This is a genomic window from Streptomyces sp. Root431, from assembly GCF_001426585.1.
In the GTDB taxonomy this organism is placed as follows: Bacteria; Actinomycetota; Actinomycetes; order Streptomycetales; family Streptomycetaceae; genus Streptomyces; species Streptomyces stackebrandtii.
Map to the genome: position 1 here is coordinate 580596 of NZ_LMEI01000006.1, position 57671 is coordinate 638266.

Below are 57671 nucleotides of genomic sequence, written 5' to 3' on the forward strand. Positions count from 1 at the left end.
ACACCCGCGTCACCTACCAGTGGCGTCGCGGCCCCGGCGCGACGGTCTACGACGTCCCGCTGGCCAACCTGGCCAAGCAGGACAACACCCCGATCACCGCGCCGAAGACGCCGCTGGCCCAGATCGGCGCGTACGCGAACTGGTCGGTCCTGGAGACCCTCGGCCAGATCGGCGGTGTCGTCCAGGTCCGCGCGGTCCTCTACACGGACAACGACGCCGACACCGCGTACATCAGCGAGTGGCGCGGATTCACCGTCGACCCCAATGCCGACGGGGCCGCCTCGGACGAGGTCGGTCCGGGGTCGGTCAACCTGCTCACAGGTGACTACTCCATCGGAGTCACCGACGCGGACGAACTCGGTTTGTCGTCGTCCCGCACTGTCTCCTCGCGAGGGACGGACCGCGGCTGGATGCCGCAGGGCCAACGCCTGACGGCCAACCAGCAGGACGTGTCCACCGACACGACCGGCTTCACCGCCACCACGGCGACGCTCACCCGGGACACCGCCCTCGGCCAGGACGGATCCACCGACTCGCTGAAGGTCGTACCTACGACCAATGCGAGCGGCGACTCCTTCGCCATGGTCGGCGGCGACCAGACGGCACTGCGCCTGGGTATGAAGCCGGGCAAGACGTACCGGTTCTCCGCCTGGGCCTACGTGCCCGCCGCCACCGGCCTCTCCCCGCAGCACGCCCGGGGCCTGCGGCTGTACGCCGGCTTCTCCACGCCGGGCGGCATGGTCGAGCCGGTCTCGCGCAAGGTGCCCTACACCGACGCGTGGGCGGAGCTCTCGCTCGACTTCACCGTGCCCGCGGACGCGACCACGGCCTTCCTGCGGCTCTACAACGGCTTCCCCGCGAACTCGGGCAAGTCCGTGTACTTCGACCACCTTTCCCTGCGAGAGCTGGTCGCCCCGTTCGGTCCTGAGTGGGCCAGCGGGGCCGCGGGCGGTGTGACGGACAACGAGTTGCACTCGCTGACCTTCCCGGGCAGGGACGTCGCGGTCATCACCAGCTTCGACGACTCCACCATCACCTTCGCGAAGAGCTCGGACGGCTCGTTCAGCCCCGAGCCCGGCTCCGAGGGCGTGATCCTCAGCGCCTCTGGCAGCGACTATGTCCTGACCGGCGACGACGACACGATCACCCGCTTCAAGAAGCAGACAGGCTCCGACGTCTACGTCGTGGACTCCGTTTCCGGTACGGACGAGGCGTCCACCAGCCGGTACGTCTACGACACCACTGACGGCCGCACCCTCGTCAAGCGGGTCATCGGCGAGGCCGAGCCGGGCGTCGACGACGCCGGGCAGTGCACGGGAGCCGTCCCGGCGCGCGGCTGTGAGGTCCTGGAGTACGTCTACGCGACGGCGACCACCGCCACGGCCACCACCCCCGGCGACTTCACCGACCGGGTCAAGGCCGTGCGGATCTGGTCCTGGGACCCGGGCGCCGGTGCCGAAACAGCCGTCGACGTGGCCTCGTACCGCTACGACTCCCTCGGCCGGCTGGTCGAGGCGTGGGACCCCCGCAAGGGTTCGGCCGAGGACACCGCGGTCTTCAAGACCGTCTACACGTACGACAGCGGCAACCGCCTCACCAAGATCGACACCGCAGGCGAGCTGCCCTGGTACTTCGACTACGGCAAGGCCGGAGCCGACCAGGACCCGGGCCGTCTGCTCCAGGTCCGCCGACCCGCCCTGAAGCCGGGCAGCAAGGACGTCATCGAGGGCGAGACCGCCTCCAAGGTGGTCTACGAGGTCCCGCTGACCCGCGCGGCCGGTGGCCCGTATGACCTTGACGGCGTGAGTACCGCCAAGTGGGGTCAGTCGGACGTGCCGACGGACGCGACCGCGGTCTTCGACGTCGAGTCCACCCCGGCCACGAACACCGCTACCGCCACCGTCCCCGGCCCGGACGGCTACCAGCAGGCGACGGTTCATTACCTCAATGCCTCGGCGCTGGAGGTGAACACCGCTACGTGGTCACCGACCGGTTCCGGTGACATCGACACCGTCGAGTACGACCGTTTCGGCAACGCGGTCCGAGCTCTGGAGGCGACCAACCGGCTCCTTTCGCTCAGCCTTGGGCAGTCGGTCGACGAGAAGGCTGTCGAGCTCGAACTGCCCGACGACTCCGCAGCCCGTGCGGCTCTGCTGGACTCCCGCAGCGTCTACAGCCGAGACGGCCAGGACCTGGTGGAGGAAACGGGGCCGGTCTTCCGCGCCCTGCTCGACGAGGCGGTGCCGGCGCAGGCCGATCCGCCGATGCCCGCGCTGTCCGCCGGAACTTCGGTGGTCGTGCGCGAGCACACCGTCCACAAGTACGACGAGGGCAAGCCCGACGGCGCGGCCTACCACCTGGAGACCACGACCCTCGACGGCGCTCGCATCGAGGGCTACGCCAACGACGTCGAGGTTCGGGTCACCAAGACCGGATACGACACCCCGATCGGCGGCACCTCCGGCTGGACCCTGCGCACCGAGACCTCGGTGACCACGGACGCCGTGGCCGGAGGGGCGAACCTCACCGCTCTCATCAAGTACGACGCGGCCGGCCGCGCGATCGAGTCCCGCAGACCGAGCTCGAACGGCGCGGACACCGGCACGGTGAAGACCGTGTTCTACACGGCCGGGACCAACCCGGACGACGCCGCCTGCGGAAACCGCCCCGAATGGGCCGGCAACCCGTGTGTCACGCTCCCCGGCGGCAAGGTCACCGGCGCCGACACCACGCGCATGCCGGACACCCTTCCGGTCAAGCGCATCACCCGCTACTCCCGCTTCGGCGACATCGAGGAGGCCACCGAGACCAACGCGGGCAAGACTCGCACGTCGACCACCGTCTACGACGCGGCCGACCGGATCGTCTCCACCCGCGTCACCGGTGACCTCGGCCAGGACCTTCCCGAGGTCACCACCGAGTACGACCCGGTGGCCGGCAACGCGGTGAAGACGATGGCGGGTGGCAAGACCATCACCAGGGTCTTCGACGTCCTGGACCGTCTGCTGTCGTACACGGACGCGGACGGCGGTACGACCACGACCGAGTTCGACAAGTTCGGCAAGCCGGTCAAGGTCAGCGACAACACCGGCTCCAGCACCTACACCTACGACCACGGCCAGGAACCGCGCGGCATGGTCACCTCGGTGACCGACAGCATCGCGGGCACCTTCACCGCGAAGTACGGCCCCGACGGCCAGCTCGTCGAGCAGACCTACCCCGGCGGCTACGTCCGCAAGGACACCTTCAACGCCAGTGGCGCGGTCACCGGCCGTACGTACACCCGTGTCTCCGACGGCCAGATCGTCTACGGCCAGCACCTGGACATGACGACCCAGGGCGCCGTCGCCGCCGACACCAACTCCACGGACAGCAAGGAGTACACGTACGACCGGCTTGGCCGCTTGACCAAGGCCGTCCAGAACACCACCGCCGGCTGCACCACCCGCGCCTACGCCTTCGACGAGGCCGGGCGCAGCGTCGCCGGACGCATGAACCGCACCTCCAAGACGGTGTACGCCGCCGCCGAGGACGGCTCGTGCACCAGCACCGGCGGCACGGCCACCACCAGCGCGTACGACAGCGCCGACCGGCTCCTGACCGACGGCTACACGTATGACGCCTTCGGCCGCACCACCGCCACCGGCACCGGTTCGGTCAACACCTACTGGGACAACGACCTCGTCGCCTCCCAGACCGTGGGCGACAAGCGCCAGTCCTGGATCCTCGACCCCGCCCACCGCTTCACCGCGTTCACCACCGAGGTGAAGCAGCCGGACGGTACCTGGGCCAACTCGACCAGCAAGCTCAACCACTACGGAGACGACTCCGACGAGCCCCGCTGGATCATCGAGGACACCACCCAGGGCACCCTCACCCGCAACGTCTCCGGACCGGACGGCGATCTCACCGCCACCACATCCGGCACCGGCGACATCGAGCTGCAGTTCGCCAACCTCCACGGCGACGTCGCCGTCACTCTCGACTCCGCGACGACCGCACCGCAGGTCTTCACCTTCGACGAGTTCGGCGTCCCGGCCGAGGGCCAGGCCACTCAGCGCTACGGCTGGCTCGGCGCCAAGCAGCGCTCTTCCGAAGCACTCGACGACGTCATCCTCATGGGCGCCCGCCTCTACAGCCCTGAGCTTGGCCGATTCCTGCAGGTCGACCCGCAGCCCGGAGGCAACGCCAATCCGTACGACTACTGCAGCGGCGATCCGGTCAACTGCACGGACCTCGACGGGAACTGGGGCTTCAGCTGGAAGAAGGCGCTCAAAAGGGTCGCCCGCGTAGCGGAAGTGGCCTCCTATATCCCCGGCCCCATCGGCAACATCGCCTCCGCCGTCGGAGCCATCTCCTACGCCGCCACCGGCAACTGGCGCAAGGCCGCCGAGATGAGCGTCGGCATCGCCTTCGGCTCCGCCGGCCGTCTCGCCGTCAAGGGCTTCAAAGCGGCCCGCGGACTCCGCAAGGCAAGCCGGGTCAAGCGCTACTACTCCCGGGCGAAGAGGGTTTCGCGACGCTCTCGATGCAACTCCTTCGCACCTGAGACCCTGGTCCTGATGGCGAACGGCAGTTACCTGCCCATCAGCGAGGTCCAGGTCGGCGACTATGTCGCGGCGACCGACCCCGAGACCGGTGTCACCACCGCGGAGCCCGTGGTCGATGTGATCTCTGGCTACGGATCCAAGAATCTGGTCGAGATCGCCACGGATACCGACCCCTCGACCCCACCCTTGCAGGCGACGGCGGATCATCCGTTGTGGGTGATCGGCAGTGGGTGGACGAAGGCCCGCGACGTCCGCCGCGGAAGCCGCCTCATCGCCACCGACGGCTCACCACAGCCTGTCACATCGGTAGTCAACCGTGGTGAATTGCCGGACCGCCTCGTGTTCAACCTCAACGTCGGCAATGTCCACACATTCACCGTCCTGGACTCCGCCGGTCGGGAAATCCTCACCCACAACAGCGCTTGTGGATTCCACGGAAACGACAGGCGCTGCAGGTGCGGAAGTCACGTGTACAAGATCATTGACAAGCGCACGGGTGGTGTGTATAAGTACGGAACGGGAACCGGCAGGGTCCGTCATGGTATCCGCAAGGACGGTAAGTCCCGACGGGCGGAAAGTCAGGTGCGAAAGCTCAACCGCGCCGCCGGATATCAGCGGTACTCCTCTCACGTCATTAGACGGTACCGGACGGTGGGAGAGGCCAGAGATTTTGAGACGGCTCGAATTCTCAAGCATATTCGCCGATTCGGTCGACGCTCTCCGGGTAATCCGGTGAACTGGTGACTCCGAGGGATCTCGGAATCTGAATGATTGCCCGGCCGTGCGGCTCGCACGGCCGGGCTCCCCCATCTCTCACAGGAGACTCCCATGGATACGAAGACCTTCTGGACCATCATCGACAACGCGCAGGGCGACACGGTCCATGACGTGATCGAAGCCGTCGGGCAGGACCTCTCCAAGCGGCCGGTCGGCGAGATCATCGACTTCTCCGAGCGCCTTGCGGAGGTTCTGTACGCCCTGGACAGGAGGGAGCTCTTCGAAAAGGGTTACACCTTCCTCGGGGACGCGTCCGGCGGAGAAAACACCGGCGAGGATTTCCTCTACGCGCGCTGCGCAGTGGTTGCTGCCGGTTCCGTGGTGTATGAGCAGGTCAACCAGGATCCGATGCAGTTCGCGCGTGAATGGAACTGGCACGCACAGGATCTTCTGTACGTCCCCGAGGAGGTGTATGAAGAGCTGACGGACGAGACGTGGGAGCACGACACGGAGACCGACTACGAGACCGGCTCGAATTCCTCGGCCTGGTCCTGATTCTTTCCCATGGCCGTCCGTGACCGAAGCCCCAGGCCGCCGCCTGGGGCTTCGCACTGCCCGGTTCGATATCGTCTACCAGTACCGCAGCAGTACTTGAGGTACGCGGTCGTGTCCGCCGCGCGGATCCTCTCCAGGATCGGATCCTCCCTGAAACGTGCGGATTCGAGCTGCGGCGCCATGGCCGATTCCTCCTCGGGCAGCGCACCCCACCCTCCTGTTGTCCGCCCGGCCCTGCCCTGCCGCTCGTCCCCGGGATGTGCAATTATCTTGACGTCAAGATTCTTTGTCGGAGGAAACAGGGGGAGAAACCATGGCTCAGGAGACACCCGCATACGCCTTGGGCGGCCTGCATCACGTGCAGCTCGCCATACCGCCGGGCTCCGAAGAGCTCTGTCGAGAGTTCTGGGGAGGCGTTCTCGGGATGACGGAGATCGGGAAGCCGCCGGTGCTGGCGGCTCGCGGTGGATGCTGGTTCCGGGCGGGCGGCCTGGAGGTCCACTTGGGAGTGGAGGAGGACTTCCGGCCCAACAGGAAGGCGCACCCGGGCATCCTCGTGACCTCGCTCCGGTCACTCGCCGAGCGACTGGAGGAGAACGGGGTGAGTGTCACCTGGGACGGCGCGTTCCCCGGGCACGATCGCTTCTACGCGTTCGACCCGCTGGGCAACCGGCTCGAGTTCCTGGAGCCCGTCCGTAGCGTCTGATTCCCGGCGCGCGGCGCGAGGTGTCGCACCGCGGCGGCGTACGAGGGCTGTTCATCCAGACTCCGAGGCCCCACCATGCTCCTGACTGACTACTACTCGTGCGTAACACGTCGTAGGGGGAAGCGTGTCGAAGCCCGGTTCCAGGATGGCCGCCAGGATCGCCGTTCCGATGCTCGCCGCAGTCGTGGCCCTGCTCGTACCCACCGCCACGGTCCGGGCCCAGCCGGCCGCCCCGAGCGCGGTCGCCCGCATGCCGGTCGTCTTCGTCCACGGCTACAACGCGGACCCCGGCGTATGGGGCGGCCTGCGTGCGGACTTCAAGGCCGACGGGTACACCGACGCCGAGCTCTTCTCCTTCGGATACGACACGCACCGGTCCGTGAACGAGGTCCTGTCCGGCGAACTCGCCGCGTACGTCGAGGGCGTGAAGCGGCAGACCGGCGCGAGCCGCGTCGACCTCGTCTCCCACTCCTTCGGCAGCCTCGTCACCCGCTGGTACGTGAAGTTCGACGCCGCCGGCCAGGCATCGGTCGCCCACTGGGCCTCCCTCGCCGGCCCCAACCACGGCACGAGCACCGCATGGGCCTGCGCCCTGTGGGACCAGGCCTGCCGTGACATGACCCCCGGTTCGTACGTGCAGAAGGGGCTCGCGTCGGGCGACGAGACGCCCGGGACCGTGCGCTACGCCACCTGGTGGTCGAACTGCGACGAGGTCATCAACCCCGACAACAGCGTCCCGTTGACCGGCGCGACCAACAACGCCGCCGGCTGTCTCGCCCACAACGACCTCCTCGGCGACGACGCCGTCTCCGAGGGCGTCCGCTCGTTCCTCGGCTCCTAGCGCCTGGCCGGCGGACCCGGCATGGTCGGTGATCGAACCGTCGCGACCCCCGCAGCCCCCGCCCTCAGCCGACGTGGACGCGGGGGCGGCGGTCCCGGTCCGGTTCCGCTTCGCGCAGGACCTCGCGGGTGACGGGGGCGACCTCGCCCTGGCCGAGGAGGAAGAAGCGGAGGAAGTTGGCGAAGGGGTTGCCCTCGGTCCATTCGAAGTAGATGTGGGGGCGGGCGCCGGTGGTGTCGCGGGCGTGGAGGAGGAGGGCCGCGAGGGCGTTGGGGACGGAGGAGGACTCCACGGTGAGGACGCGGTAGCGGTCGTGGAGGACTTCGCCGCGGATGGTCAGGCCGGCCTCGAACTCGGAGGGGTCGGTGATGGTGACCTCGACGAAGACGAAGTCCTCGGTGGTGGGGAGGTCGTTGTCGGCGCGGATCTGTTCGATCTTGTCGCGGTACTCGGCGATGTCCCGGTTGTCGGGCTCGTTGGCGATGAAGCGGGGGGTGCGGCGGGAGATGTCCTGGATGAAGCGCTCGGCCATCTCGTCGAGCTCCACGTGGGTGACGCGCAGTTCGAAGGCGCGGCCGAGCCGGGAGAGGAGGGAGATGAGGATGATGCCGGCGATGAAGCAGGCGCCGATCTTCACGCCGTCGGGGCGCTCGATGACGTTCACGACGGTGGTGTAGAGGAACACGACGGAGATGACGCCGAAGCCGATGGTCCAGCCGCGCTGGCCGGCCTTGCGGGCGGCGATGGTGACGGCGATGGCGGCGGAGCAGATCAGGACGAGGACACCGGTGGCGTACGCGCCGCCCTGGGCGTCGACGTCCGCGTCGAAGATCCACGTCACCAGGAACGCGACGAGGGTGAAGACGATGACCATGGGGCGGACGGCGCGGGCCCAGTGGGGTGCCATGCCGTACTTGGGGAGGTAGCGCGGCATGAGGTTGAGCAGTCCGGCCATGGCGGAGGCGCCGGCGAACCAGAGGATCGCGATGGTGGAGACGTCGTAGACGGTGCCGAAGGTGTTCCCGAGGTACTCGTGGGCGAGGTAGGCGAGGGCGCGGCCGTTGGCCTTGCCGCCGGGCTCGAACTCCTCGTGCGGGATGAGGACGGTGGTGATGAAGCTGGTGCAGATCAGGAAGACGCTCATGATCAGCGCTGCCGTGGTGAGGAGCTTCTTGGTGTCGCGGATCCGGCCGGTCGGCTTCTCCTCGGTGTCGCCCGGGTCGCCCTTGACGTGGGGCATGACGGCGACGCCGGTCTCGAATCCGGACAGGCCGAGCGCGAGCTTGGGGAAGACGAGCAGGGCGACGCCGACCATGGCGAAGACGTTGCCGTGCTCGGCGGTCAGGGCGCTGGTCCAGTCGGTGACGACATGGCCCTCGGTGAGGACGTGCCAGAAGCCGGTGACCACGACGACCGCGTTCAGGGCGAGGTAGACGCCGACGAGGACGACGGCGACGCCGATGGCCTCCAGGAATCCCTTGAGGAAGACGGCGCCGAGCAGCGCGATCAGGATCATGGTGATGAGGACCTGCTTGTTGTGCAGGGCCTCTTCGAGGTGGGGGTTCTCGACGAGGTGGGTGGAGGCGTCGGCGGCCGACAGGGTGATCGTGATGAGGAAGTCGGTCGCGGCGAAGCCCAGCAGGGTCAGGACGAACAGCTTGCCCTTCCAGAAGGACAGCAGCCGCGACAGCATCGCGATCGAGCCCTCACCGCGCGGGCTCTCCTCCGCCACCCGTCGGTAGACGGGCAGTGCGCCGACCAGGGTGACGATCACCAGGACGATGGTGGCGACGGGGGAGAGCAGGCCGGCGGCCAGGGCCGCGATGCCGGGCTGGTAACCGAGGGTCGAGAAGTAGTCGACACCGGTCAGGCACATGACCCGCCACCAGCGCTGCCCCTTGTGCCCGGCGTCCGGCGCCGACTCCACGGGCCGGGAGGGTTTCCCCTTCCCCATGTCGGAGAGCCCCTCCAGCATCCACGCGCGCAATCGTCCGGTGCGCGCGTCCTTGGTGGGGGTCATGGGGGTGCTCCTGAGCTGCTGCTGGATGAGGGGTCCGCCCATCGAGCGGACGGGCCGGGCCAGCGTAAGCAACACGAAAACGACTGATCAGGGCGGGCGCGTCAGGAAAGCGTCAAGATGCACCGGCCGGGTTAGTCCATCCCCGACGGCCGTCGGTCTGGTCGGGTCCCCACCGGCCGCTCGCACCCGTACGACGACGGGTCAGCGCAGGCCCGAGACCGTGAAGACCGAGCGGGCCGTGTCCCTGTCGACACGGCGGGCGAGCCGGCCGAGGTCGCGGGTCCCCTCCCGGAGGGTGCCGTTCGTGCGGGAGGTCCGTGCGTCGGCCTCAAGGAGCAGCCACAGGGACGGGTTGGCGAGAAGGACGCGGACGTCGATCTGGGCCCTGCCGCCGTCCGTGTCGGTGAGCACGAGGCGCTGTTCGATTCCGTCCGGCCGGCGGACGGCCGCGAGCCGGTCGGTGTACACGGTCCTCCGGCTCCACAGGCTCCGGACGGTCAGCCGGCCCGGTGACGCGGTGACCCTGGCGGGCAGCAGGATGACGAAGAGCGCGACGGACAGGGTGATCCACAGCAGCGCGCTCGGCAGGGTCAGCCCTTCGTCCCCGGCGTCCACGGTCAGCGACAGGATCAGCAGGAGGCCCGCGCAGCCGGCGGCGGCGCGGGCCTCGCCGGCCCACTCGCTGTCGTGGACGGTGCGGTCACCGGACTCCGGCTGCGGGACGAATCGTGGCTCCATGGAACGGACGCTAGAACCGGGGACGACTCCTCCCCGCCCGTCTTGACGGGGTACCTATGCGGCCTCGGCCAACCTTGACGCGTGGCTGACGGGTCCGGCGACGTGGTGGACGCACTCGCGGGTCAGACGGAAGCCGGCGGTCCAGGCGAGGAGGCGGCTCGGGCGGTTGTCGCGGGAGCAGCTCCAGCTCGCGCGGTGGCCGCGTGCCGCGATGTCGGCGGTCAGTCCGGCGACGCAGGCCAGGGCGAGGTGCTGACGGCGTCCGCCGGGCGCGGTCGCGCAGGCGACGTCCTCGTAGCGGCTGCCGAGGAACCGGGTGCAGGCGACGGCGATCACGCGGCCCCGGCGGCTGTCCATCGAACCCGCGGCCGGCACCCCGGGCAAGGCGAAACCGGCTTCTCTGACGCTTCCCTGACGGTGCTTCATCCCAGGCCAGGGGCGTGGCGGTTTCCGCTCCTCACACTCACCGGCCGCCTTCCTGCGGGGAGTCGAGGGGATCGCGGTCTACGGCGTCCTGACGAGCGCCGACTGCCCGGACGACAGCGGCGCAGAGGTGCTCTGCCCCACCGCCTCGGCGACACGGACGGCCAGGTCCTCCCACGGACGCGGAGCGACGACCGGCACCCCGGCCGCCCGCGCCTGCGTGGCGAGCCACCTGCCGTACAGCACGCTGACGCGGGCGCGATGGTGCTGCGGACCGGCCTCCGGCTCCCGGTGCAGGTAGTTGGCCGTCACCTGCGCCTCGTCGTCCTCGTGGAGGAAGACGGCACGGACGTCACCTCCGGGCGTCGCCGCTCCGGGCAGGACGTAGTCACCTTCCAGGATCACCGGGGTGTCGGTGCCCACGTGGTTGGCCACCACCGCCTCGATCGCCGGCGCCAGCGCCTCGGCGATCGCGATCTGCCGCTCGACCACCGACTCGGGCGCCTGACGGGCGGCATCCGGGTGAGTACGCCAGAAGTGGACCTCCGGCAGGTGCTCGGGCAGGGTCACCGCGAGGAGGGCCTCCACGATGTCGTCGACCTCCACGAGGGGGACGCCGTACCGCCGCGCCAACGCCCGGCCGACACCGGTCTTCCCCATCCCCGACGCGCCCCCGACGACGAGCACCCGCCAGTCGGGACGACCCCACACCTCATCCGTACCGTTCACGTGAGCAGCGTAACGGGGCTCGACCCCGAGGCCGGGCGACGTCAGGCGGGCCGCCCGGAGCGGTCATCAGAGTCCTCGATCCGCTTCGACGGGGCCGGAGCTACCAGGTGACGGGGCCGACGAGCTCGGTGACGGGCTGTCGGGCGGCCTTGGGGACGGCGAGCTGCCGGCGGGCCTGATGGACGGCGGTGAGCTGGTCCGTCGCGGGCGGCCCCCAGTCGAAGAGTTCCAGGGCCTGTTCCGGGGTGGCCAGGATCCGGAGGTAGGTGCGGTCGGTGGCCGGATCGACGGGCGGGGGACCGAGGCTCGTGAGGACGGCCGCGTAGCGGACGCGCGCGCACGGCTGCTCGGGGTCGGACAGGTACCCGAGGTAGGTGATCGACGCCAGCTGCGCGGCGGCCTCCTCGGCGGCCTCGCGGCGCAGGGTCGCGACGGGATCGCCGTGGTCGCCGGGTTCCGGCGTTCCGCCGGGCAGGCACGCGGCGCCGGTGTCGGGGTCGAGGAGGAGCAGGATCCGTCCGTCGGGCGCGAACGCCCAGACCCACGACTGCCGGATCGGCGTCTCGGCGCCCGGTACGGGGGCGAGGTGGAAGGGGTAGTGGTGGGGGAGGCGCGGCGTGCGCAGGACCCCGGCCCGGTCGAGAACGGTGGGGGACAGCGGATACCCGTCTTCCAGGAGCACCGCGCCGGCTCCGTTGAGGCGGGCCCTCAGCGCAGCCAGGGCGCGGCGGGCGTCGCGGGGAAAGAGACAGTCGGGCAGGCGGGCGGGCTCGACGAATTCGATCGAGGTGATCTCGCGCTCGGGGAGCCGGATGGCGGCGATCTGCTTCTCGTCCCACGTGCCGCCGTTGAAGACGTGCAAGAGCTCCCCGGGGTAGCGCATCTCCGGAGGAGCGTTCACCGCACCGGGGGAGACGTAGTCGACGGCGAGGCCGCGATCGATGACAGCGGTGACGCCGAGTTCCTCCTGGAGCTCGCGGACGGCGCCGGACGCGGGGGACTCTCCCTTGTCCACGCCTCCCCCCGGCAGGAGGCAGGTGCCGTCGAGGTAGTCGACGTGCTGGACCAGGACCTCCCCCGTCCGGTTGGTGATCAGCACGGAGGTGCCGGCCCACAGGGCGGAGGAGGCCCGGTGGGCCCCGTACTCCTCGTCCGTCATCTTCGAGCCGGGCGCTTCGTCGGGTTCGGTCGTCGTGGTCATCTCTCTCCGATCGGAACTTCTGCGGGTTGGGGCAGGCGGGCGAGGAGGACGTGCGGGCCATCCGCGCCGCGATGGGGGCCCAGATCGCCCGCCACTTGAACGGGGGCGTGGTCCGGCGTCATGACGACGCCCCGGAAAGGTCAGGACGATGCGGGAGTGCTGCTTGTCGATGACGTGCCGGGCGGCCGGCTGCTCGGTGCGCAGGGTGGCCGGCCGGACGGTGAGCACGGGACCGGGGCCAGGCCGGATGTCGCGGTCCCAGGCGCGTACGGCGCCGGCCACGGTGTCCGCGACGGCCTTGGCGTCGGCGCCGAACCCCTGCGCGCCGAACTCCCACAGCGCCCGGCCGGTGGTGTCGTCGTGCCCGATGCGGCGGACGGTCATGCAGCCCAGGGACCCGCCCGACACCATGGCCGCGGCGTCCTGGTTCCTAGGCAGCAGGACCGGACCCTCCTCACGGTCGCCCGTCAGGCGGCAGAACCCCGGAAGAGCGACGGTCAGCCAGAGCTGCAGCGTCTCGTACGACTCGTCCCCGGCCACGGTGACGCCCGTCCACAGCTCCACCGCATCGCCCGCGAGGGCGCGCTCCAAGGCATCGACCGGGGCGGGTGGGGTGTCCTCCCAGCGGATCCCGTATCCGCTCTCCCCGATGGGGACGGGCGAGTCGTCCCAGCGTCCGATGCCTTGCATCGGTACGAACCCGCACGGGCTCACGTGCGTCGAGGTCAGGAGCGTGCCCTGCTTCTCGAAGGCCACGCACCGGGTGTAGCCGCCGAGCCGCAAGGGGACCACGAGCCGGCCGCCGTCGGCGAGCTGCGCCGTCCAAGCTGGGGGGAGTTCCTTCGAGGCGACCGTGACCAGGATCGTGTCGAACCCGCCCGCCGGGACCAGGTGTTCAGGAGCGCCGTGCACGCCGTCACCGAGCACCACCCGGACGCGGTCCGCGTACCCGGTCTCCTGGAGGAAGCGGACCGTGCGCCGGTGGACGTACGGGTCGTACTCGACACAGGTCACGGTGCCTGTGGCGCCGACGAGCTCGGCCATGAGGGCCGCGTTGTAGCCGCCGCCCCCGATCTCCAGGCCGTGGCCGCCCTCGCGCAGACGGCCGTGGTCGAGCATGAGGGCCTGCATCTCGGGCTGGGACACGGAACTCGACGACTGGCCGCCGTCGGTGATCACGGTCGCGACGGCCATGTTGGCGTAGGCACGGTCCAGGGGCTGCTCGGGGAGGAACGCCTGGCGCGGCACGGCCTGGAACGCGGCGCGCAGTTCCGGCGTACGCGCCCAGCCGGCCCGGGTCAGATCCTCGGCGAGCCGCAACCGAAGACGCACCGCCGCCGTGGGCTCCCCGAAGCGCAGCCGGCCACCGTCGGCCGGGGCGGGCCGCGGAGTGAAATGCGCGGGAGGGAGATCGGGCAGCAGGCCGGGCCACGCCGTGTTCAGAGCCTGAGCGGAGGCGGTGAACAGCGGCTGTGGGAGGGAGCGGAGGGCGCCCGGGGGGTGCCACTCCCAACGGGCCGTCGACTCGGGTTCAAGTGCCAGCGGTTCGCCGTCGTACTCCGTGAGCCGGGCGACCTCCGTGACCCGTGTCATGCCATGGGTGTCGTCACACAGAGTCCCCAGCAACACCACCCGCTCCGCAGCAGCGCGCAGACCGGTCTCCTCGGCCAGCTCGCGGACCGCGGTCGCTTCGAACGCCTCCCCCGGCTCGACCTTCCCGGCCGGAAGCTCCCAGCACTTCCTCGACGGGTTCCACCCCAGGAGCACCCGGCCGTGCGGGTTCGTCACGACGACCGCGACACCGGCCATCGCCGCAGCCTTCGGCCGCAGCTTCTCCCGATACGCGGCCGACCGGACGCCGGGCCCGCGCAGCAGCACGACAGTGCAGTCCTCCGCCTCGACACGTTCCGCGTGCTCCCAGCCGTCGGTGAGCAGGGTGATCTCGGCGTCGTCCAGGCAGATGCCCCGGAGACTCTCCGGGAACCGGTCGGCGTGCGGGGTGATCACGCACAGGGTCCCCTCGGGCCGCAGCAGGCCGGCGAGCTCGGCGACGATCCTCGTACGGTCGCCCAGGTGCGCCAGCGACCGACGGATGGTGATCAGATCGAAGCCGTCGGCGGGCGCGAGCGCGCCGAGGTCGCATGAGGTCACGTCCACGCAGTGGTACGCGACAGGGGACCCCGTCTCGGCGGCTGCGCGGTCGACGGCGCCCTGGGCGTAGTCGACGGCGTCGACCGCGTAACCCAGGTCGGCGAGCAGCCTGGCCAGCTCGCCCGTTCCGCAGCAGACATCCAATGCTCGTGGCTCTTCCCGGCCGAGAGGCGGGACGAGCCGCTCGCGCACGATGACCGTCTCGGCGTCGGACAGCGGGTTGATGCCCCGGCCCGACGCGTAATGGTCGCTCCAGCTCTGTGCGGTGGACGTCGTGCTCATGGTGCGGTCTCCTCGGCCGGCCGGATCTTCGTCATCCGCATCAGGGCCGGATCACCGGCGAAGCCGAACTCCTCGTACAGCGGTGTGGCGTCGGCGCTCGCGTGCAGCTCGAAGAGCGTCACCTCCTCGCTCTCCAAGTGCTCCAGCAGCGCCGCCAGAACGGCCCGGGCGTGCCCACGGCGTCGGTGGGCGGGTTCGGTGGCCACGGCGTGGATCCGTCCTGCCAGCCCCTTGGGGTACTTCGGGGCCGGCAGAACGGGATGGATGAGGCCGAGCGCGCAGGCGGCGAGACCGCCGGACGGCGCGTCGAGGACGTAGGCGCGGGCGTCGCCCCCGGGCTGGAGCCGCAGGGCGAGGTGATCGCGGCAGATGACGAGCCACTGCTCGTCGAGCGGCTCCGACAGGATGAGATCCGAGCGCAGCCGGACGATCTCGGCGGCATCTTCGGGCGTGGCCGGCCGCGGCGCGGACACCGCCACGGGCAGCCCGCCTGTGCTGTACGTCGTCATCGCGAGGAACCTCCGTCAGAAGCCGAGAAACGTCCGTCAGGAGCTGCGGGGCCTCCGTCAGGAGCCGTCGGGAAAGGCAGGATGGTGGTGGTGGCGGTGTGTCGGCGCGCGAGGGTGCGGCGTCCGCGTTCGACGAGTTCCGGGTCGCCGGCCGCGGTCCCGAAGGCGATTCCGGACACCGCGTCCAGGACCGCCCCCGCGACCAGATGCGCCTCCTCGATCTCCGTGAGGCGACGGCCGTAGCCTTCGAGGAACGCCTCGAAGAGGTCCTCCCGTCCGTCGAAGGCGTCGAGGATCCGGACGAAGTCCCGTACTGCGGGCCGGGATTCACTGCGCTCGAAGTCGATGACCCGCAGGGTGCCGTCCTCGGCGAGGAGAAGATTGCGCAGCTGGAAGTCGCCGTGGGTCGCCACCGGCTCGACCGGAGGCAGCAGCCTGGCGTGCTCCGCGACCTGCCGGATGTACTCCTCGTCTCCGGGTGCGAGATGGGGCCGGGCGGCCTCCAGGTGACGTTCGAGCCTGGTGTACGGGTCGACGGGTGGAGCCTCGGGGTCGAGTGGGGGCGGAGGGCCGGCATGGATGCGCGCGGCGAGCTCGCCGATCGCCCGGAACGTGTGCCGCTCCTGACCCGGCGACAGTACGGCCCCGTGCAGTGATCGGCCCTCGACCGCGGTCAGTACGACCGTCCGCAGCCGCGCGTCCGCGGCGACCAGCCGGGGCCCGGCGCCCTCCAGCCGAGGCACCCAGCTGCGCAGGGCCGCGGTCTCCCGGGCGTGGAACTTGGCGTTCTGGTGGACCTTCACGAACCACAGACCGCCGGCGGCGCCGCGAACGCGCCACACCTGGCTGTTCGCCCGTGCCCAGGACACGTCGGTCCACTCGGCGATCCGGCCGACGGCCCGCTCGGCGAACTCCTCCACCGCCGGCCCGGGCAGCGGCCCGCCGGAACCCGCCGCGCGGACGAGACGGAGCCTGTCCGCCTTCGGGACGTACGCGATCGGATCGCCGGGCTCCTGGAAGTGGACGGCCATCCGGGCGCCGGCGAGGTACGCGTCGAGGCCGGCCCGGCAGTACGCGACCATCGGCTCCGGCAGCGCGTCGAAGGGGAACCATCCCATCGCGTCGCACACCTCGGGCTCCATGATCTTCGGCGTGCCGCTCCACCGTCGCACCTCGAAGAAGAACCCGACACGGGCGCTGCCGCCGGGGCCGCGGTGATGCACCGTGACAGCCGCGTGGACGTCGTCCGGGTCGACGCGAACGCCGGTCTCCTCCCGGGTCTCGCGGACGAGGGCGACGACGACGTCCTCGTACGGTCCGTCGAGGTGACCGGAGGGCAGGTGCCAGCAGCCGGCCGCGTAGACCGCGCCCGCTCTGCGGGAGAGCAGCACCTCGGGTCCGGTTGCCCCTTCGCGGACGGCGATGAGGTGCACGTCGATCGGTTCGGTGTGCCGCGTGGTGCCGCTCATGCGCCGCCTCCCGGGCGACGGGCGAGGACGGTGTCCCGGCGGTCGTGCCAGGCGAGCGAGTCGGCGATGCCCTGCTCGGTGGTCAGGGTCGGCCTCCAGCCGAGGAGCTCGGCGGCGAGGGAGATGTCGGGGTAGGCGCCGGCGTTGTCCCCGGGGCGCCGGCCCAGGAGCTCGGTGGGCATCGGCTTGCCGGTGACGGCCTCGAACGCCCTGATCAGCTCGAGCACGGTGGTTCCCGTGCCGGAGCCGAGGTTGACGACGCGGTACGCGCTGCCGCCGTCCCCAGAGGTGATGGTGTCGAAGCGGTGCAGCGCGGCGAGGTGCGCGCCGGCGAGGTCCCAGACGTGGACGTAGTCGCGGATGCCGGTGCCGTCGCGGGTCTCCCAGTCGGTGCCGGTGATCGGGTACGGCTGGTTCGCGTGGTACTTGTCGATCATCACGCCGAGCGCGTGAGTGGGTCCGAAGACCTGGAGACCCGTGCGGAGTCGGGGGTCGGCGCCGACCGGGTTGAAGTACCTCAGCGAGACGGCCCGCAGCTCAGTGCCTCCGGTCACGTCCTCCAGGGCCTGCTCGAAGTGCGCCTTCGTCCGCGCGTACGGACTCATCGGATCCAGCGGGGCCTGCTCGGTGATGCCCAGCCCCGGCGCGTAGATGGCGGCCGACGATGAGAACAGGAACCGATGACAGCCGTTGCGGAGCAGGTGGCCGAGGAGCGCGAGCCCGGCGGCGACGTTCTCGCTGTAGTAGTACAACGGCGCGGAGACGGATTCGGGGACGACGATCTTCGCGGCGCAGCCGACGGTCGCGTCGATGTCGGGGTGCTCGACGAAGATCCGGTCGATCAGCGCGCCGTCGTCGATGCGCCCCCGGTACCAGTTCCGGCCGGTGACGAACTCGTCCCGGCCGGTGGACAGATCGTCGAGGATCACGACGTCGATGCCCTCGTCCAGGCACCGCGAGGCGATCGTCGAGCCGATGAATCCGGCGCCGCCGGTGATCAGAACCTTCATGGGAGTCTCCCTGGTGCGAATCGAATCGGTACCGCTGTCCGGTACCAAGGGGGGCGTGACGGCCGAGTAGGCCGATCGGCGACGTCAGAGGCTCATGTCACGGCGCCCCCGGTCTCCGAGGCGGCTGCCCGGGGACGGGGGCGAGCGGAGGAAGAAGCCAGGTGAGGGCGGAAGGTCCGGCTCCGGACGCAACGACCTGCGGGCCGCCACCGGCCGGAAGGTCTACTCGGTAGGTGTCAGGGCGACCGGCTCGCTTCCAGCGGTCGTGGAGGGCTTCGAGTTCGGCCCAGATGTCCCGCGGGCCGTGCACCCGCACGGTGCCGTCGCCGGAGCCGGCCACCGCCCAGGAGTCGTCCTCGGGGGCGACGACGGTCATCGTCTCGGCCTGGAAGTCCCGCACCACGTTCGGGACGAGGTACGCCGCGGCCAGCCAGAACCCGTAGGCGTCGTCCGGCGGTGGCCCGAGGAGGGTCCGCCGGGTGGTGCCGGGGTCGGCCTCGACGCGGGCGCGGTGGTCCAGGGCGCTCAGCCACGTGAAGCCGTGGACGGGCCGGTACCCGCGGGCCCTGCCCCGCAGGGTCGCCTCGATCCGGCCCCTCGGAGTGCGGATGACGAGGAGCTGCCCGGGCCAGCTCGGCGTCCTGGTCGCCAACGTCGTCAACAGCCGCCCACCCGGCGCGAGCTGCTCCACCCACGCCGGTGGGACGCTGGGCACGCCGATGCCGGAGTGCATCCGGTCGTACGGACCTCCGGCCGCGTGTCCGTGCAGCGCATCGCCTTCGACGACGGTCGCGCCGAGGCCGAGCCGGTCGAGGTGACGTCGGGCGAAGACGGCCATGTGCGGATCGCGCTCCACGCCGGCGGCGAGGCCGGGGCCGGTGATGGCGGCGGCGAGCGCGAGGGAGACGCCCGGACCGGGCCCGAGGTCGAGAAATCGCTGCCCTGGGGCGAGTCGCAGGACCTGCAAGGCCTCCAGGGTGGCGGGAGTGAAGGTGGACATGGAAGTCATGTGGCCGCCCGTCACCGGGCCCCGGCCGAGGGCGTCGAGGGGCTCACCGTCGCGCTGCAGCAGGATCGACTCGTCGCTGTGGATGAGGTCGAGCCACTCCGCCCGGTCCTCCGGGTGGGATCCGTCGAGCAGACGCCAGTCGATCGGGTCCGCGCCCGGACCGCTCACCCGGACGTATGCGTGGGGGAGGAGCACCTCACGGGCCACGTGGAGGAGGGCGTCGCGTAGCCGCGGGTCGGTCAGGGCGCCGTCGGACGCGAGACGCTCGACCATGGCGGCACGCCGATCGCCCGTAGCGGCGTCGAGCTCAGTGGACACGATGCTCCTCCTTCGCGGATGAGGGACAGGCCGACGCGTGCACGGGGATGGCGTTCAGCCGACGCGCTGGTGAGGCCGACGGCACGCCGGCCGGGACACCTGCCCTGGCGTGGCGTCCGGTTCCGGCACGGCGGCCACTCGCAACGCCGGCACACCGAGCTCGCTGTCGGCCGGATCCGTCACAGCTCGCCCCCTTCCGGCGGACGGCGGGCCAGCGTGTGCACGAGGCGTCCGAGCTGACGGTATGGGTCACGGGAGGAGGCTGCCCACTCCATTTCCCACGCGTGCGCGTATGCGGCGGGGTCCGGGTCCCAGTCGTCGCGGTGGTCGTGGAAGATCCGGACACCCTGCCAGTCCAGCGGCGTGAGGCCGTGCTCGGCCGCGAGCCGGTCGAGGGACTCGGCCGTGTCCCCTCGTGTGTCCAGGCCGAGGTTGCCGACGCTCGTGCCGGAGCCGTGCTCGATGAGGCGGCGGGCCGTCGGGTAGTCGCCGCGCAGGGCTTCGCGGAAGCCGATCGCGGCCCGGTTCTTGGTCAGGATGCTCAGGACCCCGCCTGGTGCGACCAGCCCGGCCAGGAGCGCGACCGAGCCCGGCGTGTCGTCCAGGTACATCAGCACGCCGTGGCAGCACACCGCGTCGAACCGGTCCCCGTCGAAGAAGAGATCCTCGATGCCTGCTTCAAGGAGCCGGACCCGCGCGGCGAGTTCGGGCCGGGCAGCCAGACGGCGTGCCGCCGCGCCGAGCATCTCCGCGGACGGGTCGGTCGCGGTCACGTCGTGTCCGGCTGCGGCGATCCGCAGCGTCATCTCACCGTCGCCGCAGCCGACGTCCAGCACCCGCACCGGCCCGGCGGGAAGTTCCGCCAGCAGGCGGTGGGCGACGAGGTCATGGCGCAGCCGACCCCGGGCACTGCGGGAGTGGGCGGCGTAGGCCGCGCCGACGGCGGCGAAGTCGGTCAACGTGCCCACCCCAACTCCAAATAGGCTTGCCCGGCTTGAATGCCTTCGATCGCGACGCGGGTGTAGGGGACGATCGGCTCGGGCAGGTCCTCGGCCCTCCACCACCGCCAGCCGACGCACTTGTCCGGCTCACGCACCTCCGGTACGCCCTCCCAGCGGCCGGCCCGGAAGAAGAGACCGATCCGGGGCCGGCCCTGAGGCCGGTCCACCATGTGCACGGTGTGCACGAGCTCGAGGTCGGCGCGGTCGATCACAGCCACGCCGCACGTGACATGGCCGGGGAGGGTGGAGCGGCTTGTCGGGTCACCAGCGGAGTCCAGCGCGGCCGTCAGCGGGGCCAGGGCGTCGTGCTCGCCGGGGTGCCGGTCGAGGTAGGCGGTGACCAGGGAACGGATCTGGGCGGGGGAAGGCGGCATGTCAGGACCTCACGAAGCTCAGGAGACCGGCGGTCGGAGGGCGTGCGGCGGCGGAGGCGGCGTGGAATTCCGCTGCTCGGTCGTCATAGGGGTCGAGGTCAAGGGCGGGTCCTCCTGAACAGTCGTCCGGCGCGGTCGTGAAGTTCAACGACCGCGCCGAGATATCGAACTGGTGTGTTTCGGTCGCTGTCGGATCGCCGAGATTCGGCGCGTGTCGGAGCGTGGGCCATGCATGGACCCGTCTCCCGCAACAGGTCCGAGGCAAGGTCCAGTTGGCCGAAACGCCGACGTCTGGCGTGCTCGCCGGGTTCCGCTGATCGAGCGGCTCCGCGCAAGGGATCCGACAAGACGCCGTCAGTATCTGCCGTTGCCCCGCAAGAGACCCGTCAAGGTGCTCGTGAGCAGGTCGCGCTCCGGGTTTCCTCGCAGCAGGACACCCGTCGGGAATCATCGGAGAGTGAGTCGCTCGTGAGCGTGGAGAACGTGGTCGGACTGATCGTCGCCGTCTGCATCGTCGGTTATCTCGTCGCCGCACTGATCCGCCCGGAGAGGTTCTGAACCACTCGCGCACCGTCGGATCCCGCCGCCCCTGAGGCCCTCGGACCACGGCGTCGCCGAAACCCCAGCCGCAGGTGGGCGTGGTCGTGGACGGACGTCCGGGCCGGACGGTCTCCTGCGACATGCTGAAATGGTCGCAGCCCATCAGAAAGGCCACCCCGTGCAGTTCGTCCTCGATCCGCCCCGCGGCGTGGCTCCCGTCCGGCTGGGCATGACGCTGGACGAAGCGGTCGCCGCGGTCTCGGCATGGGGTGCGCCGAGGGTGTACCCGGCGGACGCGGTGCGCGACTTCGACCTCGTCTCCGCCGAGTATGACGGCATCGGCTTCCAGGTCGCCCTCGGGCGCGACCACCGGGTCGACGCCATCACCCTCTGGGGTCCGGACGAGGACGAGGACCCCGACGTCCAGGTCCTGCTGGACGGCCTCGACGTCTTCCGTGTTCCGGCCGACGAGATCCTCGCCCACGCGGCTCGCAAGGGCTGGCAGGTCAACAGCGACGACGCGCGGGCCCCGTACGTCCCCGGCGTCACCCTGGCCTTCACTCGCGACACCTCCCAGGAGGTGCCGAGGGACGAGAACGGCCTGCCGGTCCACTTCACTTCCGTGCTCGTGGCCGACGAGAAGTACCGGGAGGAGCGACACGGCTGACCTCGGTGGCTTCGGGCGCGAGGTTGTGGAGCCGGTCCGGTTCTTCGACCCTTCGAGGCCGCTGAGGCGACCGCTCAAACGGCGTCCGGCAGGGCCCTGAGATTCCCGGTCACCGGAAGGCGTGATGCAAAATCGAGACAAATCACCCTCCGCGCCGTTGACTTGACATACTTTTCGTCTCCCCTGAATCCCTGACCGGCGTCCGTCCCTCTCGTACGCGTCCGGATCAGGTTGTCGTGCCCGGCGGGCACATCGTGGGAGGGAATCCAACGTCATGCGTGTGCGAGGAAGACCATCGGCGCAGGTCGGGGGCGCGTGGGTCCGTGCGGGAGCGTTGCCGCACATAGCCCTGGCGGTCGCAGGGGTGCTGGCCGTCGAGGCCGCTCTGGTCGTCGGCACGACCGGCCAGGCCGTGGCCGTGACACCGCGGCAGCAGGTGCCGGCCGCGGCCGGCGAGTCGCCCTATCCGACCGAGGCGGCCGATCTGGCGTCCGCGACGGTCGCCGCCCGTCTGTCGGGCAAGCGCGTGGAGGCGCTGTCGGAGCGGACGGAGTCGACGACGACCTGGGCGAATCCGGACGGCACGGTGACGACGGATGCCGCGTCGGGACCGGTCCGCTTCCGCGACAAGGGCACGGGCGCGTGGCGCAGTGTGGACGTCAACCTGACGAAGGCCGTGGACGGTTCCGTCGTCGCGAAGGGGCACCCGCTCGGGCTGAGGCTGGGCGGTCGTACGCCTGCCGCGCAGGCCGCGCGGGTGCGGGCGTCGGGCGCCGCCGGTGACGCGGGGACGACGCCGGTGCCGCTGGTGTCGCTGGAGGCCGGCGGCGGCCGGGCGGTGGACCTGTCGTGGCGCGGTGTCCTGCCGGAGCCGACGCTGTCGGGGACGACGGCGCGGTACGCGAACGCTCTGACCGCGACGGACCTGATCGTCGAGTCGACGCGTACGGGCTTCGAGCAGTTCCTGGAACTGAAGGACCGCTCGGCGGTCGCGGCGAACGGCTCGGTCGCACTCACCCTGAACGCCCGGGGCGTCAAGGTCCGGGCGAACAAGGACCGTTCGGTGACCTTCCTCGACCGCAAGTCCGGCAAGCAGGTCGGCGTCCTGCCGGCGCCGGTCATGTGGGACGCGTACGTCGACCCGAAATCCGGTGAGCACACCCGGCGCGCCGACGTGGGCCTGAAGGTCACGCAGCGCGGGGACACGGTCGATCTGACGCTGACGCCGGACGCCGCGTTCCTGGCCGATCCGGCCAGGACGTTCCCGGTGACGGTCGATCCGTCGGTGAACATCGGCGCGAGCTTCGACACGTTCGTGCAGCAGGGCTACACGACGGACATGTCGACGTCGACGGAGCTCAAGCTCGGCAACAACGGCTCCGGGCAGATCGCGCGGTCCTTCCTGCACTTCCCGATGGCGCAGATCACGGGCAAGCAGATCCTGGGCGCGAAGCTGAACCTGTGGAACGGCCACTCCTGGTCCTGCACCCCCAGCAGCTGGGAGGTGTGGGACACCCCGCACGCCTCGACCGCCACCCGGTGGACCGCGCAGCCGAACTGGAACATCAAGTGGGCCACCTCGACCGCGACGAAGGGCTTCTCCTCCGCCTGCGCGGACGGCTGGGTGACGCAGGACATCAAGAACCTCGCCGTGGCCTGGGCAGGCAACGGCAACGGCAGCAACTCGATGGGCATCAAGGCCACCAACGAGTCCGACCCGTACTCGTGGAAGCGCTTCAACTCGGGCAACGCGGCCTCGAACACGCCGTACGTGTCGGTCACGTACAACACGCCCCCGGTCGCCGGGAACCCGATGACCGTCACCCCGGGCCGCGCCAACGCGGGCAAGAACTGGACGACGTCGGCCACGCCGATGCTGTCCTACACCGCCAGTGACGCAGAGAGCCCGTTCCTGCGCTCGATGTACGAGCTGTGGGAGGGGTCGACGAACCTCTTGGTGTACGACTCCGCCACCTATGACGGGGTCTCGAACAACACGATCTCGCACCCCGTTCCCGCGGGGAAGCTCGTCAACGGCCACACCTACTGGTTCAAGAGCCGCGTCAGCGACGGCAACGGCTGGTCTCCCTGGAGCCCGTCGATGACGTTCACCGTCGACACCACCAAGCCCGGGACCAGCGCCGTCTCCTCCGGTGCCTTCCCGGCCGACACCTGGTCCGGCACCCCGGACGCGAACGGCTCATTCTCCGGCTCCTTCACCTTCACCCCGCCCACCAGCGACGTGGCCTCGGTGGAGTACAAGCTGGACGGGGCCACGACCTGGCAGTCCGCGGCCACCACGGGCGCCGCGGTCACCAGGTCGCTCACCTTCCCCGCCGGCAAGCACACCGTCACCGCACGCACCGTGGACGCCGCCGGCAACGTCTCCGCCCTGAGCTCCCACGTTTTCTACGCGGGCTCCGGAGCGGCACTCCTCACTCCCGGCCAGGGCGAGCGTCCGGCCCGCCGGGTGGGCCTGTCCGCCGAGGGCCAGTCCACGTACACCGGTGTCACGTACCAGTACCGCCGTGGCGAGACGGACACCTGGAAGAACGTCCCGACCGCCGACGTACGCCAGGGCACGGACACGGTACCGGCGTGGCCGGTCGCCGTGGCGAACGGCAAGCCCGCCGGGCTGACGTGGGACATCACCGCCAGCCTCACCGAGGACGGTCCGATCGACGTGCGCGCCGCCTTCGTCGACGGCAGCACCACCGTGTACTCGCCGGCGAACGAGATCACCGTCGACCGCAACGCCGGCACCGCCCCCTCCGAGGACGCCGGGCCCGGCTCGGTCAACCTCCTGACCGGCGACTACACCGTGGCCGCCGGCGACGCGTCGCTGTTCGGCCTGTCCGTGTCGCGTGTCGCGTCCTCCCGCCGCCCCGACGCGGGTGCCCGGCAGGAGGGCCAGGCCGCGATCTTCGGTCCCCAGTGGACCTCCGGCACGGCCGCGGAGATCACCGGCTCGGACTGGTCCTACCTGAAGCAGACCTCGGCGACGTCGGTCGCGCTGGTCGACGCCGAGGGCGAGGAGCTCGGCTTCACCGCCACCACCGGTGGCGGCTGGAAGCCCGAGCCAGGTGCCGAGGACCTGACGCTCACCGGCTCCCTCACGGGTACGTTCACGCTGAAGGACAACGAGGGCACGCTCACCTCCTTCGCCAAGCCGGATGCCGCCACCACCTGGCAGGTCGCTTCCAGCGCCCTGGACGGTCTGGCGCAGAGCACGACCACGGTGGTCTCCGAAACCGTCACCGTGGGCGGGCGGAAGCTGGCCCGGCCGAAGCTCGTCCTCGCCCCCACCTCGGCGGCCTCGGCCGCGACGTGCATGGCGGCGCCGGCCACGAAGGGCTGCCGCGCGCTCGAGTTCACCTACGCCACGGCCACCACCGGGACCGACACCGCCTTCGGCGACTTCGCCGGCCAGGTGAAGGAGATCCGCGGCTGGTCCACCGAGCCCGGCGCGGCGAACGCCACGTACAAGGCCCTCCAGGTCTTCCGATACGACGGCGCGGGCCGACTGCGGGAGACGTGGGACCCGAAGATCACCCCGTCGCTCAAGACGCAGTACGCCTACGACGGCGCGGGGCGGGTCACCCAGCTGACGACGCCCGGCGAGCTGCCGTGGTCCTTCACCTACGGCAAGGCGGGCAACGCCGCCACCGCCGGTGACGGAATGCTCCTGAAGGTCAGCCGTTCCGGCCTGCAGCAGGGCACCAAGGACGTCGAGTCCGGCACCGCGTCGACGAGCATCGTCTACGACGTGCCGCTGACCGGCGGCGACGCACCGTACAAGCTGGGCGCCTCGGACGTGCAGGCCTGGGGCCAGACCAACGCCCCGACCGACGCGACCGCCGTCTTCCCTCCGGACGCGGTCCCCGCCGGGCATGACGGTGCCGCCCTGTCCGCCGCGGACTACCGCCGTGCGTGGATCACCTACACCGACGCCTCCGGGCGTCAGGTCAACGCGGCGACGCCCGGTGGGAACATCACGACCACCGAGTACGACCACCACGGCAACACCGTTCGTCAGCTGACCGCCGGCAACCGCGCCCTCGCCCTCGGCGGGACGGCGGCCGACCAGACCTCCCTGACCGATCTCGGCATCATCGGCCTGTCCACCCAGGACCGCGCCGATCTGCTCTCCACGAAGACCACCTTCGACTCCCGGGGGATTCGCGAGGAGGGCCGACTCGGCCCGCTGCAGCGCATCACCCTGACCACCACGGGCGAGTCCGCCGTGGCCCGCACCTGGGCGGTCAACGAGTACGACGCCGGACGGCCCACGGACGGCAGCGCGAAGGTGGAGCACCAGGTCACCAAGATCACCGTCGGTGCACAGGTCATCGGTGGCACCACGCTCACCGACGCGAGGGCGGTGCAGACCGTCTACGACTGGGCCAAGGGCCGACCGGTCAAGACGGTCAAGGACCCGGCCGGTCTCGCCGTCACCGAGAGCACGGAGTACGACAGCCAGGGCCAGGTGACCAAGCAGCTGACGCCCGGTGCCACCGGGACGGACGCCGCGACCCGGGTGACCACCTACTGGTCGGCGATCGGTACTGGTGCCTGCGCGGGCCGGCCGGAGTGGGCCGGCAAGCTCTGCTCCGTCGGCGCGGCCGGCGCGATCACCGGCGGCGGATCCCAGCCGACCGGCCTGTCGACCAGCACCACCGAGTACGGCTGGTGGGGCAACCCGACCAAGGTCACCGAGACCGCGAACGGCGTCACCCGCACCATGACGACCACCTACGACGACGCGGGCCGGCCCACCAAGTCCGTCATGACCGGCGGGCTCGGCCAGGCGGTTCCCGAGTCCACGACCGAGTACGACCCGGCCACGGGCGCGGCCGTGACGATGACCAGCCCGACCGGCGGCACGATCGTGAAGGAGTTCGACCGGCTCGGCCGGCAGATCTCCTACACCGACGCGGACGGCGGCCGGACCCGGACCGAGTACGACCTGCTGGACCGCCCGGTCAGGACCAGCGACTCGGTGCCGTCCACGGTGACCTACACCTACGACAGCACCGCCGAACCCCGTGGCCTCGTCACGAAGTCCACGGACTCGGTCGCCGGCTCGTTCGAGGCCCGCTACAACGCCGACGGCGCCGTCGCCTCGGAGAAGCTCCCCGGCGGCTACACCCTCACCATCGGAGAGGACACCACGGGCTCCACCGCGTCCCGCGTCTACACCCGTGACAGCGACGGCCAGGTGGTGTACTCCGACGTGGTCGAGGAATCGGCCCACGGCCAGGTCACCGCACATGCCGGCTGGTCCGCCCAGAAGTACGCCTACGACGCCACCGGCCGTCTGACCGGTGTCGCCGACACGGTCGGCGACACCTGCACCCGGCGGACCTACGGCTTCGACAAGCGCACCAACCGCACCTCCGTGACCACCGCGGCAGGCGCCGCCGGTGCCGCCTGCCCGACCACCGGCGGAACCACCACCACCCACACCTACGACAGCGCCGACCGGCTCGTCGACACCGGTTACGTCTACGACGCCTTCGGCCGCACCACCGCCCGGCCCGGCAGCCAGATCGGCTACTACGCCAACGACCTGGTCCACCAGCAGACCAGCGGCACCCGGCGGCAGACCTGGCAGCTCGACTCCCACCAGCGCCTGCGCTCCTGGACCGTCGAAGAGAACACCGACGGCACCTGGGGTCAGACCGCGTCCAAGATCAACCACTATGGTGCCGACGGCGACAGCCCCCGCTGGATCACCGAGGACACCACCGACGGCACCGTCAGCCGTAACGTCGAATCCGCCGCCGGCGGCTTCGCGGCCATCACCGGAGCCACCGGCGGCACCGTCCTCCAGCTGACCGCCATCCACGGAGACGTCGCCCTCCAGCTCCCGCTGGACACCGCCGACGCCCCCCTGGTCCTGGACAGCGACGAGTACGGTAACGCCCGCACGGGTCAGCCCGCCGTCCGCTACGGCTGGCTCGGCGGCCATCAGCGCTCCAGCGAGACGGTCGGCGACCTGACCCTGATGGGTGTGCGTCTCTACGACCCCACCACCGGACGGTTCCTGTCCAAGGACCTCATGTACGGGGGCAACGCCCACGCGTACGACTACTGCTTCGGCGAACCGGTCAACTGCACGGACCTGACCGGTATGTGGTCGTACAGCACCTGGAAGAGCTGGTTCTCCGTGTACCGGCACGTGTGGCTCTACCTCAACAGGAACGAGACCAGGCGGCTGAGCAACGGAGCGGTGGCCGCCGCCGGCTTCTTCTCCGCGATCATGCCGTACGTCAGGGGGTGGGTGAGGGTCGCGTTCGAGGCCTTCCGGGCCTACGCCTTCTATCTGTTCTACGTCGCCCGCTCGGCGATGGCGAAGAGGAACACCTGCGTCAAAATCTTCGTCTACGTCGTCACCGTGCCGTTCCTGCATGCCACGGCACCCACCGCCTGGCACAGGAGGTGCTGACGGTGAGTCCGGCGGTTTCCGCGGTTCCCGCAGAGGCGGAGTGACGCCCGCTTCCGCATGAGGGCCACGCTCTGACGGTCCGCCGGTTCACTCCGGCGGGCCGTCACGAGCATGTGGTCCAGATGCGCGTACTCAGCCGCTCGCCGTGCCGAACCACTCGGCCAAGCAGCCGAGCAGTTCCCGCTGGTCGTCGCCGACCCATGCCACGTGGCCGTCCGGCCGCAGCAGCACGGCCGGTACGTCGAGTTCCTCGCCGGCGTCGACGACCAGGTCGACCCGGTCCGCCCAGCCGGTGACCGAGAGGCCGCCGGTCCGGTCGAGCAGGAGCCCTCGGCCGGTGTGTATCCGCTCGTAGAGGCGGCCGTGCGTCAATCGCACGTCGCGCAGGCGCCGGCCGAGCAGTTCGTGGCCCTCGCCGAAGTCGTAGCGGACCGCGATGGCGGTGATCTTCTCGATCAGGTACCGGTTCACCTCCTCGATGTCCATCAGCTCCGCGAGCAGACGGCGCACGGACTGGGGGCCCGGCTCGGTCGACATCAGCTGGATCTGCGCGCGGGTGTTGTCCAGCACGGCGGCACCGACCGGGTGCCGCTCGGCGTGGTAGCTGTCGAGCAGTCCCTTCGGGGCCCAGCCGTTCACCTCGGCGGCCAGTTTCCACCCGAGGTTGAAGGCGTCCTGGATCCCGAGGTTGAGCCCCTGCCCGCCGGTCGGCGGGTGGATGTGCGCCGCGTCGCCGGCGAGGAACACCCGGTCGACGCGGTAGCGCTCTGCCTGCCGGGTGGCGTCGCCGAAGCGGGACAGCCAGCGCGGCGAGTGCGCGCCGAAGTCGGTGCCGGCGATCGCTCGGAGCTGGTGCCTGAACTCCTCCAGGGTCGGCGTGGCGGTACGGTCCTCGGCCACGCCCTCGGCGGGCACGACGACGCGGTACACCCCGTCCCCGAGGGGCATCGTGCCGAAGCGCTGCTGGGTCTTGCGGACTTCCGCCATCACGGCGGCCAGTTCGTCCTGCGGTGTCGTCAGCTCCATCTCGCCCAGCAGCGTCTCGACCCTGGAGGGCTCACCGGGGAAGCCGACACCGAGCAGCTTGCGCACCGCACTGCGCCCGCCGTCACAGCCGACGACGAAGCGCGCACGGAGCTCGGCGCCGTCGGCCAGCGCGACGCTCACCCCCTGGTCGTCCTGGCTGAGGCCGACCACCTCGCAGCCGCGCCGGATCTCGGCACCGACCTCGGTGGCGTGCTCGGTCAGCAGCCGCTCGGTGACCTCCTGCGGGATCGCCAGGACATAGGAATGAGCGGTATCCATATCCTGCGGCCACGCCTTGCCGAGACCGGCGAAGAAACCACCGGCGGTGATTTGCCGGCCGAGCGACAGGAACCGCTCCAGCAGACCGCGCTGCTCCATGACCTCGATGCTGCGCACGTGCAGGCCCTGCGCGCGGGACTGCCGGGTCGGCTCCGCCTCCTTGTCCAGTACGAGCACCCGCACTCCGTGCAGCCGCAGCTCACCGGCCAGCATCAGGCCCGTCGGACCGCTTCCGACGACGATCACGTCGATCATGTGAATCACCTTTCCGTTCGACGCAGGACGAGGCAGAGGAAGCCGAAGCTGTCCCGGTATCCGTGCAGCCACTGTGAACGCTGGGCGGTGGCCGTCTCCCGCACCTGCGCACTCGCCGGATCGTCAGGATGGTCCAGAGCCCACGAGGCCAACGAGCCCCAACAGGCCCACTCGTAGGCGTCCAGCTCGGCGCGGGTGCTGACATGCCCGTGGACGGGGGTCCAGCCATCGGCGACGACGCGGTCCACCGTGGTCGCCAGGTCGTCGAGCTCACCGAACATCTCGACGGCCTCCGGTGACGGCGCGCGGTCCCAGAACGACTCGCCGATCAGGACGCGACCCCCGGGGGCCAGGTGCTCGCGGGCCGCCGCGAGGGTGGGGAGCAGACCGCCGAAGGCGTGCGTGGCGCCGACGCTGATCACCAGGTCGTACGGCTCCGGAGAGCCGAAGTCCGCGGCCTCCTGCCGGTGGAGGACCAGGCGCTCGCCGACTCCGAGCTCGCCCGCTGCCCGGCGGGCCTGCGCCAGGGCGACCTCGGAGACGTCGACGCCCTCGGCGCGCAGCTCAGGGCGCGGCGCCAGGGCGCGCAGCAGCCATTCCGCCGTACCGCATCCGAGGTCGAGCACGCGCTCGTCGCCCCGCGGGAGGCCGTGTGCGAGCAGCCGGTTCACCGAGTCGTCGTCGAGCGGGGACTTGATCGGGTGGTCGGCGTGCGCGATCGCGGAGATCCGCTCGCGGCTCATCGGCGCTTCTTGCCCCGTGTCGAGGAGCAGCTTCGCGGCCACCTCCGCCCCGTCGGTGCGGACCGTACCGGCGACGGCCTTCGCCCGTGCCTCCGTCTCGGGGGACAGGGCCGTCCTGAGCGCGGCCGACAGGGACGCGAAGGTCGGCGTCGGGCCGTCGTGTGCCGCGCCGATGCCCAGGTCGGCCACGCGGGCGGCCCAGTGCGGCTGGTCGACGAACTGGGGGACCACCACCTGGGGTGCGCCCGCCCGGGCGGCGTTGGTCGTGGTGCCCGCGCCGCCGTGGTGGACGACGGCGGCGACCCGGGGGAACAGGGCCTGGTGGTTGACGTCGCCGACGGCAAAGCAGTCGTCCGCGTCGTCGATCAGCCCCAGGTCCGCCCAGCCGCGGGAGACGAGCACGCGGCGGCCCTGCGCGCGGGCCGCCTCGACGGTGGTCCGGGCGATGTCGTCGTCCGCGCTCAACGGCATGCTGCCGAAGCCGACGTACACCGGTGGGGTGCCGGCGTCCAGGAACGCCTCCAGATCGGCGGGCAGGGGGCGTTCGTCGGGCAGGATCCACGCGCCGGTCTGTACGACGTCGAGGTCGGTGAGCTCCTGCCACGGGCCGAGGACCGGGTCCACCGCCAGCCACGGCCGTTCGGTGAGGACGTGGTCGCGGACGTTGTCCACCGGCGCGAGGCCGATCGCCTCGCGGTGGGCGTTGAGGGGCTGGAGGTACAGGGCGTCGACCTTCTGCGCGTCCAGGTCCCACAGGGCCTGGTGGTCGGTCATGTCGGCCGGAGCCTGCGGACCGGGCCGTGGGGACGGGAGGTAGTGCGCGGAAGGCATCTCGAACGGGTGGAAGCCCGCGTACACGTAACGGATGCCCAGCTTCTCCGCCACCGAGCGCGCGCCGGCCGGCATCAGACCGCTCGCGACGATGACGTCGCAGCCCTCGGCCGCCTTGCCGACCGTCTCGAAGTGCGCGGCGACCAGCTCGGCCGCGAAGCCGGCCGCGTCCGACGGCGGCGCCCCCGTCCGCAGCGCGCGCACGTCCCGCCCGAAGGGCACCAGTTCGGCGCCGACTCCGGCCAGCAGTTCCGCGAACTCCCGGTCCGGTGGCGCGCACACCCGTACCTGCGCGCCGAGGCTCCGCAGCCGCGCCGCCAGGCCCGCCAGCGGCACGATGTCGCCGCGCGATCCGTACGCCATCAACAGCACACGCATTCTGTGTTTCTCATCTCTGTGGGTGCCGGTCTCGGCCGGCGACGCAGCCCGTCGTGGGCGACGGATATGTCGTGGGTCGGCTTGCGCCGGGGGTGAAGCGAAGTCGATCGGAGCGTCGTCAGGTGGTGGGCAGGTCGAGCTGGTACTCGTGCGTGCTGCGGTGGAAGCGGAAGCCCAGCCGGCGGTTCACGGCGAGCATGTGAGTGTTGTCCTGCGCGTTGTCGGTCTCGATCTCGACGATCCCGGGCCGCTCGGCGCGGAGCCTGCGCACCATCGCGGCCTTCACCCACAGCCCGAGCCCGTGGCCGCGGTGGGCGGGCACCACGACGGTGTCGTACTGGAGGGCCCGGCGGGTCTCCCCGGCCCGGACGACGATCTCCGTGTAGCCGGCGATCTCCCCCTTGCCGAGCGCGGCGGTCGTCAGCAGCAGGTCGCCGCGGTCGGCCAGCACTTCGGCCATGGCGCGGACCCGGTCCGCGGTCCAGGACTGGCTGCCGTAGTCCATGTCACCGGTGGGCATGTCGTTCATCGCGTTCTTGGCCGCGGCGAACGCCTCGGCCAGCTCGTCGGGAACCGTGCCGGTCCAGCCGGTCAGCTCGTAGCCGGGGTGCTCGGCGTCGGCCTCGGCGGCGTCGGCGTCCGCGACGTCGAGAAGCAGGTGGTCGAGAGCGAGTACGCGCCGGAAGCCGCGCGCGGCACAGAAGGCGCCGCTCGGTCCGTCACCGGGCGCGGCGGCCACCAGGCTGCGACGCTGTTCGTCCCGCGCCGCCTTCACCACGGTGGCCAGCAGGTGCGAGCCCACACCCGAGCGCCGCCGGTCCGGGGCGACATGCAGCTCCAGCTCCGCCAGGTGACTCTGACCGGCCGAGGTGAACAGCCGCAGCCCGGCCACACCGACGACCTCGCCGTCGGCCGCCTTGGCGAGCCACAGCAGGCGGCGGTTGTCCCGCCCGGCGACGGTGAGCTGGGCGTGGACCTGCTCGAACGTGGGCCGGGGCTCCGCGGGCAGATCGCTTCCGAGCGAGGCCGCGACGACCGCGTGCCAGGCGGCGGCGTCCTCGGTCGAGACCTGGGTGAGGGGGACGGTGCTGATCAAGGGGAACTCCTGGGTGGGGGTGGCGTGAATTCTCCGGGCGACGTGGGCCGGGGGAGCCGGTTCGTGGGAGCCGGCCCCGACCATGTCGTCGCGTCCGTTCGGATCGTCGCGGTCGTTCACGGCATCGCGGATGTTCACGGCATCGCGTCCTCTCCGTCGGTGTGGCGCACGAGCGGCCAGTCGACGTCGATGCGCGCCGCTGTGGCCAGGTAGTTGGTGAACACGCCGAGCGCCACCTGGGCGATGACCTCGACGACGTGCCCGTCGGAGAGGCCGGCGTGCCGGGCGGCGGTCAGCTGCGCATCGGATACGGCTCCGCGGTCCCGGACCACCGCGGCCGCCAGGTCCAGGACGGCGGCGGCCCAGGGGTCGTCGGCCTCGCCCCGCCTCGCCCGGGTGGCCTCGGCCGTGGTCAGCCCGGCCACTCTGGTCCCGCGGAAGGCGTGCACGGACAAGCAGTAGTCGGACCGGTTCTCCTGGGCCACCAGCAAGGCGATGCGCTCGCGCACACCCGCCGACAGGGTCCCCCGCGCGCTCAGGGCGGTGACGACGTCGACGTACCCCTTCAGGACGGTCGGGTTGTTGGCCATCACCCTTGCCAGATTGGGGACGACCCCCAGGGCCTGGTGCGTGGCGGTGAACAGCTTCGCGGTGTCGCCGGTCGCCTTCTCCGGGTCGACGGTGTGGAGTCGTTGCATGTCGAGAACCATGCCGGTGGATCTTGATACATTCCCGATGCTTGTTCGATGCACGCGCTGGAGACCCCGGAGTGACGGTATGCGGTTCACGATCCTCGGCCCGGTGGAGGCCCTGGCCGCCGGTCCGGAGACACCCGCGCTCGCCCCCCGTCACCGCGCGGTACTCGCCTACCTGTTGCTGCACGCCGGGGTCGCGATCAGTACGGACCGCCTGATCGACGCGATGTGGGGGCCGCTGCCCCCGGACTCCGCCCGCGCGCAGATCCAGACCACGATCGCCGCGATCCGCCGGATGCTGCGCGCTTCGGGCGCCGACGGGATGCTGGCGACGCGGTCGGCCGGGTACGTGATCGATCCCGAGCCGGGCCACCTGGACCTGCACGAGTTCACCGACCTGGTCGCCAAGGCGCCGGCCGACTCCGACGACCCGCGCGGCACAGCCGCCCGGATACGTACCGCGCTGGCGCTGTGGCGGGGAGAGCCGCTCGCCGACATCAGCGCCCACTACGTCGAGAGCGCCCGAGCCCGCCTGAACGGGCAGCGTCTCACCGCCGTCGAGCGCCTGGCCGACCTGGAACTGTCCCTGGGCCGTCACGACGACCTCATCGACGAACTGACCGGCCACGCGACGGCCAACCCCTTGCGCGAAAAGCTGTGTTGCCGGCTGATGCTCGCCCTGCACCGCGCCGGCCGCCAGCCCGACGCGCTCCAGGTGGCCAGGAACTTCCGGGCGACCCTGGCGGAGGGGCAGGGACTCGACCCGGGCCACGCGTTCAGCAGGCTCGAACAGGAGATCCTGCGAGACGAGCCCGCCCTGCAGCCACCGGCCGCCGAGCCGGCGAAGACACGGCGGGTCAACTTCCTGCCGTACGACGTCCCGGACTTCACCGGACGCGAGGACGAGCTCGACGGGCTGACCCGCCTGTGGACGAGCGACAACAGCGGGGGCGTCACGGTCGCGGCGATCGACGGGATGGCCGGGGTCGGCAAGACGACGCTCGCGGTCCACGCCGGGCACCGCCTCGCCGACCAATTCCCGGACGGGCAGCTGTTCGTCGACCTCCAGGCGCACACCGCCGGTCAGGAGCCGCTCGACGTCGCTGCCGCCCTCGAAATCCTCCTGGGCCAACTCGGCGTGCCCGCAGCCCAGATACCGGCATCGGCCGCCGACCGCGCCGCGCTGTGGCGCTCCGAACTCTCCGGCCGTCGCGTGGTGACCGTCCTCGACAACGCCCTCGGCGCCGACCAGGTACGCCAGTTGCTCCCCGGCTCCTCCCACACCCTCGTCCTCGTCACCAGCCGCCGACGCCTGACCGATCTGGACGGGGCACACGCCCTGTCGGTGGAAGTGCTGCCCGCGGCGGACTCCGTCGACCTGTTCGCGGCGATCGTGGGCGAGCGGGCGGCCGCCGAACCCCTGGCCGTCCTCGACGTGCTCCAGTTGTGCGGCTTCCTGCCGCTGGCCGTCCGCATCGCCGCCGCCCGGCTGCACCACCGCCCCCGCTGGACCGTCGAGTACCTGGCCGCCCGACTCCGCGACCAGCGCCGCAGACTGTCCGAGCTCGCCACGTCGGAGCGGGGCGTGGCCGCGGCGTTCACGCTGTCCTACCAGCAGCTGACCGACGAGCAGCAGCGCATGTTCCGGCTCATGGGGCTGCAGCCGGGCCGTGACATCGGACCCGAGGCGGCCGCCGCACTCTCCGGCCTCCCCGTCGACGACGCCGAGATGCTCCTGGAAGACCTCCTGGACGCCCACGTCCTGGCCCAGCACCAGCCCGGCCGCTACACCTTCCACGACCTGCTGCGCGAACACGCCCTGGCCACCGCGGCCGCCGAGGAACCCTCCGACGCCCGGCGCGAGGCCCTCGGCCGGCTCCTCCGGCACTACCTCCACACCGCGAGCACGGCCATGGACCACCTCTATCCCGAGGGCAAGGTCCGCAGGCCGCACATCCCCGCGCCGGACACGGAACCCATGTTCCTGGGGGACGAGGCCGAGGCCATCGGGTGGCTGGACGGCGAGCGCGCGAACCTCATGGCGGCCGGCCGCCACGCCGCCGACCACGACCGCGGCCCCTACCCCAGCGAACTGGCCGCGACCCTGCACCGCTACCTGCTCGGCCACGCCCACCAGGCCGACGCCCTGGACCTCCACGACCTCGCGCTCCGGACGAGCCGGCGAAGCGGCGACACGGCCGCCGAGGCGCGCACGCTCCTCGACCTCGGCGAGGTGCACTACTGGTGGCACGGCGCCTACGAGCGGGCCGCCGAGCACTACCGGCACGCGCTCGACCTCTCGCGCGATGTCGGCGACCAGGGCGCGGCGGCCCGGGCCCTGCAGAACCTCGGCACTCTGCACCGGCGGCGACGGGAGTACGACCAGGCCCTCGACCACTTCGGGCAGGCCCTCGTACTCTTCCGTGAGCTCGGCGACGGGGCCGGCGAAGCCCGATCACTGAGCGAACTCGGCATCCTCCACGGGCGCGGAGGGCGATTCGAGGAGGCCCACGACCACCACCGCCAGGCGCTCCGGCTGCACCGCGCGACCGGATCGCGCATCGGCGAGGTCGTCGTCCTGAACAACATCGGGCTGCTGTGCCAACGGCAGGGCCGTGACGAGGAGGCCCGGCGCCGGCATCAGGAGGCCGTGGAGCTGAGCCGCCGCTTCGACTTCCCCGGCGACGAGGCCGAGTCCCTCAACGCCCTTGCGGAAGCGGCCCGTTCCCTGGGAGACCTCGCCCGCGCCGCGGCCGAACACGACGGCGCGCTGACCCGCGCCCGGGAGTTCAACTATCGCCCCGAACAGGCCCGCGCCCACAGCGGACTCGCACGCGTCCACCGCGACCTCGGCCGCATCGACCTCGCCCTCGACCATGCCCGGCAGGCCCTCGACCTGTACGCGGCCCTCGAAGTCCCCGAGGCCGAGGAGGTCCGCAGCTTCCTCGCCGAACTGGCGCCGACCACGGACGTTCCGACGACGGATGTTCCGATCACGGACGTTCCGACGACGGTTGTTCCGATCACGGACGTTCCGACGACGGTTGTTCCGATCACGGACGTTCCGACGACGGACGTTCCGATCACGGACGTTCCGACGACGGTTGTTCCGACGACGGATGCTGCGCGCGGGGACGTTCCGGCCGGTTCGTGACCGGCGTGGGGCCCTTCAGCCCGTGGTGACCGACCGGTCGACCGCCTGTGGACTGAGCGCGTCCTCGATCACCATGACCGCGGCGCCGACGACGCCCGCGCGGTCGCCGAGGAGGCGGCCGCGCATGGTCAGGTGCTGCGTGGCCAGGGGCAGGGAGCGGCTGTAGACGACCTCGCGGATCCCCGCGAGGAGGTGTTCGCCGGCGTCCGCGAGGTCGCCGCCGACGACGATCACGCCCGGGTTGAAGAAGTTCACCAGGGAGGCCAGGACCTCCCCGATGTCCCGGCCGGTCTGGCGGACGAGCTGGACCGCCAACGGGCTTCCGGAACGGACCAGTTGGACCACGCCCCGGGCGTCGGCCGCGTCCTCGCCCAGGGCGCGCAGGCGTGCGGCGAGGGCGGCGCCGCCGGCGACGGCCTCCAGACAGCCGGTGTTGCCGCAGCGGCACAGCTGGTCCCCGGCGGACAGGACCCTGATGTGCCCGATGTCGCCGGCGGCACCCTGGGCGCCGCGGTGGAGTCGGTGCTCCGTGATGATGCCGCTGCCGATGCCGGTCCCGACCTTCACGAAGAGCAGGTGCTCGCACTCGTCGCCGGCGGCCCAGTGCTCGCCGAGCGCCATGATGTTGACGTCGTTGTCGACGAGGACGGGCGCGCCGAGCCGTTCGCGGAGCCACTGGGACACGTCGAAGCCGTCCCAGCCGGGCATGATCGGCGGATTGACGGGGCGTCCGGTGCCGTGCTCGACGGGTCCGGGGAGACCGATCCCGGCACCGCACACATCGGCGAGGGTGCGGCCGCAGTCGTCGAGGAGGGCGCCGAAGGCGTCGACCAGCCAGCCCAGGACGTGCTCGGGACCCTGGGAGATCGGCATGTCCTGGGTGTGCTCGGCCAGCACCCGGGTCTTGAGGTCGGTCACGGCGATCCGCGCGTGGGTGGCGCCGAGGTCGGCCGAAAGCACCAGTCTGGCCTCGCCGTTGAAGGCGAACGCCACGGCGGGCCGGCCGCCCGAGGAGATGGCGTCCCCGGCCGGGGTGATCCATTCCCGGTCGAGCAGGGCGTCGAGGCGCTGCGACACGGTGGATCTGGCGAGTCCGGTGAGCTGCATCAGTTCGGTACGCGTGCGGGCGCGTCCGTCCCGAAGGATCGCCAGTAGTGCACCCGCTCCAGCCGCCTCTGTGGTCAATGCCCCGTCTCCTCGCCGTCTCGGTGTCGTCGCGCCCCATTAATAGTATCGAACTTCGTCCTTTTGCTTGACCGCCGTCATAAGTCGTTCCTACGATCCGCAACATGCTTGAAATAAGACGAGAGTTGGCGGAACTCAGGGTGGGGATCGTCGGAACTGGCTTTATGGGACGGGTACATGCCCGCGCCGTGGCCAAGGCCGGCGCCCGGCTCGTCGGCGTCGCGGCGACGAGCACCGAGGCCGCGCTCGAGGGCGGCCGGCTCCTCGGGGCGGAGCTCGCCTTCGAGTCGGCCGAGGAGCTCATCGCCTCCGGCCGCATCGACGTCGTCCACATCTGTACCCCCAACCACCTCCACGCCCCCCTGGCCCTGAAGGCGCTCGACGCCGGGCTCGCCGTCGTCTGCGAGAAGCCGCTCGCGACCGACGCGCCGACGGCCGCGCTCATGGCCGAACGCGCCGCCCAGACCGGCCTCGTCGCCACCGTCCCCTTCGCCTACCGCTTCCACGCGATGGTCCGGGAGGCCCGCGCCAGGCTCGCCGAGATCGGCAAGGTCAGCCTCGTACAGGGCAGTTACCTCCAGGACTGGCTCCTGGAGCCCACCGACGACAACTGGCGCGTCGACCCCGCACTCGGAGGTCCCGGCCGGGCGGTCGGCGACATCGGCTCGCACTGGTGCGACCTGGCCGAGTTCGTCACCGGCGACCGGATCACCAAGGTCAGCGCCCAGACCGCCGTGGTCGTCCCGGAGCGGACCGGACGGGGGACCGTCAGCACGGAGGACATCGCCACCGTCCAGTTCACCACCGCGTCCGGAGCCCTCGGCGCGATGACGATCAGCCAGGTCGCCCCCGGACGCAAGAACCGCCTGTTCCTGGAGATCTCCGGAACCACCGGCAGCCTCGCCTTCGACCAGGAGCACCCCGAACAGCTGTGGCTCGGCGGCCGCACGGACTCCCGGGCCCTCGTCCGGGACCCGCTGACCCTCTCCGAGGCCGCCCGGCCCTACTCGCCGCTCCCGGCGGGGCACCCGCAGGGCTTCCACGACTGCTTCGACGCCTTCGTCGCCGACACCTACGCCGCGGTGCGGGGGGAGCACCGCGACGGACTGCCCACCTTCGCGCACGGCGCCCGCGCCGCCGTCGTCACCGACGCGATCCTCGAATCCGCACGGACCGGCGGGTGGGTCTCGTGCTGAGGATGACCGGCATCGGCAAGAGCTTCCCCGGCGCCCGGGTGCTCTCCGGGGTCGACCTGGAGGTGGCCGCCGGCGAGGTGCACGCCCTCATCGGGGAGAACGGCGCCGGCAAGTCCACCCTCATGAAGATCCTCGCCGGGGTGCACACCCCCGACGAGGGCACGATCGAGATCGACGGCCGCGCCCTGGCCTTCGGCCACCCGTTGGACGCCCAGCGGGCCGGAGTCTCGATCATCTACCAGGAACTGACGCTGCTGCCCGAGCGGACCGTCGCCGAGAACGTCTTTCTCGGCCGCGAACCCGTCCGCCGCGGCCTCGTCGACCGGGAGACGATGGAGCGCACCACCGCCGAACTCCTCGCCTCGCTCGGCGAGGACTCCTTCGGCCCCCGCGACCTCGTCCGCCGGCTCTCCGTCGCCCAGCAGCAGGTCGTGGAGATCGTCAAGGCGCTCTCGGTCGACGCCCGGATCGTCGTCATGGACGAGCCCACCGCCGCCCTCGCCGAGCACGAGGTCGAACTGCTCTACCGCCTGGTCCGCCGACTGCGCGAGCGCGGCATCGCCGTCCTCTACATCTCCCACCGCCTCCGCGAGATCTTCGACCTCGCCGACCGGGTCACCGTCCTCAAGGACGGCGTCAAGGTCGCCACCGAACCCATCGACCGGATCACCACCGCCGATCTGGTCCGGCTGATGGTCGGCCGCGAGCTCACCGACTACTACCCGCCCCGCGCCCAGCGGCCGCCGGGAGACGTCCTGCTCTCGGTCCGCGGCGGCGGCAACGACCGGCTCGACGGAATCGACCTGGAGCTGCGCGCCGGGGAGATCGTCGGCCTGGCCGGACTCCAGGGCGCGGGCCGCACCGAACTGGTCAAGGCGCTCTTCGGTGCCGAGCCCTTCACCCGGGGCGAGATGACCCCGCGCAGACCCCGCTCCGTACGGGACGGGATCGCCGCAGGCATCGGCCTGGTCACCGAGGACCGCAAGTCCGAAGGGCTCGCCCTGCACCAGTCGGTCCGCGACAACGCACTGCTCGTGGCGAGGGCCGGGAAGGGCCGCGCCGGCGGCGCCGTACTCGACCTGCTCCAACGGGTACGGCTCGCGCCGCCCCGCCCGGAGCAGGAGGTCCGCCACCTCTCCGGCGGCAACCAGCAGAAGGTCGTCCTCGCCAAGTGGCTGACCGTCGCCCCGCGCGTCCTGCTCTTCGACGAGCCGACCCGAGGCGTCGACGTCGGAGCCAAGGCGGTCATCCACGAGCTCGTACGAGAACTCGCCGACGGCGGCATGGCCGTCCTGATGGTCTCCTCCGAGCTCCCCGAACTCATCGGCATGAGCGACCGGATCCTCGTCCTGCGGGACGGCCGGATCGCCGGTCACCTGCCCGCAGGCGCAACGGAGGAAGCCGTGATGGAACTGGCGGCCGGATCATGACCCAGGAACTGCGCACCCCCGTGCCCAAGACCCCCACATGGCGTGGACTGCGCGACGTCGGCGCCGACAGCCCGGCCCGCCCCGTCTACCTGTCGCTCCTCGCCCTGACCGTCTTCGCCTGGATCCTCTTCCTCACCGACGGAGGCCAGTTCTTCAGCCAGGTGAACACCGTCGGCATCCTCCAGCGCTCGGCCGCGCTCGGCATCGTCGCCGTCGGCCAGACCCTCGTCATCCTCGCCGGCTCCCTGGACCTCTCGGTCGCCTTCCTCATCAGCCTGGTGTCGCTGGTCGCCGCAGAGACCATGGCCGACTACGGGGTGCTCCCCGCGATCGGTGCGGTCCTGGCCGTCAGCGCCCTGGTCGGCCTGGTGAACGGCCTGGTGATCACCCGCCTCAAGGTGCACGCGTTCATCGCGACCCTGGGCATCTCCCTGATCATCAAGGGAGTGCTCGACCACCGGTACGACGGCCCCGCCGGCAGCGTGCCCGAGTCCTTCCAGCGCCTCGGATACGACCGCATCGGCCCCGTCCCCGTATCGGCCCTGCTCTGGGCGGCCATCGCGTTCGCCGCCTGGTTCCTCCTCCGCCGCACCCCCCTCGGCTACCGGATCTACGCCGTCGGCGGCGACCCCGAAGTCGCCCGCCTCTCCGGCGTACGGACCGACCGGGTCGTCGTCGCCGCCCATGTGCTCTGCGCGCTGTGCGCCGGCATGGCCGGGCTGCTGCTCGCCGCACGGCTCGGCGCGGGCGCGCCGACGGTCGGCAGCGACGGCGGCTACGACCTGGAGTCCATCGCCGCGGTCGTCCTCGGCGGCACCGCCCTCGCGGGCGGCAGGGGAGGCGTGGCCGGCACCGTCGGGGGAGTGCTCCTCCTGGCCGTCCTCGACAGCGTCTTCAACCAGCTGGAGATCAACTCCTTCGCCAAGGACGTGGTGCGCGGCCTCGTCCTCGTCGCCGCCCTGGCGATCTACGCCCGCCGGAGGCTCGCCCGATGAGACGCACCCTGCCCATCTTCGGAGTCCTCGCCGTCCTGCTCGTCGCGATCGCCGTCGCCAACCCGTACTTCCTCGAACTCCCCGGCTTCCTCGCCTTCGTCAAGCGGGCCGCGCCGCTGGCGATCCTCGCCGCCGGCCAGTACTTCGTCATCGTCTCCGGCGAGTTCGACCTGTCGGTCGGCTCGCTCGTCACCGCCGAGGTCGTGATCGCCGCGCGGCTCATCGACGGCGACCCCGGGGCGACCTGGCCCGTCATCGCCCTGCTGCTCGTCCTCGGCGCACTGATCGGACTGGTCAACGGGGCGGTGACCACGCTCCTTCGGGTCCCCTCCTTCATCACCACCCTCGGCATGATGCTGATCCTGGCCGGCGCCGTGTTCCTGTGGACGGGCGGCGCCCCGCGCGGCGCGCTCACCGAGGAGTTCCGCACCTTCGGGCGCGGCGGCCTCGGCCCCGTACCGTGGTCGGTGCTGATCCTCCTGGCCGTCGTGACCGCCGTCGTGCTCCTGATGCGCGCCGACTTCGGACGCACCCTCGTCGCCACCGGCGACAACCCGGGCGCCGCCGCGCTCTCCGGCGTACGGGTGCCCCGCGCGAAGACCATCGCCTTCGTGCTCTCCGGCCTCTCCGCCGCGGTCTGCGCGATCCTCCTCGGCGGGTTCGCCGGAGTCTCCGCCCAGGTCGGCCAGGGCCTGGAGTTCCAGGCGATCACCGCGGTCGTCCTCGGCGGCGTCGTCCTCGGCGGCGGCCGCGGTTCGGTGGTGGCCGCCATCGCCGGAGCCTTCACCCTCGAAGCCCTGTTCACCCTGCTCAACCTGTACGGCATCTCGGGCGCGCTCGAGTCCGCCGTCCAAGGCGTCATCCTCATCGCCGCCATCGCCCTGGGCTCGCTCACCCTCCCCGCCTGGGCGGCCCGCGCCCGCACCACGAACGCCACCACCCACACCACCCCCGACCCCACCCACGCGAAGGGCTGATCTCCATGTCACTCACCCCCAGACGCGCGCTCGCCGGTGCCGTGCTCGCCACCCTGCTCCCGCTGTCGGCCTGCTCCAGCGACCTGCCCGAGGGGCCCGCGGCCTCCGGCGGGGCCGCCTCCCAGGGCCCGGGGGACGGCAAGAAGAAGACCGGCGACCAGTCGAAGTTCTTCGTCCAGGCGGACTACGAAGCCCAGCTCGCGATGCGCACCAAGCAGGCGACCGGACCGGCCGACAAGCCGTGGGAGCAGGCCATCGACCCGCAGCCGGTCGACACCACGGCGTACAAGAAGACCGGGAAGTACCACCTGTGCTTCTCCAACGCGGCCACCAACAACCCCTGGCGACAGGTCGGTTGGAAGACCATGCAGTCCGAGGTCGCCCTGCACAAGGAGATCGCCGAGTTCACCGTCCTGGACGCCGAGGGCAAGGACGACAAGCAGATCTCCGACATCGCCGAACTCTCCGCCAAGGGCTGCGACGCGCTGATCGTCTCGCCCAACACCACCGCCACGCTCACCCCCGCCGTCAAGGGCGCCTGCCCGAAGGTGCCGGTCATCGTCTTCGACCGCGGAGTGCAGACGGACTGCCCGGTCACCTTCATCAAGCCGATCGGCGGGTACGCGTTCGGCGCCGACGCCGCCGAGTTCCTCATCGACGAGGTGAAGCCCGGCGGCAAGATCCTCGCCCTGCGCATCCTGCCCGGCGTCGACGTCCTGGAGACCCGCTGGTCTGCCGCGAAGGTCGCCTTCGACAAGAGCCGACTCGACGTCGTCGGCGTCGAGTTCACCGACGGCGACGCCGCCAAGACCAAGGCCGTCGTCAGCGACTACATCCAGCGCTTCGGAAAGATCGACGGCGTCTGGATGGACGCCGGCGCCACCTCCGTCGCCGCCGTCGAGGCCTTCGAGGACGCGGGCGTGGCCGTCCCGCCGATCAACGGCGAGGACCAGCAGGACTTCCTCCAGAAGTGGAAGGACGCCGATCTGACCGCCGTCGCCCCCACCTACCCCACGTACCAGTGGCGCACCCCGGTCATCGCCGCCCTCAAGATCCTCAAGGGCGAGAGCGTGCCGAAGGTCTGGAACCTGCCGCAGCCCAAGGTCACCCGGGACAGCCTCGGCGACTACCTCAAGCCCGGCATGCCGCCCCTGCACTACGCGCTCTGCGGCTGCGAGGCCATGCCGGGATACCCGCAGAAGTGGGGCGGCAAGTAGATGCGGTCCCTCGGCGTCAACACCTGGGTCTGGGCCTCGCCGCTCACCGACACCGTCCTGGAGAAGCTCGCCCCCCGCGTCGCCGACTGGGGATTCGACGTCATCGAACTCCCCGTCGAGCGGCCGGGGGACTGGGACCCCGACCGCGCCGCCGAACTCCTCGGCGGCCTCGGACTCGCCGCCTCGATCGTCCTCGTCATGCCGCCCGGCCGCGAACTGGTCGCCGCCTCCGCCGGGACGATCCGCGACACCCAGGACTACCTGCGGCACTGCGTGGACGTCGCCGTCACCCTGGGCGCCCCCGCCGTCAGCGGACCGGCGTACGCCTCGGTCGGCCGCACCTGGAAACTCGACGCCGGTGAACGCACCGCCGTCTACGCGGAGTTGCGCGAGAACCTCACACCCGTCGTGGACCACGCCGCCGAACGGGGCGTGCGGATCGGCGTCGAACCCCTCAACCGCTACGAGACCAGCCTGATCAACACCGTCGACCAGGCCCTGGAGGCGCTGCCCGAACACTGCGGGCTGGCCCTCGACACCTACCACCTCAACATCGAGGAAAGGAGCCCGGTCCGGGCGATCCGCGACGCCGGCTCCAGGATCGCCCACCTCCAGGTTTGCGGGACCGACCGCGGCGCCCCCGGCGGCGACCACTTCGACTGGCCCGGCTTCGCCGCCGCCGTCGACGAGGCCGGCTACGAAGGCCCGCTCGTCATCGAGTCCTTCACCCCGGACAACGCGGCCATCGCCACGGCCGCCTCCATGTGGCGGCCCCTGGCCGCCTCCCAGGACGCCATCGCGACCGACGGGCTGGCGTTCCTGCGGACCCTCTGAGCACTGACCCAGCCGACCCTCCGTCTCAGGGAGACCAAGCAGTGCAATCCTCACGCATGAGGCGTGCCCTCTCGGCCGTCACCATGACGCTCCTCGCCCTCCTCTTCCTCCAACTCCCCGCCCCCCAGGCCTCCGCCGTCCCGAAGGCCGCCGCCGAACCGGCGTACAAGGTGCTGCTGTTCACCAAGACCGCCGCCGGCGCCTACCGCCACGACTCCATCGCGGCCGGCGTCGCGATGTTCCAGCAGCTCGCCACCGACAACGGCTTCCAGCTCGACCAGAGCGAGGACTCCGCCATCTTCACCTCGCCCGGCCTGAGCACCTACGACGCCGTCATCATGTTCCAGACCTCCGGCATGGTTTGGGACAACGACGCCGAACGCCAGGGCATGCAGAACTACGTGCGCAGCGGACGCGGTGTCATCGCCGTCCACAACGCCACCGACATGAACATCGACTCGGAGTTCCCCTGGTGGGACCAGGTCGTCATGGGCGGCGCGCACATGACCGCGCACTCCTCCATCGTCCAGGGCACGGCCAAGGTCGCCGACAAGGTGCACCCGTCGACCGCAGGACTCCCGGACCGCTGGGTGCGCGCAGAGGAGTGGTACAACTTCGACAAGAACGCGCGCGGCAACGTGCACGTCCTGGTCACCGCCGACGAGACCACCTACGACGCGGGCGGCGCCAAGATGGGCGCCGACCACCCCATCTCCTGGTGCCAGGTCGCCGAGGGCGGCAAGGTGTGGGCCACCGCGATGGGCCACCAGACCGCCTCGTACACCGAGCCCCTGTTCCGGCAGCACCTCCTCGGCGGCCTGCAGTGGGCCGCCGGCGCCGCGGCCGGCGACTGCGGCGGCACGGTCACCAACCGCTACCAGAAGGTCGCCCTCGACAGCGCGCCCGACCAGCCCATGGCCCTGGACGTCGCCGACGACGGCAAGGTCTTCTACATCTCCCGCTCCGGCTCCGTCCACGTCATCCACGAGCACGAGGGCGTCTCGGAGACCCACACCGCCGGCGTCCTGGACGTCTACGACGGCGGCGAGGACGGCGGGATCGGCCTGGCCCTCGACCCGGACTTCGTCACCAACCGCTGGATCTACCTGAACTACTCGCCCAAGGGCACGGCCGAGGTCAACCGCGTCTCCCGCTTCACCGTCAAGGCCGACGACACGCTGGACATGGCCAGTGAGAAGAAGGTCATCGAGGTCCCGGCCTACCGCGAGGTCGACGAGCCCGGCCACACCGGCGGCTACCTCGACTTCGGCCCCGGCGGCAACCTCTACATAGGCCCCGGCGACGACACCAACCCCTTCGCCTCCGACGGCTACGCCCCGATCGACGAGCGGCCGGGCCGGGAGCACTACGACGCCCAGCGCACCTCCTCCAACACCAACGACCTGCGCGGCAAGATCCTGCGCATCCACCCCGAGGCCGACGGCACGTACACCGTCCCGCAGGGCAACCTCTTCGCCGCGGGCACGGCCAAGACCCGTCCCGAGATCTACGCGATGGGCTTCCGCAACCCGTTCCGCTTCGCGGTCGACCCGGAGACCGGCTGGATCTCGCTCGGCGACTACGGCCCCGACGCCGGCGCCGCCAACCCCGACCGCGGCCCCGAGGGCACGGTCGAATGGAACCTGGTCAAGGAGCCCGGCTTCTACGGCTGGCCGTACTGCACCGGCGACAACACCCCCTTCAACGACTACGACTTCACCACCAACACCGCGGGCGCGAAGTTCGACTGCGCCGCACCGAAGAACGACTCGCCCAACAACACCGGTCTCACCGATCTGCCCGCCGCCAAGGCGGCCACGGTCTGGTACGACTACCATGCCTCGGCCCGCTTCCCCGAGCTCGGCAGCGGCGGCGGCGCCCCGATGGGCGGCCCGTTCTACCACTACGACGCGGCGAGCACGTCGGAGCGCAAGTTCCCCGCGTACTACGACAAGACGCCGTTCTTCTACGAGTGGAGCCGCAACACCGTCAAGGAGTTCCGCCTGGACGCCGAAGGCGGACTGCTGAAGATCAGCCCGCTGGTCGCCCAGATCGCCCCGCACGCCGCCATCGACATGAAGTTCGGCCCGGACGGCGCCATGTACCTCGCCGAGTGGGGGAACGGCTTCGGCCATTCCAACACCGACGACGGCATCTACCGGATCGACTACGTCGCAGGAAACCGGTCCCCGCTGGCCAAGGCGTCCGCGGCGCCGGACTCCGGCCGGGCCCCGCTCCCCGTCACCTTCTCCCCGGCGGGCTCGAGCGACCCCGACGGCGACGCCATCACGTACGCCTGGGACTTCGGCGACGGCGCCGGCTCCGCCGAGGAGAGCCCCACGCACACCTACGCCGCCAACGGGCAGTACACCGCCCGGCTGACGGTCCGCGACGCGGGCGGCAAGACCGCCACCGCCAACGTCCCCGTGACCGTGGGCAACACCCGCCCCAAGGTCACCTTCACCACTCCGCCCGACGGCAGCTTCATCCAGCTCGGTGACACCTTCGGCTACCAGGTGAAGGTCACCGATCCCGAGGACCGCAAGATCGACTGCTCCAAGGTCGTCGTGACCGCTGCGCTCGGCCACGACAGCCACAGCCACGACACCGGCCAGTTCACCGGCTGCACCGGAACCATCCAGACCAGCTCCTCCGGTCACGACGCCGACGCCAACACCTTCTTCGTCCTCTCCGCCGACTACACCGACGCGGGAGGCCTGAAGGGCACCACCAGCGTCACCCTCCAGCCCCGGCACAAGCAGGCCGAGTACGCCACGGCCAAGTCCGGGGTCCGGATCGTCGAGCAGGGCGGAGCCGAGGGCGGCAAGCGCATCGGCGACATCTCCGACGGCGACTGGATCGCCTTCACCCCGATGAACATGACCGGCATCGAGAAGGTGGGCTTCCGGGCGTCGGCCCCGTCGGCCGGCGGCGGCTCCATCGAACTGCGCGCCGGTTCGCCGACGGGCAAGCTCATCGCCACCACGCCCGTCCCGAGCACCGGTGGCTGGGACGACTACAAGAACCTCCCGCCGGTGAAGGTCACCGACCCGCGGGGCACCCACACCGTCTACGCGGTGTTCAGGCTCCCGGGGGCCGACTCCTTCGACCTGGACGCGCTCACCTTCCTGCGCCGGGGCGACGCCCCGCCGGTCGACCCGCCGGGTCCGGAGAACGGCGCCACGTACACCCTCACGAGCGTGTCCAGCGGCAAGCTGGTCGACGTGCGGTCCGCCTCCGGTGAGGACGGCGCGGCGGTCATCCAGTACACGGCGAACGGCGGCACCAACCAGCAGTGGAAGCTGACGGACGCCGGCGACGGAACGTTCCGGCTGGTCTCGGGGCTCAGCGCCAAGTGCCTGGAGGTGCCCGGCGACCAGGTGACGCAGGACGGCGCTCTCGCCCGGCAGTGGACGTGCGGCACCGGCGACAACCAGCGCTGGAAGCTGGCGTCGGCCGGAACGGGCGTCTACCGGGTCGTTTCGGCCGGCGGCGGCAAGTGCCTGGACGTCCCCGGGCAGTCCACCGACGACGACGTCCAGCTCATCCAGTGGACGTGCAACGGCGGCACCAACCAGCAGTGGAAGTTCACGAAGACCGGCTGATCGCGTCCCGCCGGACCGACCTGACCCGATCCGGCGGAACCTGATCCGCCCCTGGCCCGGTGCCCGCACATCCCGCGGGCGCCGGGCCCCCAGCGGCACCCCCGCTGCCCCCCTCGCCACCCCGTACGCGCGCCAGGAGTGACATCCCGATGACACGTCCGATCACCCTTTTCACCGGACAATGGGCCGACCTCCCCTTCGAGGAGGTGTGCCGGCTCGCCGCCGAGTGGGGCTACGACGGCCTCGAAATCGCCTGCTGGGGCGACCACTTCGAGGTCGACAAGGCCCTCGCCGACCCGGAGTACGTACCGAAGAAGCGCGCGGTGCTCGACCGGTACGGCCTGGGCGTCTGGGCGGTGTCCAACCACCTTGTCGGCCAGGCCGTCTGCGACCACCCGATCGACGTCCGCCACCGGGCCATCCTGCCCGCACGGCTCTGGGACGACGATCCCGAGCAGGTACGCCGGAACGCGGCCCGCGAGATGGCGGACACGGCCAGGGCCGCGGCCCTGCTCGGCGTCGACACCGTCGTCGGCTTCACCGGATCGTCGATCTGGCACACGGTCGCGATGTTCCCGCCGGTCCCGGCCGACGCGATCGACGCCGGATACCGCGACTTCGCCGACCGGTGGCACCCGATCCTCGACGTCTTCGAGGAGCACGGCGTCCGGTTCGCCCTGGAGGTCCACCCGAGCGAGATCGCCTACGACCACTGGACCACCCGGCGCACCCTGGACGCGATCGGCCACCGGCCATCGTTCGGTCTCAACTGGGACCCGTCCCACATGATGTGGCAGGACATCGACCCTGCCGCCTTCATCCTCGACTTCGCTGACCGCGTCTACCACGTGGACTGCAAGGACACGAAGATCCGCGCCCGCGACGGCCGCAGGGGCCGGCTCTCCTCGCACCTCCCCTGGGGCGACCCGCGCCGGGCCTGGGACTTCGTCTCCACCGGCCACGGGGACGTGCCGTGGGAGGAGTGCCTCCGTGCGCTGAACACCATCGGCTACACGGGCCCCCTCTCCGTCGAATGGGAGGACGCGGGCATGGACCGCCTGACCGGCGCCGCCGAGGCCGTGACCTTCCTCCGCCACCTGTCCCGCATCAGCCCCCCGGCCGCCTCTTTCGACGCCGCGTTCGACACGTCCGCCTCAGGAGCCGACCATGAGTGACACCGCGCGTGAAGCCGTGCAGGACGACGCCCGGGAGGGCACCCCGCAGGACTCCGGGCGGATCGGCGTCTGGCTGGTCGGTGCCCGCGGCTCGGTCGCCACCACGGCCACCGTCGGCGCCGCCGCCGTCTCCGCCGGGCTCGTCCCCCCGACCGGCATGGTCGCCCAGCTGCCGGAGTTCGCCCGCAGCGGGCTGCCCGCCCTGGACCGCCTCGTCTTCGGCGGACACGACGTCACCGAGACCCCGCTCCCGAAGCGGGCCGAGCAGCTGGCCGAGGCCGGGGCGTTCTCGCCGGCCCTGCTCGGCCCCGTCGCCGCCGCCCTGCACGCCGCCGACGCCGAGATCCGCACGGGCGTACGGAACGAGGCCGGCGGACCGCCGCAGGCCGTGACCGCCGCCGCGCTCGCCGCGGACCTGGCCGCCTTCCGCCGGAGCCACCGGCTCAGCCAGGTCGTCGTCGTGGACGTCTCCTCCACGGAACCGCCCGTCGTACCCCATCCCGCCCACGAGGACCCCGAAGCACTGGAACAGGCCCTCGCCACCGGGGGCGACGTCCTGCCGCCCAGCTCCCTCTACGCGTACGCCGCCCTGCGCGCCGGCTGCGCCCACATCGGCTTCACCCCGTCACCCGGCATGCGGATCCCGGCACTCCGCCGCCTCGCCGAGGACCTCGGCCTGCCGTACGCCGGAAGCGACGCGAAGACCGGCGAGACCCTCGTCCGGACGGCCCTCGCGCCGATGTTCGCCCACCGGGCCCTGCGCGTACGGTCCTGGTCCGGCACGAACCTGCTGGGCGGCGGCGACGGAGCCACCCTGGCCGACCCGGCGGCCGCCGCCAGCAAGAACGCCTCCAAGCGCGGCGGGCTCGCCGCCCTCCTGGGCCCGGGCGTCGAAGGGCTCACCCACATCGACTACGTGCCCACCATGGGGGAGCGGAAGACGGCCTGGGACCACATCGCCTTCGAGGGCTTCCTCGGCGCCTCGATGACGCTCCAGTTCACCTGGGACGGCTGGGACTCGGCCCTCGCCGCGCCCCTCGTCCTCGACCTCGTCCGGTTCCTCGCCCGCGCCCGGCAGGCGGGCGCCGCCGGACCGCAGGAACAGCTCGGCTTCTTCTTCAAGGACCCCGTCGGCCCGGAGGGGACCGTCCCCGACCACCGGCTCGTCACCCAGTTCGACCGACTGCGCGACTGGTACGCGGACGGCGCCCGATGACCGGCCCGCGCGCCCTCCTCGAACTCGTCAGAGCCCCGGCCGCGCTCACCGTCCCCGGCGACATCCTCGCCGGCGCCGCCGCGGCCGGCCGGCCCCTCCGGGGGAGCACCGCCAGCCTCGCCGCTGCCTCCGTATGCCTCTACTGGTCCGGCATGGCCCTCAACGACTACGCCGACCGGGACGTGGACGCCAAGGAACGCCCCGGGCGCCCGATTCCCTCCGGCCGGGTCACTCCCCGTACCGCCCTCGCCGTCGCCACCGCGCTCACCGGAGCCGGCCTCGCCCTCGCGGCGACGGCCGGGGGCCGGCGCGCCCTCGGCGTCGCCGTCCCGCTCGCCGCCACCGTCTGGGCGTACGACCTGCGCCTGAAGGACACCCCGTACGGCCCCGCCGCCATGGCCGCCGCGCGCGGCCTCGACGTCCTCATGGGCGCGGGTGCGGGTGCGGGTGCGGGCACCGGCGCTGGCACAGGCACCGGCACAGGAACCGGCGCGTGGCGCCGCGCGCTCCCCGCCGCCCTGACCGTCGCCGGCCACACGTACGCACTCACCACCGTGAGCCGCAAGGAGGTCGAGGGCGCCACCGCGTCGCTCCCCGCGGCCGCCCTCGCCACCTCCGTGGCCCTGAGCCTCACCACGGCCGCCTCCACCCCGGCCGGCACGGGCCGCGCCCGCCGCGCCACCACCACCGCGCTGCTCGGCGGCTACCTCGCCGCCGCCGGCCCCGCCCAGCTCCAGGCGGTCGCCCGCCCGGACGCCGCCCGCCTCCAGCGCGTCGTCGCCGCCGGCATCCACGCCCTCGTCCCGCTCCAGGCGGCACTGGCCGCACGCCACGGCTCCCCACGAGCCGTCCTGCCGCTCCTGGCCGCCTACCCCCTCGCCCGCCGGCTCTCCCGGAAGGTCTCCCCGACATGACCGCGCTGCGCTTCGGCTACGGCACCAACGGCCTCGCCAACCACCGCCTCGACGAGGCCCTGGAGGTCATCGCCGGACTGGGCTACTCGGGAGTCGCGCTCACCCTGGACCACGCCCACCTCGACCCGTACGACCCCGGCCTGCCCCAACGCCTCGCCCACACGCGCCGCAAGCTCGCCGCCCTCGGCCTCGGCGTCGTCGTGGAGACGGGGGCCCGCTACCTCCTCGACCCCTGGCACAAACACGCCCCCACCCTCCTCGACCCCGACCCCGCGCGCCGCGCCCACCGCCTCGACTTCCTCACCAGGGCCGTGCGGATCGCCGCCGAGCTCGACGCCGACGCCGTGTCGCTGTGGAGCGGCGTCCTCGGCCCCGACACCCCGCACGACCACGCCTGGGACCTGCTCGCCGACGGCTGCGCCGACCTCGTGGAGACCGCCCGCGCCGCCGGCGTACGGCTCGGCTTCGAACCCGAACCCGGCATGCTCGTCTCCGACCTGGCCGGGTACGAGCGCCTGCGGCACACCCTCGGCGACCCGGAGACCTTCGGCCTCACCCTGGACATCGGGCACTGCCAGTGCCTGGAGGCGGAGACCCCGGCCCAATGCGTCCGACGGGCCGCGCCCTGGCTGGTCAACGTCCAGATCGAGGACATGCGCCGGGGCGTCCACGACCACCTCGAATTCGGCGAGGGAGACGTGGACTTCCCGGCCGTCCTCGACGCACTGACCGAGATCGGATACCAGGGAATCGTCGGCGTCGAACTGCCCCGCCACAGCCACAGCGGCCCGCAGACCGCCCTCCGCTCCCTGAACGCACTGCGCGCCGCCTCCACCCCGCCCTGGACGAGCAAGGCACTCGACCGGCTCCGCTCCGACCCCGCCGCGATCACCACCCTGTTCCCGGTCGCCGCACGCGGCGGCGCACCCGTCCCCGGCGACGCCACCCGCACCCGACTGCTCCGGACCCTCCCCGCGCGCAACGCTGAACTGGGCGCGATCCTCACGGAGTTGTACGCATCCGGGGACGCCGCCGAACGGCTCGCCGTGCTCCGCGCCCTCCCCGTCCTCGACGCGGCCGGACACCTCGGCCCCCATGCCACGCCCCTGATCGAGGACGCCCTGCGCACCAACGACGCCCGGCTCGTCACGGCCGCCGTCGGACCGTACGCCGCCCGCCACCTGGGTCAGGGCCAGTGGCGCCAGGCCGTCCTCAAGTGCGTCTTCCTCGGCGTCCCCCTCGACGCCGTGGCCGGCCTCGACCGGCGCGGCGACCCCGAACTCACCCGCATGCTGGCGGACTTCGCCGAGGAACGCACCGCCGCGGGAAGAGCCGTACCCGACGACGTACGCGAACGGCTCGACGCGCCGCCCACCCCCGACGCCCTGCCGGCCGACGCCCGAGCCTGACCCGCCCGAAAGGAGAAGCCATGCGCATCTTCGACCCGCACATCCACATGAGCTCCCGCACCACGGACGACTACCGGGCGATGCACACGGCCGGCGTACGGGCCGTCGTGGAACCCGCCTTCTGGCTCGGCCAGCCGCGCACCTCGGCCGCCAGCTTCCGCGACTACTTCGACGCCCTGCTCGGCTGGGAGCCGTACCGCGCCGCCCAGTACGGCATCCGGCACTTCTGCGCGCTGGCCCTCAACCCCAAGGAGGCCAACGACCCCCGCTGCGTACCGATCCTCGACGACCTGCCCCGCTACCTGCTCAAGGACAACGTCGTCGCCGTCGGCGAGATCGGCTTCGACTCGATGACCGACGCCGAGGAGCACGCCTTCACCGTCCAGCTCGCCCTCGCCGACACCCACGGCCTCCCGGCCCTCGTCCACACCCCGCACCGCGACAAGGCCGTCGGCACCTCCCGCACGCTGGAGCTCGTACGGGCCTCCGGCATCGCCCCCGGCAGGGTCCTGATCGACCATCTCAACGAGGTGACCGTGCCGCTCGTCGCCGACTCCGGCTGCTGGATGGGCTTCTCGATCTACCCCGACACCAAGATGGACCCCGACCGGATGGTCCGCATCCTCCAGGAGTACGGAACCTCCCGGATGCTCGTCAACTCGGCCGCCGACTGGGGCCACAGCGACCCGCTGCGCACGGCGGCCACCGCCTTCGCGATGCGCTCGGCAGGCTTCACCGACGAGGACGTCGAACAGGTCCTCTGGCACAACCCGGTGGCCTTCTACGCCCAGAGCGGTCGCTTCGACCTCGAAGCCGACGACGAGGCGGCCCGCCCGTCCGACGCCACGGACTTCGCCGGCAACTCCGTCCGCAGGGGCGGAAGCTGATGCGCCTGCGCCACCGCGGCGGCGACCTCGTCCACCTCGCCTACTGCACCAACGTGCACCCGGCCGAGGACCTGCACGGGATCCTGGCCCAGCTCGACACCTACGCCGTCGCCGTACGGGACCACCTGGGCGCGGACCGGCTCGGCATCGGCCTCTGGCTCGCCCACCGCGTCGCCGCCGGCCTGGCGGCCGACCCGGACGCGACCCTCCGGCTGCGCGCCGAACTCACCCGGCGCGGCCTGGAGGTCGTCACCCTCAACGGCTTCCCGTACGAGGGCTTCCACCAGCCGGTGGTCAAACACGCCGTCTACCGTCCCGACTGGTCGGAGCGGGCCCGCCCGGAGCACACGGCGAACCTCGCGCGGGTCCTCGCCCTGCTGCTGCCCGACGACGTCACCACCGGCAGCGTCTCCACGCTCCCGTTCGGCTGGCGCACCGGCTGGACCGGGGAACACCAGGACCGGGCCCGACGGCACGTGGACGCACTCGGCCGCGAGCTCGCCGAGCTCCGCCACAGGACGGGCCGCACGATCAGGATCGCCTTCGAACCGGAACCGGGGTGCGTCGTCGAGACGACCGCACAGGCCGTCCGCCACCTCCAGGGCATGGACCAGGGCCACTTCGGCCTCTGCCTGGACGTCTGCCACCTCGCCGTCGCCTTCGAGGACCCCCGTCAGGCCCTGGCGCGGCTCGCGCGGGCAGGCATCGAGGTGGTCAAGGCGCAGGTCTCCTGCGCCCTGCACGCGGAGACACCCGCCGACCCCGAGGTACGCCGGGCCCTCGGCGCCTTCGACGAGCCCCGGTTCCTCCACCAGACCCGCAGGGCGGGCACCCCGGCCCCAGGCGTCGACGACCTGCCCGAGGCGCTGGGCGGCGCGGGGGATCTGAGCGGTGCGGAGGCGGCCCTGAGCGGTGCGGAGGCCCTGAACAGGGACGCGCCGTGGCGCTCCCACTTCCACATCCCCGTGCACGCCGATCCCGCGCCTCCGCTGACCAGCACCCGGCCGGTGCTCCGGGAGACCCTGGCCGCCCTGCTCACGCCCGACCGGCCGCGTACCACGCACCTCGAAGTGGAGACGTACACCTGGTCCGTGCTGCCCGAGCCGCCGCGCGACGAGAAGGAGCTGGCGGCGGGCATCGCCGCCGAACTCGACTGGACGAGAAGGGAACTCCTCGCACTGGGCCTCACCGAACCGACCACAGAGGCCTCGTCCCCGGCCCCGACCCCGCACCCGATCAGGAGCTCGTCATGAGTGTCGTCGTCCTCGATGTCGTCGGGCTCACCCCGCGCACCCTCGCCCACATGCCCCGCCTCCGCGCCGTCGCCGACACCGGCTTCACCGCACGGCTGGACACGGTCCTCCCCGCGGTCACCTGCTCGGTCCAGTCGACCTTCCTGACCGGAGAACCGCCCACCGGGCACGGCATCGTCGGCAACGGCTGGTACGACCGCGACATGGGCGAAGTGGCCTTCTGGCGCCAGCACAACCGGCTCGTCGGCGGCGAGAAGGTCTGGCAGACCGCGCGCCGCACCCACCCCGGCCTCACCGTGGCGAACATCTGCTGGTGGTACGCGATGGGCGCCGACGTCGACATCACCGTCACCCCCCGCCCCGTCTACCACTACGACGGCCGCAAGTCCCCCGACTGCTACACCCGCCCGCCCGAACTGCGCGACGAACTCACCGCGGAACTGGGCACCTTCCCCCTCTTCCACTACTGGGGACCCAAGGCGGGCCTCGCGTCCTCGCGCTGGATCATCGACGCCGCCCGCCGCGTCCTCGACCGGCACGACCCGGACCTGACCCTCGTCTACGTACCGCACCTCGACTACGACCTCCAGCGGTACGGCCCCGAGTCGCCCCGGGCCCGCGAGGCCGCCCGGGAGCTCGACGCGGCCCTGGCCCCCCTGCTCACCGAGACGCTCGCCCGGGGAGCCACGATCGTCGCGCTCTCCGAGTACGGCATCACCCAGGTCAGCCGCCCCGTCGACATCAACCGCGCCCTGCGCCGGGCCGGCCTCCTGAACGTCCACCGCCAGCAGGGCATGGAGTACCTGGACCCGTGGACTTCGCGCGCCTTCGCCGTCGCCGACCACCAGATCGCCCACGTCTACGTGGCCGACCCGGGGGACGTGCCGCGCGTCCGGGAGGTGCTCCGGGAGCTCGACGGCGTCGAGGAGGTCCTGGACCGAGAGGCCCAGGCCAAGCACGGCCTCGACCACGCCCGCTCCGGCGAGCTGGTCGCCGTCGCCGCGGCCGACAGCTGGTTCACGTACTACTACTGGCTGGACGACGCCCACGCCCCCGACTTCGCCCGGGGCGTGGAGATCCACCGCAAGCCCGGCTACGACCCCGCCGAGCTGTTCTTCGACCCCGCCGACCCTCTGGTGATGGCGCGGGCCGCGGTCTCCCTGGCCAAGCTGAAGCTCGGCATCCGCGGCACCATGTCCGTCGTCCCGACGGACCCGTCCTGCGTGCGCGGCAGCCACGGCCGCCTCCCCGACGACCCCGCCGACGCGCCCGTACTGCTCTGCTCCGCACCCGAACCCGCGCGCGAGCGCTATCGCGCCACCGAGGTCAAGGAGTTGCTCCTCTCCTGCCTGGCCGACACCACGAGGTGACCTCAAGGAAGCGGGCGTCAACCTGCCGACGATCAGGGTGACGCCCGCTGACCTGCCGCTCTCCGCTCCGGACGCTTGCCATCCGGCAAAGGTGCGCTAGGTACGACTCGGTTGGATTTCCCGACCGTCGGACCGATCAAGAGGAGCCGTAGCGCGTCATGAAGGACCACCGCTCGATCCCCACCGCTCCCCGAGCGCTGCCCCTGCTCGGGCACGTCGTGCCACTGCTGCGGGATCCGCTGGCGTTCTTGAACTCGCTGCCCGCCGCAGGGGAGTTGGTACGCATCCGGCTCGGCCCCCTCGCCATGATCGTGATCTGCGACCCGGAACTGACCCGGCAGGCGCTGCTGGACGACCGCGTCTTCGACAAGGGCGGCCCGCTCTACGACCGCCTGCGCGAAGTGATCGGCAACGGCGTGGTCTCCTGTCCGCATCAGGCCCACCGCCGGCTGCGGCGGCTGTCCCAGCCCGCCTTCCACCAGGCCCGGCTTCCGGACTACGCGCAGGCGATGACCACCTGCGTCCAGGAGGCGGCCGATTCCTGGAGCCCCGGCCAAGTACTCGACGTACCCGCCGAGATGATGATGGCCAGCACCAGGATCATCACCGCCACCCTGTTCTCCGACGCCCTGCCCGCGACCGCCCACGGACAGCTCGTCGACGACGTCACCACCGTGGTCAAGAGCCTCTACCAGCGGATGTTCCTGATCCCCCCGCTGGACCGACTGCCCACCCCCGGCAACCGCGCCCACGTCGCCGCCCGCGCCCGCCTGCACGGCACCGTCGAGCGCGTCATCGCCGAGCGCCGCGCCGACGGCGCCGACTACGGTGACCTGCTCTCGGCCCTGGTGGCGGCGCACGACCCCGAGGACGACCGCCCCGGCATGACCAGCGCCGAGATCAGCGACACGATCGTCTCCTTCGTGCTGGCCGGCATCGAGAGCACCGCCGCCACGCTGTCCTCGGTACTGGACCTGCTGGCCCGACACCCCGAAGTCGAGCGGCGGCTGCACGACGAGCTCGACACCGTCCTGGGCGGTGCGCCGCCCACGTACGCCGACCTGCCGCGTCTCGAACTGACGGAGCGCATCGTCACCGAGACCCTCCGGCTACGCCCGCCGGGCTGGTTCTTCACCCGCGTGGTCACCGCCGACACGGAGCTCGGCGGGTACCGGCTGCCGGCCGGGACGAGCGTCGCGTACAGCCCCTACCTCATCCACCACCGGCCCGACCTCTACCGCGATCCCGAAACCTTCGACCCCGACCGCTGGACCTCCCCGCACCCCCAACCGC

Annotated in this window: 39 protein-coding genes and 2 pseudogenes (2 of these 41 cut by a window edge); 24 read left to right on the forward strand and 17 right to left on the reverse strand. The window is 71.5% G+C overall.

Annotation, left to right across the window (positions count from 1 at the left end):
- The 4 genes from ASC82_RS06960 to ASC82_RS06975 all read left to right on the forward strand — a co-directional run.
- A protein-coding gene (locus ASC82_RS06960) for a DNRLRE domain-containing protein (RefSeq protein ID WP_242427582.1) crosses the window boundary here: on the forward strand, positions 1-5294 show its 3' portion. It extends 1969 nt beyond the left edge of the window; the window shows 5294 of its 7263 coding nt (coding positions 1970-7263); the start codon falls outside the window, past its left edge; it ends in the stop codon at positions 5292-5294.
- Positions 5295-5378: 84 nt separating this feature from the next.
- On the forward strand, positions 5379-5822 hold the full coding sequence (locus tag ASC82_RS06965) for a DUF4240 domain-containing protein (protein ID WP_056643053.1): 444 nt from the start codon (positions 5379-5381) through the stop codon (positions 5820-5822).
- Positions 5823-6135: 313 nt separating this feature from the next.
- Positions 6136-6528 (forward strand): glyoxalase, encoded by a 393-nt coding sequence (locus ASC82_RS06970; protein WP_056643054.1) that lies wholly within the window; start codon positions 6136-6138, stop codon positions 6526-6528.
- A 124-nt stretch (positions 6529-6652) separates the two neighbouring features.
- Complete coding sequence (locus ASC82_RS06975; protein ID WP_242427583.1) at positions 6653-7369, forward strand: triacylglycerol lipase; 717 nt, start codon at positions 6653-6655, stop codon at positions 7367-7369.
- Between the two features lie 64 nt (positions 7370-7433).
- Here the strand turns inward: ASC82_RS06975 and ASC82_RS06980 are convergent, their stop codons facing one another.
- From ASC82_RS06980 to ASC82_RS07030, 11 genes are all read right to left on the reverse strand, one after another.
- Positions 7434-9389 (reverse strand): APC family permease, encoded by a 1956-nt coding sequence (locus ASC82_RS06980; protein ID WP_056643059.1) that lies wholly within the window; start codon positions 9387-9389, stop codon positions 7434-7436.
- Between the two features lie 201 nt (positions 9390-9590).
- Positions 9591-10127 (reverse strand): hypothetical protein, encoded by a 537-nt coding sequence (locus ASC82_RS06985; protein WP_056643062.1) that lies wholly within the window; start codon positions 10125-10127, stop codon positions 9591-9593.
- Between the two features lie 54 nt (positions 10128-10181).
- Complete coding sequence (locus ASC82_RS06990; protein WP_347336073.1) at positions 10182-10484, reverse strand: GNAT family N-acetyltransferase; 303 nt, start codon at positions 10482-10484, stop codon at positions 10182-10184.
- Positions 10485-10631: 147 nt separating this feature from the next.
- Positions 10632-11279 (reverse strand): hypothetical protein, encoded by a 648-nt coding sequence (locus ASC82_RS06995; RefSeq protein ID WP_242427584.1) that lies wholly within the window; start codon positions 11277-11279, stop codon positions 10632-10634.
- Positions 11280-11379: 100 nt separating this feature from the next.
- On the reverse strand, positions 11380-14913 hold the full coding sequence (fxlM, locus tag ASC82_RS29310; protein WP_079039103.1) for a methyltransferase, FxLD system: 3534 nt from the start codon (positions 14911-14913) through the stop codon (positions 11380-11382).
- A complete protein-coding gene (locus ASC82_RS07005) occupies positions 14910-15422 on the reverse strand; it encodes a GNAT family N-acetyltransferase (RefSeq protein WP_056643065.1) in 513 nt (170 codons plus the stop codon). The genes fxlM and ASC82_RS07005 overlap by 4 nt, the downstream gene beginning before the upstream one ends.
- Complete coding sequence (locus ASC82_RS07010) at positions 15419-16891, reverse strand: phosphotransferase (protein WP_079039104.1); 1473 nt, start codon at positions 16889-16891, stop codon at positions 15419-15421. The genes ASC82_RS07005 and ASC82_RS07010 overlap by 4 nt, the downstream gene beginning before the upstream one ends.
- Positions 16888-17901 (reverse strand): UDP-glucose 4-epimerase GalE, encoded by a 1014-nt coding sequence (gene galE, locus ASC82_RS07015; RefSeq protein WP_056643067.1) that lies wholly within the window; start codon positions 17899-17901, stop codon positions 16888-16890. Before galE ends, ASC82_RS07010 begins: the two co-directional genes overlap by 4 nt.
- 97 nt (positions 17902-17998) lie before the next feature.
- Positions 17999-19228, reverse strand: a complete 1230-nt coding sequence (locus ASC82_RS07020; protein ID WP_242427585.1) for a methyltransferase — start codon at positions 19226-19228, stop codon at positions 17999-18001.
- A gap of 179 nt (positions 19229-19407) precedes the next feature.
- Entirely contained in the window at positions 19408-20196 is a 789-nt protein-coding gene (locus ASC82_RS07025; protein ID WP_242427586.1) for a methyltransferase domain-containing protein, read from the reverse strand.
- On the reverse strand, positions 20184-20603 hold the full coding sequence (locus ASC82_RS07030; RefSeq protein ID WP_242427587.1) for a hypothetical protein: 420 nt from the start codon (positions 20601-20603) through the stop codon (positions 20184-20186). The genes ASC82_RS07025 and ASC82_RS07030 overlap by 13 nt, the downstream gene beginning before the upstream one ends.
- 468 nt (positions 20604-21071) lie before the next feature.
- Between ASC82_RS07030 and kdpF the strand changes: the two genes are divergently transcribed.
- The 3 genes from kdpF to ASC82_RS07045 all read left to right on the forward strand — a co-directional run bounded on the left by kdpF (position 21072) and on the right by ASC82_RS07045 (position 28258).
- On the forward strand, positions 21072-21161 hold the full coding sequence (gene kdpF / locus ASC82_RS29905) for a K(+)-transporting ATPase subunit F (RefSeq protein ID WP_056643073.1): 90 nt from the start codon (positions 21072-21074) through the stop codon (positions 21159-21161).
- Positions 21162-21291: 130 nt separating this feature from the next.
- Positions 21292-21810 carry a hypothetical protein gene (locus tag ASC82_RS07040; protein WP_157863447.1) on the forward strand — a complete coding sequence of 173 codons (519 nt, stop codon included), beginning with the start codon at positions 21292-21294 and terminating at the stop codon, positions 21808-21810.
- 334 nt (positions 21811-22144) lie between these two features.
- Complete coding sequence (locus tag ASC82_RS07045; RefSeq protein ID WP_242427588.1) at positions 22145-28258, forward strand: DNRLRE domain-containing protein; 6114 nt, start codon at positions 22145-22147, stop codon at positions 28256-28258.
- 132 nt (positions 28259-28390) lie between these two features.
- Here the strand turns inward: ASC82_RS07045 and rox are convergent, their stop codons facing one another.
- The 5 genes and pseudogenes from rox to ASC82_RS07065 all read right to left on the reverse strand — a co-directional run bounded on the left by rox (position 28391) and on the right by ASC82_RS07065 (position 33564).
- Positions 28391-29818 (reverse strand): rifampin monooxygenase, encoded by a 1428-nt coding sequence (rox, locus tag ASC82_RS07050; protein WP_056643081.1) that lies wholly within the window; start codon positions 29816-29818, stop codon positions 28391-28393.
- A gap of 5 nt (positions 29819-29823) precedes the next feature.
- Positions 29824-30561 (reverse strand): class I SAM-dependent methyltransferase, encoded by a 738-nt coding sequence (locus tag ASC82_RS30565; RefSeq protein WP_199862490.1) that lies wholly within the window; start codon positions 30559-30561, stop codon positions 29824-29826.
- A 9-nt stretch (positions 30562-30570) separates the two neighbouring features.
- Positions 30571-31770 (reverse strand): annotated as a pseudogene (locus ASC82_RS30570) (glycosyltransferase); the annotation flags it as partial.
- Between the two features lie 118 nt (positions 31771-31888).
- Positions 31889-33004 (reverse strand): GNAT family N-acetyltransferase, encoded by a 1116-nt coding sequence (locus tag ASC82_RS07060; RefSeq protein WP_242427589.1) that lies wholly within the window; start codon positions 33002-33004, stop codon positions 31889-31891.
- On the reverse strand, positions 33001-33564 hold the full coding sequence (locus ASC82_RS07065; protein ID WP_157863448.1) for a carboxymuconolactone decarboxylase family protein: 564 nt from the start codon (positions 33562-33564) through the stop codon (positions 33001-33003). The genes ASC82_RS07060 and ASC82_RS07065 overlap by 4 nt, the downstream gene beginning before the upstream one ends.
- A gap of 79 nt (positions 33565-33643) precedes the next feature.
- Between ASC82_RS07065 and ASC82_RS07070 the strand changes: the two genes are divergently transcribed.
- A complete protein-coding gene (locus ASC82_RS07070; protein ID WP_107105839.1) occupies positions 33644-36715 on the forward strand; it encodes a BTAD domain-containing putative transcriptional regulator in 3072 nt (1023 codons plus the stop codon).
- Positions 36716-36730: 15 nt separating this feature from the next.
- Here the strand turns inward: ASC82_RS07070 and ASC82_RS07075 are convergent, their stop codons facing one another.
- Positions 36731-37900, reverse strand: coding sequence for an ROK family protein (locus ASC82_RS07075; RefSeq protein ID WP_056643086.1), 1170 nt, complete (start codon positions 37898-37900; stop codon positions 36731-36733).
- Positions 37901-38004: 104 nt separating this feature from the next.
- On the opposite strand from ASC82_RS07075, the gene ASC82_RS07080 reads away from it, so the two are divergent.
- From ASC82_RS07080 to ASC82_RS07150, 16 genes and pseudogenes are all read left to right on the forward strand, one after another.
- Entirely contained in the window at positions 38005-39096 is a 1092-nt protein-coding gene (locus ASC82_RS07080) for a Gfo/Idh/MocA family oxidoreductase (protein ID WP_079039107.1), read from the forward strand.
- On the forward strand, positions 39090-40526 hold the full coding sequence (locus ASC82_RS07085) for a sugar ABC transporter ATP-binding protein (RefSeq protein ID WP_056643443.1): 1437 nt from the start codon (positions 39090-39092) through the stop codon (positions 40524-40526). Before ASC82_RS07080 ends, ASC82_RS07085 begins: the two co-directional genes overlap by 7 nt.
- Positions 40523-41521, forward strand: coding sequence for an ABC transporter permease (locus ASC82_RS07090; RefSeq protein WP_056643092.1), 999 nt, complete (start codon positions 40523-40525; stop codon positions 41519-41521). Before ASC82_RS07085 ends, ASC82_RS07090 begins: the two co-directional genes overlap by 4 nt.
- Positions 41518-42498: an ABC transporter permease gene (locus ASC82_RS07095; RefSeq protein ID WP_056643095.1), complete on the forward strand. Its 981-nt coding sequence runs from the start codon at positions 41518-41520 to the stop codon at positions 42496-42498. Before ASC82_RS07090 ends, ASC82_RS07095 begins: the two co-directional genes overlap by 4 nt.
- Positions 42499-42503: 5 nt before the next feature.
- The gene (locus ASC82_RS07100; protein ID WP_056643098.1) at positions 42504-43715 is read left to right on the forward strand and encodes a substrate-binding domain-containing protein; all 1212 of its coding nucleotides are present in this window, start codon (positions 42504-42506) and stop codon (positions 43713-43715) included.
- Complete coding sequence (locus tag ASC82_RS07105; RefSeq protein WP_056643099.1) at positions 43716-44549, forward strand: sugar phosphate isomerase/epimerase family protein; 834 nt, start codon at positions 43716-43718, stop codon at positions 44547-44549.
- 56 nt (positions 44550-44605) lie between these two features.
- Positions 44606-48154, forward strand: a complete 3549-nt coding sequence (locus ASC82_RS07110; RefSeq protein WP_056643102.1) for a ThuA domain-containing protein — start codon at positions 44606-44608, stop codon at positions 48152-48154.
- A gap of 149 nt (positions 48155-48303) precedes the next feature.
- Positions 48304-49329 (forward strand): sugar phosphate isomerase/epimerase family protein, encoded by a 1026-nt coding sequence (locus tag ASC82_RS07115; RefSeq protein ID WP_056643105.1) that lies wholly within the window; start codon positions 48304-48306, stop codon positions 49327-49329.
- The gene (locus ASC82_RS07120) at positions 49322-50545 is read left to right on the forward strand and encodes an inositol-3-phosphate synthase (RefSeq protein WP_107105840.1); all 1224 of its coding nucleotides are present in this window, start codon (positions 49322-49324) and stop codon (positions 50543-50545) included. Before ASC82_RS07115 ends, ASC82_RS07120 begins: the two co-directional genes overlap by 8 nt.
- On the forward strand, positions 50542-51459 hold the full coding sequence (locus ASC82_RS07125; RefSeq protein ID WP_056643107.1) for an SCO3242 family prenyltransferase: 918 nt from the start codon (positions 50542-50544) through the stop codon (positions 51457-51459). Before ASC82_RS07120 ends, ASC82_RS07125 begins: the two co-directional genes overlap by 4 nt.
- A pseudogene (locus tag ASC82_RS30970) lies at positions 51456-52289 on the forward strand (sugar phosphate isomerase/epimerase family protein); the annotation flags it as partial. The gene ASC82_RS07125 and the pseudogene ASC82_RS30970, both read left to right, overlap by 4 nt.
- Before the next feature lie 66 nt (positions 52290-52355).
- Positions 52356-52868, forward strand: a complete 513-nt coding sequence (locus ASC82_RS30975; protein ID WP_277914778.1) for an EboA domain-containing protein — start codon at positions 52356-52358, stop codon at positions 52866-52868.
- A 20-nt stretch (positions 52869-52888) separates the two neighbouring features.
- Positions 52889-53755 (forward strand): TatD family hydrolase, encoded by an 867-nt coding sequence (locus ASC82_RS07135; RefSeq protein ID WP_056643111.1) that lies wholly within the window; start codon positions 52889-52891, stop codon positions 53753-53755.
- Positions 53755-55008 (forward strand): metabolite traffic protein EboE, encoded by a 1254-nt coding sequence (eboE, locus tag ASC82_RS07140; protein ID WP_056643116.1) that lies wholly within the window; start codon positions 53755-53757, stop codon positions 55006-55008. Before ASC82_RS07135 ends, eboE begins: the two co-directional genes overlap by 1 nt.
- Positions 55005-56378 (forward strand): nucleotide pyrophosphatase/phosphodiesterase family protein, encoded by a 1374-nt coding sequence (locus ASC82_RS07145; RefSeq protein ID WP_056643119.1) that lies wholly within the window; start codon positions 55005-55007, stop codon positions 56376-56378. The genes eboE and ASC82_RS07145 overlap by 4 nt, the downstream gene beginning before the upstream one ends.
- A 158-nt stretch (positions 56379-56536) precedes the next feature.
- Positions 56537-57671, forward strand: the 5' portion of a protein-coding gene (locus ASC82_RS07150) for a cytochrome P450 (RefSeq protein WP_056643122.1). 233 nt of this gene lie beyond the right edge of the window; only the first 1135 of its 1368 coding nucleotides appear in the window; its start codon is at positions 56537-56539; its stop codon lies off the right edge, out of view.

Coding starts and splice junctions, on each gene's coding strand:
- ASC82_RS06965 (WP_056643053.1), top strand. CDS start 5,379: ATGGATACGAAGACCTTCTGGACCATCATCGACAACGCGCAGGGCGAC.
- ASC82_RS06970 (WP_056643054.1), top strand. CDS start 6,136: ATGGCTCAGGAGACACCCGCATACGCCTTGGGCGGCCTGCATCACGTG.
- ASC82_RS06980 (WP_056643059.1), bottom strand. CDS start 9,389: ATGACCCCCACCAAGGACGCGCGCACCGGACGATTGCGCGCGTGGATG.
- ASC82_RS06985 (WP_056643062.1), bottom strand. CDS start 10,127: ATGGAGCCACGATTCGTCCCGCAGCCGGAGTCCGGTGACCGCACCGTC.
- ASC82_RS06990 (WP_347336073.1), bottom strand. CDS start 10,484: ATGGACAGCCGCCGGGGCCGCGTGATCGCCGTCGCCTGCACCCGGTTC.
- fxlM (WP_079039103.1), bottom strand. CDS start 14,913: ATGAGCACGACGTCCACCGCACAGAGCTGGAGCGACCATTACGCGTCG.
- ASC82_RS07005 (WP_056643065.1), bottom strand. CDS start 15,422: ATGACGACGTACAGCACAGGCGGGCTGCCCGTGGCGGTGTCCGCGCCG.
- ASC82_RS07010 (WP_079039104.1), bottom strand. CDS start 16,891: ATGAGCGGCACCACGCGGCACACCGAACCGATCGACGTGCACCTCATC.
- galE (WP_056643067.1), bottom strand. CDS start 17,901: ATGAAGGTTCTGATCACCGGCGGCGCCGGATTCATCGGCTCGACGATC.
- ASC82_RS07030 (WP_242427587.1), bottom strand. CDS start 20,603: ATGCCGCCTTCCCCCGCCCAGATCCGTTCCCTGGTCACCGCCTACCTC.
- ASC82_RS07040 (WP_157863447.1), top strand. CDS start 21,292: ATGGTCGCAGCCCATCAGAAAGGCCACCCCGTGCAGTTCGTCCTCGAT.
- rox (WP_056643081.1), bottom strand. CDS start 29,818: ATGATCGACGTGATCGTCGTCGGAAGCGGTCCGACGGGCCTGATGCTG.
- ASC82_RS30565 (WP_199862490.1), bottom strand. CDS start 30,561: ATGAGCCGCGAGCGGATCTCCGCGATCGCGCACGCCGACCACCCGATC.
- ASC82_RS07065 (WP_157863448.1), bottom strand. CDS start 33,564: ATGCAACGACTCCACACCGTCGACCCGGAGAAGGCGACCGGCGACACC.
- ASC82_RS07070 (WP_107105839.1), top strand. CDS start 33,644: ATGCGGTTCACGATCCTCGGCCCGGTGGAGGCCCTGGCCGCCGGTCCG.
- ASC82_RS07080 (WP_079039107.1), top strand. CDS start 38,005: ATGCTTGAAATAAGACGAGAGTTGGCGGAACTCAGGGTGGGGATCGTC.
- ASC82_RS07090 (WP_056643092.1), top strand. CDS start 40,523: ATGACCCAGGAACTGCGCACCCCCGTGCCCAAGACCCCCACATGGCGT.
- ASC82_RS07095 (WP_056643095.1), top strand. CDS start 41,518: ATGAGACGCACCCTGCCCATCTTCGGAGTCCTCGCCGTCCTGCTCGTC.
- ASC82_RS07100 (WP_056643098.1), top strand. CDS start 42,504: ATGTCACTCACCCCCAGACGCGCGCTCGCCGGTGCCGTGCTCGCCACC.
- ASC82_RS07105 (WP_056643099.1), top strand. CDS start 43,716: ATGCGGTCCCTCGGCGTCAACACCTGGGTCTGGGCCTCGCCGCTCACC.
- ASC82_RS07110 (WP_056643102.1), top strand. CDS start 44,606: ATGAGGCGTGCCCTCTCGGCCGTCACCATGACGCTCCTCGCCCTCCTC.
- ASC82_RS07115 (WP_056643105.1), top strand. CDS start 48,304: ATGACACGTCCGATCACCCTTTTCACCGGACAATGGGCCGACCTCCCC.
- ASC82_RS07120 (WP_107105840.1), top strand. CDS start 49,322: ATGAGTGACACCGCGCGTGAAGCCGTGCAGGACGACGCCCGGGAGGGC.
- ASC82_RS07125 (WP_056643107.1), top strand. CDS start 50,542: ATGACCGGCCCGCGCGCCCTCCTCGAACTCGTCAGAGCCCCGGCCGCG.
- ASC82_RS07135 (WP_056643111.1), top strand. CDS start 52,889: ATGCGCATCTTCGACCCGCACATCCACATGAGCTCCCGCACCACGGAC.
- eboE (WP_056643116.1), top strand. CDS start 53,755: ATGCGCCTGCGCCACCGCGGCGGCGACCTCGTCCACCTCGCCTACTGC.
- ASC82_RS07145 (WP_056643119.1), top strand. CDS start 55,005: ATGAGTGTCGTCGTCCTCGATGTCGTCGGGCTCACCCCGCGCACCCTC.